Below are 44,889 nucleotides of genomic sequence, written 5' to 3'. Positions count from 1 at the left end.
TTGTTTATCTTTAACCAGCAGTTTCTGAAGACCCGGGTAAACAAGGTAGGCCAGTTTAGTTGACAGAATACCAACGCCAGCTCCTGCAACAACATCACTAAACCAATGGTCGTTATTATAGATTCTCAAAACAGATGTAGCGGAGGCAACGGTGTATGCGGCCACACCATACCATGGCGATTGGTCACGGTATTCCTGGTTTATTAATTCTGCACCGGCAAAAACTATGGTGGCATGTCCAGAAGGAAAAGACCGATGATCAAGCTGATTAGGACGTTCCTTATTGCTCCATGTCTTTAATAGTTTTGCACTACCTACAGCAAAGCCTGCGGAAATTAATACCAGGGCTGTTTTTTCTTTAATAGCATGTTTGCTTTTAAGTCCTAAAGCCTCCATGCCATACAGGGCAACAAATGGTGCATACCTTAAATAATCATCTGCCGAAGTACTAAAGTTTGGCCTTTGTTCATTTCTTCGTTCAGCAATATGATGATCAAGGTTTTTTAGGGCTCCATCGTTCAAAGCTATTGCACCGTAACTGAGCGCAATAACTCCTGGCAAAAAAGTTTTAATGCCATTGTGTTTTGGTTGAGTAATAAGGGTATCTGTATATTGAGCAAAACCATTGAAGGTTAAACCTAAAAATAAGGTTGCTATAAGTATTGCCTTCATTTATTGATGTATATAAGGTTATGTTAAGGGCAGACTAATATAAAACGTAGAACCTTTACCTATCTTACTCTCTACCCATATTTCTCCACCATGAGCCTTAACAATTTTTGATGCGATATACATGCCCATCCCTAAACCAGATTTTTTGCCCACCACCTCGGGTTCACGGTGAAACTTATCGAAAATTTTTGTTAAGCCACTTTCTGAGATCCCTATCCCTTCATCAGAGATAGATAAGATCATCAATTCTTGCTTAGCATTGGTATTGATATAAATTTTTGTTGCCTTATCTGAGTATTTTGCAGCATTGCTTAACAGATTACTTAAAACCTGTTCCATTCTTAGCCTATCAATCATTACCCCTTTCGTCAACCCCATGTTAAAAGTAACATGATGGTCTGGCACAAGATGTTTCAGGTCCTCTATAAGCTTACTGAGGTAAGAATTAAAATCTGTACTCACCATTGCATATTCCAAATGGCCATTTTCAATTTTAGCCGTATCTAATAATTGCAGCGCTAAGGTAGATAGCTTTCCACATTGCTCATTCATTTTTACAATGAGCTTTTGTGCATCTGCTAAGGTCTTAATTTTGTCTGATAAAGCCAATTGTCCATAGGCTTTAAGAATTGTGATGGGCGTTTTCAACTCATGACTAGCCATGGAGATGAACTCCGTTTTAAGGTCGTTTAAATATTTTGATGCCTCCAGTTCTTCTTTTTGAAGCTCAGTTTTTTGAATAAGTACCTGCTTGCTGTTTTTTAATTCTTCGTATGTAGATATGGGGCCCAAATTAGTAAGCATTGCATTTATCTTCTCAATCTTTAATGATGTTAGGTTCATTGACTTGGGCAAGCCTATGGAAAATTCAATAAAAAACAAATCATCCTTAACATAAGTATCAAAAAAAGGAACTAACTTTTTAGCGAAATGAAATAAAGATTTATCAATTACAGATTCAAATGCGGGATAGAAGATATTGCAAACTAACTTAAAGCGATGATCGCGTTCGGCAATGCCAATGGTCAGTACACCAGTATCTGTATGATCTGTTATTACCCTTACAACTTCAGAAACAGCACCAGCAAAGGTGCTTCTCGTAGAAAGACTTAAATGAAGCAGCTCGGCCAGCCTGATAAATTTCTGACTGGACAAAACTAAATCCATTTCGCTTTCCAGCGTAATTTCTATAAGTCTCTTCATCGTTATAAACGTTGTTTTTTATAGCTCATTCCGCTATCATGAGCAGTAATATGTTGTATTTGCACTGGTTTTCTCATCATGGATTTACAGTTGATTAACCTTTAGAATTACTACTGACATATCATCTGTTTGCCGCCCAAAGTCTTTGTAAATGGCCGCTGCAAGAATGATAGGGTCGTATCTTAAAATGGTAGGATGTTTAGTGAAATCCCATCTTGACTTTATGCCATCAGAACAAAGTATTAAGTAGCGAAAATCTTTAGCTTGAATAACATATTCCGTCATTGTGTTTGGGATATTATGCCCAATTATGCCGTTATAAGACATGATATTCCTGACTTCGTTGCCATCAATTGCTTTGGTAGAGATATTCCCTACTCCAACTATTTTAAATAACTTATTTCTTTTGTCATAAATTACTACAGTCCCTACCCCACCACGGGTCTTCTTAAGCACGGGATGCATTGCCCTGATGAGCTCGTCTGGACCTGCTAAACGATACGATTGGAAAAAATCATTAGCTTCAATGACCACTTTATTTGCTTCAGTGCCATGCCCCAGGCCATCAATGACCATGAGTTTAAAGTAAAGTTCTGTATTTGTGTACATACAGCCATCACCACTTACGGTTTCGAAAGGTTTGGCAAGAATTAAATGGCTGACGAGGACAGGCTCGATTGTTCTTTTAATGTCTGATTTATATATCCGGGAAACCAGTATAGTACCCCAGCCTACCTGGCTATAGATAGAAAAGAAATCAGAGAGGCGTTTGATGCTCCCTAAGCCATATCCTAGTGTAGTGGAACTGGAAATGCCATCTAATAATACCGAGGACAGGTCATTAATACCGGGACCATTGTCAATACTGATAATTTCCAGGTATTGAGCGGGGCCTTCACCTATAACAGCACAAAGAACTTCCCCCCCTGTAGCATACTTTTCCAGGTTCGAGGTAATTTCGGCAACTATTAAATCTATATGATTGATTTTTTGCTCAGAAAAATTAGCGGCTAAAGCCTGTCTGTGAATACCTTTTCTGAGTAAGGCAAAAAAACTTCTTTCGGATGCAGGATAACTTATATGATTGTTAACCATTACACCATTTAATAATTGATACAGTGGTTCCTACACCCGGCTCTGAAGTGATATCAAAAACATTAACCAGTCGTTTTGTTCCTGGTAAACCTAAACCCAGGCTCTTGCCTGTAGAATAGCCATCTTTCATCGCTAAAGAAATGTCAGCTATCCCGGGTCCTTTGTCCCTGAAGGTAAGCCTTACGCCTTTATTTCTTTCTTGCATAACAGATTCAATAATAACCTCACCACCATCTCCATATTTCAACATATTACGCACCAATTCACTCGCCGCAGTGATCAGTTTAGTCTGATTAAGCAAACCCATCTTTAAAACTACGGCACAATCCTTCACCTTATTCCTGAAGGGAACAACATCCTGATCTCTTTGGATCTGTATAGATTGTTTAAATAAGGTGTTAATCATTTGGCTTAATCTTCTTCAGTTTCTTCCTCGTACAAATCTATTTTGTTACGCAACAAGTCCATCCCTTTCTCTACATTTAAAGCTGTATGAACCCCTGTTAAAGGTAATCCTAATTCTATAAGTGTAATGGCCACCGCAGGTTGCATGCCTACTACGACCGTTTCTGCATCAAGAATTTTAGACATGCTGGCAATGTTTCCAATAATGCGTCCCATAAAAGAGTCAACAATAGAAACAACAGAAATATCAATCAATACGCCCTTTGGATTGGTAGCGCTGATAGTTTCGATGAGATCTGCCTCTAAATTTAAGGCCAGCCGATCATACAAATCTACTTGTATAGTAACAAGCAAAAATGGGCCCATTTTTAAAATTGGTATTTTATCCATTGTCTACTTGACTAACATCTGTTTTTTCACTTCCAACTTCAAGGTTTGGAAAGAGAACCTCAAGGCATGTGCCAAAGTTGCTTTTGTGATAATATTTGATAAGTCAATGCCCAAATGAACAATTGTTTGTGCAATTTCCGGACGAATACCACTGATTACACATTCTGCACCCATTAAGCGAGTTGCTGCAACAGTTTTCATTAAATGTTGGGCAACAAGCGAATCAACCGCCGGCACACCTGAAATATCAAGAATAGCAATACTGCTTCCTGTTTCAACAATAGCCTGCAACAGGTTCTCCATCACCACTTGAGTTCTGGCACTATCTAAGGTCCCAATAATTGGCATGGCCAAAATACCATCCCATACCCTGATCACTGGTGTAGATATTTCGGAGATTTCGTCTGTTTGTCTTAAAATTACTTCTTCACGTCCTTTAATAAAGGTTTCAAAAGTAAGCAGACATAAGTTATCAAAAAGGTTATTTATTTTTTTACTTTCATGATAAAGAACTGCATAATCTTCTATTTGCTCTTCCATAACAGCTAAAATTGCCGTTTTTAAACCACGAACAAATTGTTCTGTTTCTTTTGGGCTATACCCTTGCTTAGCTCTGTTTATGGCAATTTCCGACAAGCTATCAATTACAGGCTCAAGTTCCCTGGAATTAATTTCTTCAATGTTGTTAGCATTAAGATTTTTCACCAGTAAGTTTAATAACTCTCTGGATTGCTCTTTAATCTCATAAGCACTGGTTGCATCTTCATGCTGCCCCTGCTGGCTCATTTGATTTTGGATCCATCGATCTAAAATAACACTGTTAGATTGCTGAAGAATCTCAAATATATTTGTTCCCATTTTTATAAAATTGTTTCCAAAGATAAATGAAACTAGTTAATTTCAAAGGAGATGAATTTTTATTACAAAAATAATCTGAGATTTATAATGATGCCCATGAACAACTAATTTAAAAGCACATGTTTATTAGTTTCTATAAATTACTACATTAGGACTGCAAAGCCCAGAATAAACCTGCACAAAAAAAGCACGCAACAATCTGGCGGTCAAACACCTACAAATAATAAAATTAATGAAAAACTTATTACTCTTGTTGCCATTTTTTATTTCAATGGAGTTGATGGCTCAAAATGCCAAAACTATCCATGAAAAAGCTATTGTCATAGATACACATAACGATGTATTACTGAACCAAATGAAAAGTGGTGCAGATTTAGCAAAACGCCTTACAACCGGTAATTTTGACTTGGTGAGGGCAAAAGAAGGTGGTTTGGATGCACAAATATTTTCTATTTGGTGCGGAGATGACTATGGCAAGGGAACTGCTTTTGCCCTAGCAAACCGCCAGATAGATTCTTTGTATGCTTTGATTAAACGCAATCCAGATAAAATTGTCCTGGTGCGCAATAGCGAAGACCTTAAAAAAGTTGTAAGCCAAAAAAAACTTGCCGCTTTAATAGGTGTTGAAGGAGGACACATGATTGAGGACAGCCTTACCTATGTGGATAGCCTTGCAAAAAGAGGAATGTGTTACTTAACGTTAACGTGGAACAACAGCACCTCCTGGTCCACCTCTGCTTATGACGAGACTTTTAAACGTGATAGTTTAACTCACTTCGGATTAAATGAACTGGGGAGAAAAATTGTACACCGACTTAATGAACTTGGTGTAATGGTCGATGTTTCTCATGTAGGAGAAAGAACTTTTGCCGATGTGTTAGCCACCACCACAAAACCTGTAATAGCTTCTCATAGTAGTGTCTATAATCTTGCTCCCCATCAGCGTAACTTAAAAGATGAACAGCTGAAGGCCATTGCTAAAAACAACGGTGTTGTATTTGTAAATTTCTATAGTGGATTTTTAGATCCTACTTATAAAGAAGCTACACCTGTACGTCCACCCCTAAGTTTATTGATTAAACATATCGATTATATGGTAAAGTTAATTGGGGCAGACCATGTTGGTATTGGGGCTGATTTTGAAGGTGCGGAATCTTATCCTTTAGAGATGGATGGCGTTCATGATTACCCAAAAATTACTGCTGCTTTGTTGAAGTTAAATTATTCCACAAAAGATATCAATAAAATCATGGGCGGTAATCTTTTAAGAGTATTAAAAGCTAACACAGGAAAATAAGCTAACCTGAAAATTACAGATGAACGCTATTAGGTATAGACAAGGTAAGGACCAGGTAGGGACCTGCTAGCGGAAAACCGTTAGCAGGTCCCTACTTAGTCACCAACAGCGACAGGCTTGATCGACTATCACATTAACTGAATCTTTAGTAAGTATCAACGTCATATTTGAAGAAATATAAGGAAATTACAGTTTATGCTTTTCTTGCCACAAGAAGGGTTTCAATTTCTTTTAAAGCATTTAAAATCCCTTCTCTATGTCTTTGCAGTAATTGCATATGGTCTGCATGATCTTGATAGTCGGCAATGTACTTGTCGTATTTTTCTATCGCTGCCTTTTCACCAGTAACCACAGCTTCAAGTATAGCTACATCTTCTTTACTGCTTAAAGCTTGCTTCAAATCTATCCATGTGCGATGTAAAGCCCCTAATATACCACCGCTTTCATTGTCGCCAACACCACCATGTGTGGCAATATGAGATTTTAGTTCTTCAGCATAACCTGCACGCTGCGCAGCATATTTTAAAAATACACCCTGCAGTTCAATCTTATCTGTTACTTCACAAGCTGATTCATAGCCTTCTTTTCCATCATTAACAATCGCTAATAGTTCCTGTAAATCGCTGATAATTTCTTTATTGCTTTCCATTGTTTATTTTTATTTGATATCTCTATAAACCAAATTCAGTCGAAATGGTTTTTTTTAACATCTTAACGATACACAAGTACACAATTATCAGATTTCAAAAACCACCCTAATCAACTGCTGTTTTCAAGGAAATAAAGATAGGTAGTTTATGAAACACACCCTGATCTTGCTCCTGGCTTTTGGCTTAACAAGTAGTATAGCATTAGCACAACGCGGTTTGCCTCCAAGGGCTAAAACAAGTACCGTGATGGTAACTAATTACCCCCGGCATGTAGATTTCCTACCATTTATGCGCAAATACCTTAAGGTACCCAGAGGATGGGAATTAAGTATTGCCGCTAATGGACTAGGGAAACCCAGGATGCTCCAACAGGGGCCTAATGGTGTACTTTATGTAACCCGCCGGGATGCTGGAGATGTTTTGATGCTGATGGATAAAGATGGTGATCATCAGTTTGAAGACCTTATTACCGTACTGTATGGGTTTAAAGGCGTGCATGGCATCACTATTAAAGACGGCTGGATTTACTTATGTAACAACAATGAACTTCGTCGCTATCCTTTAAACAGCGATGGCACTTTTGGAGCGATGGAATTGCTGATCAATGATTTGCCAGCTGCGGGGCAGCACCCGAATAGAACTATTGCTTTTGGTCCCGATGGCATGCTTTACATCACTATTGGTACACTTTGTAACGACTGCAAGGAGAACGACAAAGAGGCTGCTACCGTGCTGCAAGTTGACCCAAAAACCTGGGAACGGCGCATATTTGCTAGTGGTTTAAGAAATACAATTGGTTTTGATTTCCACCCTGTATCCGGAGAGCTCTGGGGAATGGATAATGGAGCGGATGGCAAAGGTAATAAATGGCCTCCTGAAGAATTAAATGTCATTACGGATGGTGGAAACTATGGATATCCTTATGCCTATGGCCATAATAAAATCGATAAAAGTCGTGAGGATCCTCCAGGAGATAATAAGAAACAATGGACTAAGAATGCAAATCCATCCATGCTCAACTTTAAGGCGCACATGGCCCCTATTGATTTTAAGTTTTTCGGAAAGGCCACTATACCTGCAGACTGGACAGGCGATGCCCTGGTAGCATGGCATGGCTCATGGAACAGCAATAAAGCAGTAGGCTTTAAGGTGCAGCGTATAAAATTTAAAGATGGAGTTCCGGTGCGGGCAAAAAACTTCTTAAAAGGATTTCTCGTGCCGGGGGGCAAAGCACGTTTTGGGCGTCCTGCCGGCATCGCTATTACACCTGAGGGAGTGGTCTATGTGTCTGATGATGCTAATGGGGTTATTTATGTAATTAAAAAAACCAGGTAATTATGAAAACATTTAAAGCATTTACCGTTGCCTGTTTATTTTTGATGGGCTGTATGGTAGCAGGCCCCGGTGCAAGGATAAATTTTTCTGCTATAGACAGTTATCCAGAGGGATTGGCATATGACAGTTTACGTGCTGTTTATTATGTTTCCTCAGCACGTACAGGTACCATCGGAACGGTAACTCCTGATGGAGAATACACGGTTTTACATGCAGATAGTACTTTAAAATCTACCTACGGTTTAAAAATACATCCAGACGGCAACAGGCTTTTTGCTTGTGTTGGCGATGCCAATTATAGCAGGTATAGCACTGCGGATACATACCTTAAAATGTGCCGGTTAATTAGTGTTGACCTTGAAACAGGCAAAAAGCTGTCTGATGTGGATTTATCTGGCCTATTGCCAGGCAAGCATTTCCCAAATGACCTGGTTTTTGATGAGCAGCAGAACATTTACCTTACAGACAGCTATGCCCATGCAATTTATAAAATAACCCCTGCCGGACAAGCATCTGTATTTGTTAAAGATAGTCAATTTGAAACGGAAGGCATTGGGGTAAATGGCCTGGTCTACCATCCTGATGGATATTTACTGGTAGATAACAGTAATACAGGACAATTGTACAAAGTAAATATGAAACAGCCACAATATGTACAAAAAGTTGCAGCCAATCAGTTTTTTCTTGGTGCAGATGGACTATTATTAAATGCAGCTGACACCCTTACTATAGTTGTAAACGGTGGCAATGATAAGATATTTCAACTCACTACTGATGATAATTGGAAAAGTAGTCGATTGTGTAGCACCACCCTTTTACTCGACCGCTTTACCTACCCTTCTACTGCAACGCTTAACAGCAACGAAGTGTGGGTGATGAATGCAAAGTTTAACGAATTGGTTGATAGCAATGCAGTGCCCTCCAAAATATTTGCTATTCAGCGTGCTGATTTTCTTCCAGTTCCGAAACGCAAACTGAAATAATTTTTTCCCCTTGTTACCTTGCTGATTCAATAATGTCCATCAGTTTTTTATAGTTGTTATCTATATTAAACGCTGTGTTTACTAAATATAAACTATGCTGGCGATGTTCTTGTATGATTGCGGGTTGCAGCAAATACTTTTCTATTGCCTGATACAGGTCATGATAAGCAGCATTTATTAAAAATCCATTTTTATGATCTGCCACATAATGTGCGGTCCCGTTATCGCGAGAGCAAATGATAGCCAGGCCACTCGCCATAGCTTCTAGCTGAGATACGGAGGCTGGTTCCCGGATACTGGGCATTAAGAAAACATGGTGTTGCTGATAATGGCTATCCATTTCCTTGTTTGGCACATTTTTAATTAAGGAAATAATATTTTGTAACTGACGGCTTTCAATGTCTGCTTTCAATTGCTCATAATAGTCCTCTCTTTTTGCTGTGCCTGTGCTTCCAATGATGGTCAGTTTAAAATTCGGATAGTTTTTGCTCAAGTGTGCTGTAACATCCAGCAGAAGCCTGAGGTTCTTTCTGGGTTCATACTTGGCCACACATAGAAGTTTAATTGTTTGAAGCTTGCTTTCTAAGTCAGGTCTAATTGGTCGGGGCGAAATAAAAAAAGGCAGGTAATCCATATACGAAAGTGAAAGTGTTTGGTCTCCTTGATTTCCTGTATATAAAACCGGTGAAAACCATTTTATTCTATACCTGTTGGAGAGCACATAATCGTAAATTTTTCTCAATAAACTTACCCGCTGCACTTGTATAGGATTTTGTGTATAATAGATCAATTTAATTTTTGACCATAAATAAGGATATAAAAGCCATGAATATACTGGTTCTGGTCCACCCCTAATGATCAGCACGTCGGGTTTAAACGCATTGATCATTTTATAATAAGAAACAGGTTCTGGGAGCGCATATTTTTGAAATGCTGAAATATCAACGCTTTTTTTAAACAAGCGAATATAAGCCTTTGTTAAAACCGATATAGGAATGATTTTAGGTACAAGTGCCGAATAATCTTCACTGTTACCTTGTCCCATTACAAAAAAATCAATTTGATGACCTTCCTGCAGGAGTTTATTAACTAAAGAAATTTGATTGGTATGGAAACGCGCCGCTATAAATAATATCCTCATTAAACAACAAAATAAATTACCTTAAAGCTATGCTATTGATTGGTTAAAAGAAAACCATTGACACAAATAGGTTAAATATTATCTATAAGAGAATGTTTAACTATATCAATATATTCATAAATATTAGTTTAAGGAAACATACAATTCACATTTCGTTAACCATTGCCCTTTTACTTTGTGCCACATGGCTGAATAATTGCCATAAAAGGGTTCGTTATGGTAGGTCCATACCCCTTGCTCCCAGGCTTTATCACCGCTTGCATTAATTTGAATGTTTGATGGTAGACGTTCAAAAACAGGGCTACTATGGGTAAACATGTATTTCCATTCTGCAATAACTTTTGCTTTTCCCAATGTGTGGCTGCCATCACCAGCTACCTGTAAGAAATCGGACAACCAGAATTTGGAAACGCCACTAACATTTTTCTCTAAAATTGCCTTATTTGAGGCTAGTCTTGCTGCTTTGATGAGTGCAACGTCTTGTTCAAAAATCATTTTCAAAGTTGCAAATTTGTTAGAGGATACTCACTTAAATTTGCACTATTTTTAGGAGGAATTTGCGCTGCCTCCTTATACAAGACAATTTTAATAATACAATTAGGATTTTTTAATATTTAAAGCCTGTAAATGACCAAGGATAAGTTGCTTGAGTGATGGCCATATATTATTTGCAATAATTCTGTATCCCTCGGCGGATGGATGATAACCATCGCTTAAATTTAAATGTGACAGGCCTGCTACCCCTTCTAATAAAAAAGGAATAAGCTCCATGTTATTTTCAGCAGCTAGTGTGCGGAAAACATAGTGATAAGGGGCTATTTTATCGGCGGCAATCCAGGCAGGAATTTCCATCCCTAACAATAACATGGATATTTTAGGAAATGTTGCCTTGACTTTATGAATGATAGCCTGGAGGTTCTGGTGTGTAAGGTGGGGCGGAATATCCTTAAAAATATCATTGGCACCTAACTCTAGCACGAAGATATCAAAATGCTGGTCTAGGTATAAATCTATCCTTTTCAGGCCGTCAAATGATGTTTCGCCACTAACGCCTGCATTGATAACCTGCATAGACATATTTTCAGCATTAATTTTTTGCTGGATCAGGGAAGGTAAAGATTCTAAAGAAATGTTATCTAAACCATAACCTGCAGTAAGGCTGTCTCCAAAAAAGAGAATTGTACCGGAGAGGTTTTGGCCATATTGTTGAGAAGAAGCTGACATATATTTAATTTACAATAAGGAATCTAAGTGAATAGGAAATTGATTTATTCTTTTACCTGTAGCATGATATACAGCATTGGCAATAGCGGGAGGCATGCCAACAAGGCCAATTTCTCCCACTCCTTTTGTACCCAATTCATTTATGATGCTGTCATTTTCTTGGATAAACATGACATCCAACTCATGAATATCTGCATGAACAGGGATGTGATATTCTGCCAGGTTTTGATTCATGTATTTGCCCAGCCGATGATCGGTTATCGTTTCTTCGCGCAAGGCTTTACTGATGCTCCACACCATTCCTCCTAAGATCTGACTTCTAGCCGTTTTAGGATTGATAATGTTACCGGCAGCTACCGCCGTTAGAGCCCTGGTTACATTAATGACACCCAACTCCTCATCAACTTCCACTTCTACAAACACTGCACTATGGGCCGCTCTGGAATAATTTTTAAGCCTTAAGAGATTTGGGACAGAAAAATTTGTTGTTTTTATAGGCTTGCCATGGTTCGCAGACATGATGTTGAGCAAAGAAATTCTTTGTGTAGAATCTGACTTTAAAATTAGGCATGTATCTTTAAAGATGACATCATGGAGTTTTGCTTTCGATAGTGGCGATCCTTCAAGACTTTGCGCTTTTTTAAATATCTTTTTCCGTAAGGCCTTCCCAGCAGCTTTTACTGCAGATCCAACACTAGAAGTAGTAAAGGATCCTCCTTGTATCGGTGCAAAGGGCAACTTACTATCCGCGTATGCAAAAGTGACGTCGGCAACAGGCAGGCCCAATTCATCAGCAGCAATCTGTGTCATCACTGTCAGTGTACCCGTGCCGATGTCTGTGACAGCACTTTTTACGAGTAATTTACCTTCAACTGTGAGTATGGCCTCTGCACGTGCAGGCAATTGATTAGACTCCCAAATGCCAGTGGCCATGCCATAACCGATAAGTTTGTTACCACGACGCATGCTGCGCGGTTGAGGATTTCGTGCAGACCAGCCGAATTTCTCTGCCCCTTGCAGGTAACAGGCCTTCAGCTCTTTGCTGGAATATGGCCGATCAACACTCACATCCCTTTCTGTATAATTAATGAGCCTAAGCTCCAGTGGGTCGATATTTAATTCATAAGATAGAGCATCCATGGTACTTTCTATGGCATGCATAGCTGTACTCCCTCCTGGCGCACGCATATCTAAAGGACTAAAAACATCAAGAGGCAAAATTTTATATTCCATCAATGTATTCATTGCTGGGTATAACATATTTGAGTAGTTAACCACCACCTCTGTATAGTCTTCAAACTGTGAAGTCTCCCCAATAGCTGTATGGTTTAAAGCTTTAACTTTACCATCGGCAGAAGCGCCGAAACGTGTTTTCTGATACGTTGGTGGCCTGTGTCCAAAAGTAAACATTTGATGTCTATCTAAAGTAACTCTTACCGGCCTTTTTAACTCCAGGGCAGCCATAACTGAGAAAAACAGTTGGTATTGAGGTCTTAGTCCTGAGCCAAAAGCACCACCAACATACGGGGATATAACACGTACATTTTTGAACTTTAAACCGAAAACATTGCCTACATACAGTTGGCAATTCACTGTGCCCTGAGTTTTGTCGTATATAGTGACTTTTCCCTTACCTTCATAAATAGTGGTTGTTGCAAATAGCTCTAAAGGATTGTGATGTTCTGTGCCATGGTAAAATTCTGCAGCTACTGTTTTTTCACTCTCCAGGTAGGCTTTTTCAAAGTCTCCTGCTGGCTTTGGTGGCATGGGCTTTAAAAATGTGGCCAATCCTGCTTTGGGTGTACGTGCATCGTCAAGGTGATCCAGTAAATTTGTTTTAAACGGCTCTTCCTTATAGTTGAATTTAACCAGCGATGCTGCATAGCGGGCAAGTTCAAAATTTTCTGCAACAACTAAAGCAATAGGCTGGCCGTTATACTGGATTTCCTCGTTTTGTAACGGGCGAAATGGAGATCCTGGTGGAGCATCCATATCAGCATAGGAAAGATCAAACCAGGCTAATGATGGACGGTTTTCATGCGTAAAGATTTCTATTACTCCAGGCAATGCTTTTGCTGCGGCAATATCAATATGCGTTATTCTTCCTTTGGTGATGCTGCTGTTGACAACATAACCATATAAAAGACCCTTTACATTGTATTCTCCCGCATACTTGGCGGCGCCTGTTACTTTTTCGTATCCTTCGATGCGACTGATTGACTGTCCTATTAATGGCGGTGTTGGCATCATTTTAACTTTATTTTTTGTAAAACCAGTATGCTTTGGCTAAATAAATCTTTACGCTGATGGCTGAGCACCTGGTAGTTGACTTTCCGGATCAAGGGCCATGAGACAATTTCGGATGATTGCTCTTTTTGCCAGCTCAATTTTAAAACTATTGTATTTATAAGGCTTTGCCCCTTCCAAAATGATATCGGCTGCTATACTAAAGTTCTCCCGTGAAGCCGTTTTACCTATTAAAAATAGCTCTGCTGCGGGTACTCTCCATGGCCTATGGGCAATGCCTCCTACCGCAATCCTTGCCTTTGTGATGAAACCATCATCTAACTCCAGGCCCGTAGCTACTGACACCAAAGCAAAAGCATAGGAATTACGATCACGCAGCTTTAAATACGAATAGTACTTAGAAAAGCCTTCCTGGGGAAGATCAATTCCTGTTATCAGTTCGCCAGGCTGCAGATTATTGTCTATATGAGGGGTATCGCCTGGTAAGCGGTGGAAATCAGCAAAAGGTAGCGCCCTATCCCCCAGTGGACTAGAAAAATGTACCACGGCTTCTAATGCAGCTAAGGCTACACACATGTCCGAAGGAAAAACAGCTATACAAGCATCACTGGTTCCTACAATAGCCATGATACGGTTGTAACCATCAATGGCTGAACAGCCTGTGCCCGGCTCACGCTTATTACAAGGACTATTGCTATCATAAAAATAATAGCACCGGGTACGCTGTAAGAGATTTCCGCCATTTGTGGCCATATTTCTAATTTGTGGGGATGCCCCCGCAAGAATGGCCTTTGCTAATAAAGGGTATCTTTTCTCTATAATGGGATGGTAGGCTGTATCCGCATTGGTCATTAACGCACCTAGATGTAAACTGCCATCACTTTTCTCAATTAAATGATGTTCGGTTTGAATTTCATTAATGTCTATTAGAGTATGGGCTTGTGTTAGCTGATACTTGAGCAAATCTATCAAATTAGTTCCCCCAGCTATGTAGTGTGTTCCTCGATTGACGTTAACTTTTTGTAAGGCCTGTGCTATGGTAGTTACACGGGTATAGTTGAAGTTATTCATGGTTATCCCCTCCTTTTACTTCCATGATGGCGTTGATGATATTTGTATTTGCACCACAACGACAAAGGTTGCCGCTCATCAATTCTTTAACTTCCGCTCTACTATGGGCCTTTCCTTCCTGGAGCATGCCAATTGCACTACAAATTTGACCTGGTGTACAGTAACCACATTGAAAGGCATCATGTTCTATAAATGCTTGCTGAAGTGGATGTAAGTTGCCCTCTGTAGAAATGCCTTCTATAGTAGTAATTTCTGCACCATCTTTCATGACTGCAAGCGTTAAACAGCTCAATATTCTTTTACCATTACAAAGCACCGTGCAGGCACCACATTGTCCATGATCACAACCTTTTTTGGTGCCCGTGAGATCAAGATAGTCCCGTAAAGCATCTAGTAAGGATACCCATGGTAACACATTTAAGCTGTATTTTTTCTGATTGATTGTGAGTGTGACAGAAGTTGCTGACGTTTCAAGCATAAGTTTGGGGTCTAATGTTGTAAAACAATATTTATGCCATCAACTGTGTCTGAGAAGATTAGATTTTTTTTGTGATCTTTTCTATAGCTTTGGGAGCCCTGAATTAGTGAAGCAATACCTAATATTTGCACTTTTAGCTATCGCACTAGGCAACTCTTTTTTAGAATATTCTTTAAAATCAACTTCAGGAATTTAGGGTTACCAGAAATATTCATTTTTCTTCTTCATCTTTCTTTTTCATCTTTATGGCAGACTGGTAAAGATCTGTGAACTAAGCTACAGCTGTCATGCATAGATGAGGAAGTCTGTTTTTTCCCTTTTAGTTTCATTACCCGAAATTATAATAAAACAAAATATGGAAGCACCTGTTTCATTATTCAACAGTTATTTTATAATTAACCATTATAGAATAAATAATCTATTATTAATATATATAGACTAATAATTGTATATATTTGAATTATAGAATATAAACATTATAAATAAGAATTAATAGATGAAATTATATGCTGTAATCACAGGTGATATTATTAACTTCACACAGCTTTCACCACAGAATAGGTATGCACTGATTGAGGAATATGAAAGTTTACTTAAAAGCTGGATTAAAAAAAGCAGTGATGCTGAAATATACCGGGGTGATAGCTACCAAATTATATTTGAAGATATCCAGGAAGCGCTAACAAAAAGCATTCAACTTTTATGCTGGTTTAAACTTCATTCTGATCATACCCAACAAATTAATCTTGGCACAAGAATATCAATTGGGATTGGAGAAGTTTCTTATCGTGGTAAAAATGTGCTGAGCTCTGATGGAGAGGCATTTCATCTTTCCGGCCGCAATTTTGATCAGCTCCGGAATGGGGAATATTTAGCTATTAAAACCAATAATGAAGAAAAAAACAAAGCTATTGATGTGATTTTGAACTTTATCAACAGAATTATAAAGGAATGGACACTAGCACAAGCGGAAGTAATTTTTTTGCTATTAGAAAATAAAACCCAACAGCAAATAGCCGATATATTATCACTCTCTCAACCATCTATAAACAGCAGGCTCAAATTGGCCAACTGGAAAGATATAGAACTAGCTATAAAATATATTTCAGATTTAGTACAGAAAAAATAATGGAAATAGGTTTATTGTTGCGGCTGTTAATAGCACATTTACTAACGGATTTTATATTGCAACCAAAAGAATGGGTAGATGACAAGGCTATTAAAAAGATTAAATCTATCAAATTGCTTTTGCATATCACTGTTACAACAATTGTGGCTTATTTATTTTCAGGATACTATACAAATTGGCTCATTCCTCTAACAATTTTCATTACTCATTATAGTATCGACATCATAAAAACCTATTTAAAAGATAGCTTTAGAACTTTTATTGCAGATCAATTATTGCACATCGCAGTCATCCTAATACTTTGGTTAACAGTTGAAAGAAGCTGGGATGAGTTAGCAGCACAATTATCAGGGATCAATTTACAGCCCGATTTTTGGTTAATTTTCACAGCATACTTATTTGTGACCTGGCCGCTTGGAATAATCATAGGAAAAGGGACACAAAGATGGAGAAATCAAATTGCTAAAGAGCAAGAGAAAGCTCAGTTAAAGAACTTATATAAAACTAGTTTAACAGGCGGATTATCTGAGGCAGAAAAGCCTCCAGTGCTACAGCAGGAAGAACAGGGCTTAGGGTTAGACAGCGCTGGTAAATGGATAGGAATTTGCGAAAGGCTTTTAATATTTACATTCGTCTTAATGCATCAATACACAGCAATTGGGTTTTTGATGACAGCCAAATCAATTTTAAGGTTTAGTGAGAAAGAAACAAATACTCAATTAAAAACTGAATATGTTTTAGTGGGTACTCTGGTGAGTTTCACCTCAGCAGCAATCCTTGGAGTGCTCATCACTTATCTTATACGATAAACAAGATCAAAGAGACTAATATGGTATTAAATTCTGAATTCAATTATAATTGAGTCAATTTATGACCTAAGATTAAAGTTGTTCAAGACAATTACATCACAAAATTCAAAAAAGACAAACATTTAATGATATAGGCTGTTTTAATTAAAAAACTAATACTTAAGGATATGGGATTATTAAAAACAGTATTAATAGGTGCTGCAGTATATGGCGCCTTTAAATATGCAACAAAAAAAGACGCCAATGGAAGGTCAATAGTTGATGACCTTAAAGATAAGGCACCTGAATACATGGACAAAGCGAAAAAGTTCAAAGAGGACTTAGAAACTAAATATACTGGTAAGGAGGGTTCAGTTACAGACCCCGCACCTTAATCACTAGAAGTCATGGCAGAATATCAGAATAAACCACATTCAAAGAATAATTGGCTATTATGGTTAATTGCAATTATTGTGGTCATAGCTCTAGTTATATTTTTTACCAGAAATAGCAATGATAAATTAGAGGACATGGCAGCTGCAAGTGACTCTGCAACCATTGAAAGTGAGATCAATGCAAATTGGTCTGGGGTAGACCCAAATATACCCGTATCAAATTACGAGGAGTTAAAAGACACTTCAGTAGAAGTCCGGGCAGGAAATGCTTATACAGTTTATAGTTTAAAAGAAGCTGTTCTTTTTGAACCTGGAAAGTATGAAGTCGGCAAGAATGGTGCGGAAAAATTAACTCAAATTGCTAGGTCAGCCAAGAAAAGATACGCTGATGGTAAAATTACCGTATATGGTTATACAGATTCTACTGGAACAGATGCTAATAATAAACAACTTGCATTTAAAAGGGCAGATGCTGTTAAATCGTGGTTAGTAAAGTATGGTGAATTTGATGCAACACAAATAAACATCCAAACACAAGGAGAATCAAATCCTATTTCTACGAATAAAACAGCACAAGGACGTGCTGAAAATCGCCGGGTAGATATTGTGGTTAGGAAAAATGAGCAATAGGAGGAAGATCTAAATATATATTACGCTCCATACAGATTTCCATCATTTATAGGAGGAGGTGTATAAAAGCCTAAATCAATACTTTCACTTGCTTCATAAACAAGTGAAAATATTGATTTAATATGCTATAAATGGCAGGGAATCACATTCTAAATTATTAACCAGTTTAGTACTATATTTGAAAATAGATGTCTTCTTTAAATATGTACTAGCCACTTACTTGATTTGACAATAGGGTTGGTCACTTACACACAATTCCTCACAGGCTCGTTCGTAACAGACACAGTTCATTTTACAGTCTCTAGGAAAATCATTAATCATTTTGTTTTCTATTTAACGGTTCATATCGAGTTTGAAAGGAAGTGCTTTGTAATAACTTTTTGTAGTCCTCTAATAAAGAAATGTATTTTTCCATCCAATAATAAACTGACTCCTGACCTCCATATTCTTTAATGAATTTAGGACTTAAAAGCCTTTCTTTGGTTTTAAGTTTATTCTTGTTGATTTCCAATTCTTCATTAAAATCTTTTGAGAAATCATAATTAATTACCTCCCCAATTCCACAAATGACATCAGCATTTAGACTTTTTTGCTGAAACCAATTATATAATGTTCTTCTATTAACTTTCATCCTCCTGGACAATTCACTAATATTTACATTTTGACGTCGAACAGCATGCTCAACTATCTCTCCAGCATTTAATTTCATAATGTTATCGTTCAATTTCATAGTATTTTAATACTTCAAGGAATTTTAACTTAATAATTGCGCGCGCTTCATTTAAATAAAACGAACGTATATTTTCATTTAGATAGGCGTTGAGTATATTATAAATCAAAAATATATATTTTTATAAAATAACTGAACCTATTGCTGCTCATTTTTTACCTGTTTATGTTCATAGCGGCCAATTGCTTAATATGATAGCTTTTATTTGTTTTAATATAAACGCTCTAGGAAGCATGTATTTTTAGCCAACGATTATAGCAATTAGTAAAGTTACCTTGATTAGAAAACCCTAGGATTAATGATATTTCCTTTTTAGTACACTTAGTTTCTCGCATGTATTGAGAAGCATATTGCATTTGTAAGCATCTAAAATAATTAAAAGGACTAGTTTTATAAGTACGTTTAAAGTCTCTCATTAATTTAGATACTGAAAGCAGGTGTAATTTAGCTAAATGAGCAATTGATGGAAAACCAATAAATATTTGTGTCTGTAAGAATTGGGCAACTTGAGGCATTTTATTATGTATAGTTGGATTATAATCAAGATTCCTTGAACCATGTTTATATATCATAAAATTGTTAATTGAAGCATTAATAGATTCTTTCTTTCTCAGTATTAAAATTAAAAAAAAACCAGCACACCTACCCTGCTCTAAATCAGGATAATATATAGCATCGGCATGATACCTTCCACCGGAAAGAATATCTATTTCAAATTCGAAATGTTGTGTTTTACCTTGAAAAACATTTTTAAGATATGGCAGATGCATATGATAGATTTCACCATACACTTCATCTAGCGTCATTTTGCCAATAAAATCATTGTTCTTTTTTTTAAAGTAAAATTTGAATAGTTGTGAAGCAAACCTACAAGTAAGGTTAGTGTCCCAATAGGAACATAGCGTGTTGTAAGAATCAGAAAGAGAAAGCGCTGGATATTCTTTGGATCTAAGAGTCATTTTTACTGGACATTTCAAGATTAGCAGGTAATAAAATCATTGAAATTAAATCTATAAATAATCTGATAACAAAAACACTATATTTATTAGAAGTTTCTACTGGGCTATGCACGGTTTTTTATCAATAAATTAGTATAATTTTCAAGTAAATTGATGTATTTATTTTTCCAGTACTGAGCTAAATTCGGGTCATACTCCTCCCTTACATGATTTTCACGTTTAAGTTTTTTTAATTCGGAAGTGAGTTCATCAAATTTTTCTGGTAAATCTTTAATAAAATCATGATCAAGAACATCACCAATTTTATTTATAACGTCTAAACTAAGGTTTTCTTTTTTAAACCAATTGTAGATAGATTTACGACTTACCTTTAGTTTTCTGGAAAGTTCGCTTATACTAATTTTATGACGTCGTATAGCAAGCTCAATGATTTCTCCATTATGCATATAGAATTTTAAAAAGGTTACAGAACTTAATAGGTATTTGATTTACATAGCCTCTCCCTGCTAACCGCATTTTGGCTTCGGTAAAGTGGAAAATGGTCAATAGTTGATTCTGCATCAATATTTAACTCTTTTAAGATCTTGAAATAAGCTTGCTTATTCACAATGTAACGCCAGGTTTTGAAGTCAAATGTCAACTTTGAAAAGGTAGTTTTCCATTTATATAAAGAATCCTCCTTATAACCTAATCCACCGCCAAGATTATAATATTTCATTCCTTTTTCCCTTGCTATAATACTGATTTCGTCAACCATAAACTTCGCCGGGGATAAATCCCTGTATTCTTCTCTAGTTGCAATTAAATGTCCTTGTACAATTTGATTGTTAAAACCAATGATAGTCCCACAAATTGGATCGTCATTTTCATTGCATATGAAGTATAATTTGGCTTCATACTCTTTTGAATTTAATAAAGTCACACAATAATCCTCAGTAAAAACGTAAGCGGAAGAAGCACTTAAGCGAGACATATTTTCTTTATAAATGCAAACGAATAATTTAATATCAGCCAATGTAGTAGCCTCTCTAAAATAAAAACCTAAACGCTTTAACTGCTTAATTTTACTATAAACTTTTTTATAATTTTGACGTTGCACATTTAATGGAATTGCCAGATCTATAGCGACTATCTGGCCATTATTCCAAACTCCTCCAAATTTTCGTAATAATAAATCCTGATTATAAAATGGATGCAATCGCATAAAAATGGAAACAATTTTTTCTTTTGCAAGATACTCTTGTAACGACTGCATCAACCTATTTGCAAAATCAGGTTTGATTTCATTAAAATCCATGTTCGATATAGGACCATTATAACCAAAAACCGAACTTAAATCAAAATATTCGGTATCATTTATTGCTCGTTTTAAGAATGGAAACGCAATAAAATCACTCCCCTCCTCATATACATACAAAAGTGGGGTGCCACTTTCATCTAGCTTATGGTAAGTCCAGGAATGATAAAAATCAACATTAATAGCTCTTTCTACATAAGATATCCATGCTTCTTTTTCTTCCAGTGTAAGAATCTTCCCGTTGCCTTGTTGTTTTAATAATTGAAAATATTTAATAATTGTCAATTTCATCTGGTTAAAAGGATACGAATATGATTCGTCTTTAAAGCCAAGCTTATTGTAAATGTTAATGGCAGGAAGATTATCTTTATGAACTTCCAGGCTAATATATTGTAACCGTTGTTCAATAAAAGCATACTGTAGTATTAAAACAGTGGCTAACCGACCTAAACCTCTACCCCACCATTTTGGTTCTCCTATAAATAAATGAAACTCCGCATCATTTTCTGTAATTTTGATCAACTGGATGTTACCAATATATTCATGAGTTGATTCAATACATATGGCAAACCTCATCTGATCCTTAGCCTGTAAGGCATCCGCTAACCATTTCTCTTCCATTTCTTCGGAAATGCAATAAATTGGTTTAAATCTCGAATGCTTCCATATTTCAAGATTATTTCTCCATTTGTAAGAAATTTTGGCATCCTCCAGTGCCAATGGGCGTAAGTAAACAGTCTCATTCATAATAATTTTTTTAATACGTTAATCATCCTTTTCATATCTGTATGTGTATACCTATGGTCAATTGGCAGACACATGAGATGAGCCGATAAATAGTTTTCATACATTTTTTTTGTAGTCCAGTCAAATACATTTGGCCAGTAAATGGGGATATAAATCCTTTTTTCTAAAAGTTTAGCTCTTATTAAAGAAGAAGAATGCACAAAGGGATACCCTAACGCTCCGTTTATTGATGACACATCAAAAGTGAAATCATTATATTTCACAAGGAAATCATGGAGGTACATGAAGTTTGAATCCCTTCTGTATTTACACTCCTTATAATCTATACCCTGTAAGATTTTCTGTGTTAGATTAGACATTTTTAATATTGGTTGATTTGACAATGCCTTGTTATTATCCAAAAAATCTTGGTAACCACTCTCGATCCCCAGATCAATGCTTTTCGTAAGATGAGAAATCCGATTAAAAGAATGATCTTTTTCATACTTCAGTTTCGTTGGACTTGGAGTATGAAGATATGCACCATCAGGTACTCCAAAAAATTTTCTACAGGAATAAAAAGTATCAATCTTATCCAGAGGGTTAGAAAAAAATGCTTGTGAATTATCAATTATTAAATTCTGGTATTGCCTGCTTAATGATAAAACAGTATCCTGTTTTAATCCAAAATAGTTTGTGTACAAAAAGCATTCTGTTGGCCCTACTATAAAATCTAAAATCGGATCAAGTTTATCATCAATCGTATAAAATTCGTATGGGATACGTAATTTTTTTAGTGGTTCAAGAATAACCCCACATATGAAATATGGTATATACGCCATTGTATATTTTTTCACTTTTAAAATATACTCCAATGCATTTCTTCCATTATTCAACCTAGTTAAATGAGGATAATATTCTTGTCCACTCAAAAATTGCAGTTCTAGATATCCACCAATAGGCTTCATTTTATTTGAAAATGGTTTTTCCATGATCTTATATGAGTGACTAGAGAAAAGATAAGTGATTTTTACCCTTGGTTAGGTTGGTACATTCTTTTCTCAACCGGTTGATAGTATTCATTAAGGTTTTCAGGAAGCCTGGATTTATAACCTAAGATTTGTTTTAAATCTTCCGAGAGAGCCGTTTCGAAATCATAACCTAAAAGTCTTGGATAATCCAGCTGTTGCTTATAAAAAGGACGAGTAAAAGCCAAAGTTAAAGCTCTTCTGTGGTTATTAGTTTGATTTTTACCTGCAGCATGCCATAGGTTAGAATCAAAAAGTATTACACTACCTCTTTTAGCAATTGCACGTGCTGCCGAGTCAAAAAAATATTCTTGATCAGGCTTATTATCACATTTGTGTGAACCTGACAGAAAATGAGTAGCTCCATTATCGAAAGTGAAATCGTCCAACACAAATATCATCTGTATCATTAATTTATAGTCACCTGTAAAGCTTCTAATATCTCGATGAATGTTTTGCACATAAGGCTTTTCATCTTTTATATTAATAACTGCACCGAAAGAATTCAAAATGTAATTACCTGATAAATAATGTTTTATTTGTAAATCGCAAATTTTTTTTGATAAAAGTTCTATTGAAAAATTATGTCTATCGACTAAATGATGCAGTGTGCCATTCATATCAGCACTAATGCCATTTTTAACTTGTATTTCCCGCCTTAATTGGTATTCCTGCGCTAACGAACTTGTTATTTTTTCTATGAAGAATTCATCTATAGCGTCTTTATAAATAATCCATCCATAATTAGACATCATTTCATCAAAAACAGCGAGATCAGGTTTCAAGTAAGAAAATGCGTTTTTCATAATTTTAATATTAAGATTTTGAAAACTCACTATTTATATTTCAATATTTTGAGGTGGTGCTTGTTTAATGCCCTTTCTATATAAGGGGAAAAAGTTAGATTTAGAATCTAATATATTTACACGTTGTGCAACAAGTTCATTATAAATGTTTGGTTCAGTAACATAACACCATATTCGATCTTCAACTTCCAGGTTAGAAAAGTAACTTTTATATTTATAAAGGGAATCCTCGCGCCCTCCCACTCCTCCGCCAAGATGAAATATCTTTTTCCCAAGCTGTCTTCCCAGTAAACTAATTTCATCAGTTAGTAATTTACTAGGTGAATCTTTTAAATATCCAGGAGATGTAGCAGACAGATGGTTTCTAATTATATTCCTAGATATAAGGACAAGTGCACCGCATATTAAGTCAGATCCATCAAAAATCAAAAGAAGTTTATTTTTCATCTTCGACCCATAAAGAAGATTTGCGAAGTATTGCTCGTCAAAATAATATCCAGGGCTAGCATTTAACCGGTCCATATTTTGCAAATACATTTGTGTGAACCTGGTAATATCATCTTTAGTAGTCGCTTCTTTAATAAGAAATCCTCTTTTACGTAAACTCCGAATTTGACGATTTAGTCGTTTCTCATAATTTTCTTTTTGATACGCTAAAGGAACTGTAAGATCTATATAAATGGTTTTCCCATTTTCTTTTAAACCTCCAATGTTTTGTAAAAGGAATTGTTGGTTCATAAAAGGATGAAGTCTTGAAAATACAGAAATACATTGTTCAGCTTTCAGAAATTCAATGAAAGCATGCTTAAAATTCTGACTTGTTGAAAGTGAAACCTCAGATAAATCCATATTTGATACTGGACCACAATATCCATATACTGATGTCATATCGTAAAACGAACTAGCTTCAATTGCTCGTTTAATTAGGGGAAGAGCAATAAAACGTTTATTTTCTTCATAAACAAAAAGAACCGGTTCCCCCTCTTTATTTAAAGAATGGTAATACCATGTCTGGTAGATTTCGAATCCCAACGAACGCTCAATATAGCTGTTCCATGCAGTTTCTTCGCGGATAGTAAAACTTCGATAATACATAGCGTTTTAAAATTAAATAGATGATAAATTTTAATTTTGGACTTGTACACATGTATTTGATAGTATATTAGTTTAATTAGAAGAAATTATTATTTGTAACATTTGCTTATTGACTTTGTTCACATCAAATTTTTCTTTGGCATATTTTCTTCCGTTTAATCCAAATTTGATAATATCTTCGGGATGCAAAATGTAATATTCCATTTTTGCAGCTAGTTCGTCAACATTTTTAATCGGGATTAAAAATCCATTAACGCCATCTTGATGAGGATTAATCGTTTCTTTACAACCAACTGAATCACTTGTTATAATGGCTCGGCCCATGGCCATAGCTTCTAGAATAGATCTTGGTACTCCTTCTCCATAATAAGATGGTAAAACTACTACAGAAGATCTAGTGATATGCTGCCTAACGTCAGGTATTAAACCTAAATAATTTAAAGTACCATCTGAACTTATTTTAACAAAAAGTTCTTTGCTAATCGCATCAATATTATCATCATATGGGCCTATTAAATCAAATTTCACATGCGGATAAGTTGATTTAATGAATTTTGCCGCTTTATAATACTCATTTATCCCTTTTGCATTAATAAGTCTGGCAATCATCAAAAAAGTTATATTTTTATAATCTGGAGGTGAATAATTATAGTGAGACAAATCAACTCCTGAACCGTTTACGATATACGTTTTATTTTTCTTGGTTATCGTATTTGCTCGGATCAGTGTAGTGTAATCATCTTTATTTTGGAGAATAATCCGCATTCTATCATTTGCTCTTAAACTTATTTTCAAAAGAAGCCTAGTTAAATTTTGAACCAAAGTCCTATTTGATTCACTTTCTAAATAATTATAGCCTAAGCCAGTTAACATGGGAGTAATACATCCTACCTTAAGTAAATTCGCGATCATGGATCCATAGATAACTGGCTTAAATGCATACGGAAAAAATACATCAGGCTGTGTCTTTCTGATTATCTGGTAAAGATGGTATACGTACTTTAAATCTGCAAAAATAGAAACATTACTTGTATTTAAGTTACTCTCATAAATTCTAACATTCATGCTAACTAACCTTTCCCGAATAACCTGCTGTTCTATTTTAGGTGTAAATACACTTACTTCATGAGTAAGGAGCAGCTCTTCCATTAGTTTGCCTCTAAAATCTAACAATGAGCGAGGGGAGTCACACGCTATCAAGATCTTCTTCAATTCCTTTTTCATTCCATTTATTTAATTAGCACTTGATTAAAAAGACAAATAAAAATATGTTATATATATAAAGGCCGATCTAACATATCGTTAGACCGACCTTTATATTATCAAGAAGGGCAATATATACTCTTCTAATTAATTTGAATATAATTATAGACTTAAAGTTGCTCCAGCTTGTGCCGTAACGATAGCAGGTACATTTGCCGCTGGAATAAGAATAGATTCGTACTCATATGTAGGCACCCAAGTAGATGCTGCTGTGCTAACAGTATTAGCACCGCTATTTTTATAAACATTAGTACTAGCACCACTTATATAACCAGGCTTAGCATTATATGCAGACGTAATTGGTACATTTTGATTTTCAAAATAATTGTTGTCAGTACGTACAGTAGCACCCATTGTTACTCCAACCGCATATCCACTACCATCTTTCATGTAGTTATTAAAGACGTGCATATATCCAAATCTTGTACTAGGCTGTCTTTCTGATACATTGTAGAAATAGTTGTAATAAACAGTAACACGTAAGTGACCTATATCAGCTGTACTTTCATCACCAAATCCAATTAACATCGGGATATGGTTGTCATGTAATTTATTCCAAGATAAAGTTACATAATCTGCTCTTTTACCTACATCTAACAAGCCATCATAGTATTCCCAACCATGTGTTCTATCAGATGATAATTCACAGTGGTCTACCCATACATGATGAGCACCTTCTTTAATGATAATATTAGAATAAGTTACAACATTTCTAATTGTCATGTTGCGAATGATTACATTGTTTGTACCATAAATCATTAAACCAACACCTTCAAGGCTAGAACCTTTCATTCCTAAGATAGTTTTATTTGAACTTACATTAAGAAATCCAGTACCGGTAATTTTACCAGAAACCTTAATAATAGAAGGTGAACTTGATGCTACGGCCGATTTTAAGGCTGATAAAGTTGATACTGTAACAGTTTGACCACCTTCACCACCTGTTGTTTTACCGTCTACCATTGCATATCCAATGATTGAATTCGAAGAAGCAATTGGCGTAGTAGCTACAGGTGAAGTTTCAGGTGTTGTTACGCCACCAACTGGTGTTGTAGTGGTGGTTCCACCTATGGTATAAGTGTATTTTTTACCATTAGTTTTAGGGTTTGAGTTATCAGAAGCTGACAAATAAATTGTTGACGTTAACCAGTGGCTATAATTTCCTTTACCAATTTTTCTGATATCAGCATGAGTAGAGTGTGCGGCACTTAATTCAACTCCATTTTCATAGATTTTAACAGTTGATGAACTTGGTTTTTCAGGAGAATCACCGGTAGTTCCCAAATTAACATTGACTTTGTAAGCATAACCACCATCGGATTTTGCATTAGTCATACTTAAAGCTTTAGGGGCACTTTCAGTAGTAGTGGTAGTAGTAGCAGCTTGTGTTTCAGCTGACATTTCAACTTCATCTTGAGGTACAACCTCATTTAAATCTTTTTTACACTTGCTAAAGGTTAATACGATTAGCAACAAAAACATGCTCATCGGCAATCGGTTTGATAATTTGTTCATTCTTTCCATTTGATTTTTTAAAAGTATACAATGGAAACGCCTCATTTAGTGGCTATTATATACTTAAAAAATTATGGAAATCTAAAATTTTTATTTAGGAGTACGTGAAAATCACTGTAGATGAATTATGCTAAAAAATTAAACTATATTTAAGCTTAATCAATTTACCTAAATTGGCATAGGTATTAATTAATTAAACATATGTTTTTATAATTTTAATATTCACGTTCTGATTATGTAATATTATTTACTTGTATATTTTTAAATTGGATCTCAAAAAAAATGAAGATTTTTTAAAAAAAATTCTTTTTCGTCGTTAGCAGCCATAAAAAAACACCGGATAAATCGGTTTTTATGTAATTTTTTTGTCATATAATACCTATATTTTTTATAGTAACTAAATAGTTACCCTTTTTTTTGAGTAAAACCTGAATATTTTTGCATTTAAAACGGTAATTTTTTAAAGGTTTACACTAATTGACCTCACTGTTAACTTCTTGGGGTGTTACAACATTCCCATAGTAATCTAAATACCAACAAACAAAGTTTTTTACGCCTTCAGGCACTGAAATTTTAGGAGAATAACCCAATATGTTTTTCATATCATTAATATCAGCCCAAGTATCAATGACATCTCCACTTTGTAAAGGCATTAATTTTTTCCTGGCTAGCATTCCGGTGTTTTTTTCAATTTCCAGAATAAATTCCAATAGATCTACTGATTGACCTCTACCAATGTTAAAAACCCTGAATGGAGCTTGTGAATTAGATGGGTCCGGGTTGAAGCCATTCCAATTTGGATCGCCTTTAGCTGGATTATCTATTACCTTGATTATACCATCGATTATATCGTCTATATATGTGAAGTCTCTTTTCATGTTTCCATTGTTATAGACTTCAATTTCTTTATTTTCTAATATACCTTTAGTAAATTGGTAAAGAGCCATATCTGGCCTACCCCAAGGCCCATAAACTGTGAAAAATCTTAAACCAGTGGTTGGAATATTAAACAGATGACTATATGCATGTGCCATTAATTCATTACTTTTCTTGGAGGCGGCATAAATTGAAACAGGATGATTTGTGTTATGATGAACGGAGAAAGGCATTTCCTCATTTAATCCATAAACACTTGAAGAACTTGCGTAAACTAGGTTGTTTACTTTAAACTTCCTGCAACCCTCTAATACATTTAAAAACCCAAGAACATTTGAATCTATATATGCTTTTGGGTTAGTCAAGCTGTACCTCACTCCTGCTTGTGCGGCAAGGTTACATACTACATCAAATTCTGATGTAGCAAAAATATTTTTCAAGTTTTCCTCATCCGTCAGATCAAGTTTGATAAATTTATAGTTAGGATGCTTTGAACTGCTTATGGGTAGATTATAAATCATTTTATGATTAAGAATGCCAACTTCTTTAAGTCTGTCATATTTTAGATTAACATCATAATAATCATTTATGTTATCTAATCCTATGACTTCGTCTCCTCGTTCTACCAAATATTTGGTTAAATGAAACCCTATAAACCCAGCAGCTCCTGTAACTAGTACTTTCATAATGTTATATATTAAAATTTATTTGACTATAGGTTTTTATACCAAACTTCAAGACTAAAGACGCAAAAGAGAATTTTGGCGCGTCTCTCATCTGATATTTTAATCTTTTTAGCAATAAGATTCTCAATAAAATCTCTTTTAATAATTTTTGAATACAGACTATTAGTACTCAAAAGATATTCATCCATTATATCTTTAAGTTCATTGTCGACCCAATTTTTCAATGGCACCTCAAACCCCCTTTTAGGTTGGCTAATTAGATCATTCGGTAAATATTTTTTACTTAGATCTCTTAAAATAGATTTTGTTTGGATGTTTTTTATTTTATAATTATCATTTAATCCTGGAGCGTACTCTAAAATTTCCTTGGCTAAAAAAGGACTTCTTCCTTCAAGAGAATGTGCCATTGTAGCAATATCCATTTTAGGAAGTAAACGGCTAAATAACATTGATTCGAAATCCAACAATAATATCTTTTTTAAGGAGGAAATTGGATACTCGTTTATTCTATGTAGATCTTCTGTTAAAGCTTTCATTTCTGGCTTTACTATAAATTGGTCTTCAAAACCCACAAAAAGGTCTGAAGAAGCAGAGCAATATATTTTAACCAAATCTGAATAGCTTGCAAATTTTAATAACCTATAGATATAGGTGTAATTACTTTGTTTATTATTAGCAACTGGCAAAATGTTAGAAAGGATTTGTGAGCTTATTTTAGTGATGGTATTAGGATTGAAAAAATCCATGTGTTTAAAAGGGACATACCTACGATATCCCCCGAATAGTTCATCCGCTCCATCGCCATTCAATACTACCGTAATATGTTTTTTTGCAGCTTTTGCTACATAAAAACTTGGTATTGCAGAATTATCAGAGTTAGGTTCACCATGATTTATCAATATTTTTTCAATATCGTTTTGTAAATCTGAGAAGTCTATTTCTACTATAGTATGGTTGGTATCATATTTATCAGCAACTTTCTGAGCCAAAGCAGATTCATCGAAACTTCCTGGCATTTTAACCGTAAATGTTTTAAGCTTGGACGTATGTTGGGCTGCAATGGCAGTGACTAACCCACTATCAATTCCACCGCTTAAAAAAGATCCTACATCTAAGTCAGAGCTATCAATCCTTCTAATAACGGCTTTTTGCAATATTGTATCGAGGTGACTGATAGAATCCTCATATGAGGATTGATTATTTACGTTATAACTTGTTTCAATTTTAAACCACGTTATATCTTCTGTGAATCCTGTTAAAGTATCAATTCTTAAATAATGACCATTTTCTAGTTCATTAATCAGCTTGTATGGTGTTGATTTTCGATAGTGATGACCTAAATAAAGATAATCTGATAGCGATGCATAGTCAATCTCAGGCAAAGTGACTTTATAAAGAATATTAAGCTCTGATGAAAAAACAATCGTATCACCTTTACTATAAATATATAAGGGTTTTTTACCTGATCTATCTCTGGCAAGATATAATCGGCGATTTATAGTATCATAAAGTGCGAAAGCAAACATCCCATCAAGTTCATCTAACATTTTTATCCCTAAAAGTCCAAATAATAGAAGGATTGTTAAAGTGTCAGAATTTGACTTTTCTTTAAGACCATATTTAAGCCTTAATTCCATATGATTATAAATTTCGCCATTGAAAACAATAACTAAGCCCTTATATTCCATTGGTTGCTGGCCTGCAACACTTAAATCCTGAATGGCGAGACGTGTGTGAAAAAGTGTTAAATTGTTGATTTTTTTAAAGTTCTGTTCATCAGGACCCCTATGCCATAATCCTTCGAAAATTTGACTTTCAGTAGGGATTTTATAATTAATTGAGCCAAATATTCCACACATAAAATTATTATTAATTTGTTATTTGATTTACTAGATTCATCCAATTATTCATCACTTTTTCATCTTTAAAATTGGATTCTATATACGCTCTTCCATTTTCTCCATACTTCTTCCTGGCTGCCGAAGTTAGATCCATAACTTTTATCATTTTCTCAGCCAAATCGTATTCATTTTGTTTTTCACATAAAAAACCACATTTTGCTTCAGTGATTAACTCATTATTACCATCAATATCAGTTACTACAACGGGTTTTGCATGAGCCATTGCTTCAAGAATTGAATTTGGCATACCCTCCGAAAAAGAAGATAGTACAAAGGCGTCCGCATTCTTTACGTATGCTGCTGTGTCTTTTTTAAATCCCATGATATTAACATGATTTTCAATGTTAAGTTCTTTTATGATTTGAAATGGCCAAACTTCATTGTTAAGCTCTCCGATTATTTCAATTCTAAAATTTCTATCCTTTATTAGATTGATGGCTTTAAATAATGTCAAATAATCTTTATTCCATCTAAAATGTGCTACGCAAATCCATATAAAATTATTTGTAGTATTTTCAATGTTTCTGAAATTTTGAAGAATTGGAAGTGTAATACCATTATTGATGACCAGGCCTGTCTTTTTCACAATTCTATGTCCTTCAAAATTTTTTCTTGACGCAAGTGAATTATAAACTAACACGTCATCCAATGCAGATGTGACAATAAAAGGTATATACCATTTTTTTTGTATAACTGATATTCTTATAGTGGATATTAGTTTATACTTAAATATTAGTTTATATAGCCTAGCGAAAATTATTGCGATAAACATGAAAGCAATTACAACATCAGGCTTAAACTCTTTAATACTTTTATAAAGCAGGTACAAATTAGATAGACTATTAGTAGACCATTTTTTTAGAAACAGCACTTCCAACCCATTCTTTTCAAGTTCGCCTTTGAATTCATTAATAGGTTTTAAAGACACAATTAGAACTTTATTAGTATTAGCTTTAAGATGTACCGCAACTTTAACTAACTGTGTTTCCGCACCACCTTTACTTAATGATGGTGTCATTAAAATCACACGGCGAAAAGTTTTCAATGTCATTTATTGATTTAATTAATAACCAAGCAGATATGTTAGAAGCTGTTTTGAGAACAGGCAATCTAGAATTTAGATTTATACAAAAGTTCAAAAGCACTATCTCTACCTTCAAACAGATTGAGTGATTTATTATAGGTATTTAAGTGCTTTACTGCTGCTACTTCTATATGATATTTATTCTTAAAAATATTCATTATATTTTGTTTAACAGCTTCTTTATTTTGATGGTACACTACCTTTTTTAAGGTTTCTAGATAAGAATCAAGTTGAAGATCCTTGCTTAGAAATCCGGTTTCGCCATCTTTGATCATCTCTTTCATTCCTCCCACAGGTGTACAGATGGGTATGCATCCTACAGACATGGCTTCAATTAATGAAATTGGCATCCCCTCAGCTGTACTAGAAAGGCAAAAAGCATCAGAAAAACTTAAATAATCAGCCACATTATTTATTCCTCCTACAAACTCAATATTCAAATCCTCAGCAGCTATTTTCTTAAGTTTTACATTAAGTTGCGCATCCTGAACATCTCCAATAATCAGCAGTTTACATTTGCGTTCTTCTTCTACATTAAACCTTTTGACTGTTTTAATTAACAATTCTTGATTCTTCTCAATAGAGATTCTGCCTATATGCAATAATAAAAAGTTATTATTCCCGCGTTTGTATTTCTCAAAAAGAAGTTCACGTTTTTCAGTTAGGTTTAAATGTGGTCTGGCATTTTCAATTCTTATTTCATTACTGAGCTTATAATATTCTCGATAGGTTTTACTTCCATTTACAGATATTGTAATAGGAATTACATCATTATGTTTGTAAAGTATTTTGCGAAAATATTTCACAAGATGGTTTGGACATTCCATTTCAGCAGTATTATGAATGGTATGAAAAAATGCCGTCCTAGATTTGTAAAACCTGTACACAGAGAGATATTCAAAACTATTCAAATGACTATGAACAATATGTGGATTTTTATCCTTTAGCCACCTTGTCAATTGGAAAAGCACACTTAAATTAAACCCTTTTTTTTTGTTGAATGATAGATAGTTCACATTAGGGTTTATTTCATTAACAAAGGTTTGCTGTGAATCATTACCACATAAGGAAAGAATGTACACTTCGTATTTCTCCTTTTTTGCTATTTCATTACAGAGATCAATTACAAAGCGTTCTGCTCCTCCTCTACTGAGACTTCCAATAATATGAACAATTTTAATTTTATGCATATGCTAATGTGTTGAAGATTCAATCGTTACCGGATCCAACATTTTAAATTTATACGGATGAAGAATACAGAAAAACAAAAATATGGTTGGCCCATTGGCCTCAATTAACCATGCATTATGGAATAGCGCATTTAAGGAGATTGATAAGAATGAAAAACATAAACAAACTAATAAAGCATTTCGTGGTTCTTTAATCATTCGGACCATTTCCAAAAAAATAGCAGTTATCTTACGATAAATAGAAAGGAGTAAACCTAAACCTAAAAAGGGGCCTAAATAAGTAATAAACATCAAATAGGCGTTATGTGAAGTCATTCCCTCTGCAAATACATAATTTCTATAAATTACATCACCCCAGTCTTTGCCATAAAAAATTAATCCAAATGGATGATTCAGAAATATATTTAAATTTTCCGCTGAAAGACTTGTTCTATTATGTGAAGGATTATTATGTTGATTTTTCACTATGATGTTACTTACGCCATCTAAATTTTCAACTACATAAAAATAATATACCCCGCACAATAACGCAACAATGCTAATAAATATTAAACCCTTAAACCTATAATAAATAAGCAGGAATATTGATATTGAAAACAAAAACACAACAAAAGCTGACCGCTGCATACCCAATAACAGCAAGGACAAACAAATAGCGAGTACCCCAACCTTAACAAGAAATGGCTTGTTAAAGGCGCAAGTATAAATGAATAAAAATGTAGTCAGTGCTGCTATTTGGTAACCAAAATTGAACTGATAAATAGCAATTCCAGAAGGACTTTGCATCACTGGTTCATTCATAAACATACTTCTGATATCAGGTACTCCATAAAAGCTATCAAAAACAAGCATTATTGCAGAACCACATAATAAAATATAAAAAATTAATACAGAAGTATTCCACCTGGATTTGTTAGTACCTACAAAATAATTAAAGTAAAACGCACAGATCATTACACAGAAGACATTTTTAGTGAAAGTTTTAAATTCTGAAAGACCAATTCCGTAGTATAAAAAAATAGCTACAGTAATTAAGATTAATTCTCTGGTGTAAGCAAAGGGCGTTTCGTTTTTGTTTTTAAAAACAAAAGCAAGTGGAAAGCAAAATATAATTGGCGCTGGAATCCTAAAAATTGTAGTCATAAAAATCCCAAATGACAATGCATATAAATACATAATCATAAAAACAATAACAATAAGTCTCATGGTTTTAATTTAATTATAACACTGCTTTAACTGCAGCATAGACAAGAATAAGTTTAATAATTATTTTTATAATAAAACAAATCAAACTCTAATTAATATTCTTTTTATGGTAAAAGATATAATTTTCAAATCAATCCAAAGATTATGGTGATCGATATAATGAAGGTTATGATTTACCTTTTCAGGAATAATTGTATTTATATAATAACTTTCGGGATCCTCTAAATTCTCAAGAAGTTGGTTTTCATTTATAAAGTAAATCGAGGCCCAATCCGTAATACCTGGTTTAACAGTTAAAACTCTTCTTTGATATGAATCATATAGTTGTACATATTTCAAAACTTCAGGTCTCGGTCCAACAAAACTCATCTCCCCTTTTAAAATATTAAATAATTGAGGCAATTCATCTATTTTGTATTTTCTTAACCAATATCCAAGCCTTGTGATCCTGATATCACGATTACCTACTGTTAGCAATCCCTTTTTATCTGAATCTATAAACATTGTTCTGAATTTATATAGCTCAAAATTATTTAAATTTAGTCCAACCCTTATTTGTTTATATATTACTGGTCCATTGGAATCGAATTTCAGCAATAAAGTAATAATCAGGAAAAGCGGCAATAAAAAAATGATACCTAGTAAGGAAAATAATACATCAAAAGTCCTTTTCTCATTCATAAAGCTATAATTAAATCAAAACTTTGATTGTTTCCTCCACTGTATAAATAATTTGAACTGTTTCAATAACTGTTTCTATGATATATTCTACCTGCTCATCTGACAATTGAGGATATATGGGCAGAGATATTTCACATGCATATTGCTTATAGCTATTTGGAAATTGTTCAATGTTATAACCTAGATTTTTGAAATAAGTTAACATAGGCATAGGGATAAAATGAACATTTACGATTATGCCTTTATATACTAATTCATCAATGATTTTATCTCTTTGTATTTCTGAAATACCCTTAATTCTTAATGGGAATAAATGGTAGGATGTTTCCCTTACATTATCTTTAGAAACAGGTTCAAAGAACCAATTATACTCCTTGAATGAATTAGCATATTTTAAGAAAACATTCTTGCGAAGTGGGAGCAAAGTCTGATTATATTGTCTGATTTGTGCAAGTCCAATGGCAGCACATATATCAGGCATGTTCATTTTATAACCTTTAAAGAGAATATCATACTTCCAATTTGCTCCATTCGATTTCGCAAATGCATCTTTATTTTGACCATTCAGGGAGAATATTTTCAAAAAGTTATACTCTTCCAGACTGTCAAATTCATTTGGGAGATTTAGGCAAATTCCGCCACCTTCTGCAGTAGTAATATTTTTCACAGCGTGAAAAGAGAAAATGGTGACATCACATTTTAAGGACGCAGGCAATCCTTCATAAAAAGCACCTATTGAATGAGCTGCATCTGCAATTAACAGTATTCGTCCAAGTTTTGATTGTCGATCGGTTGAAGGAACAAATAGATTTCTGTTTTCAGCATCATTAACTATATTTAAAAGCTCATTATAATGACATGGCAAGCCTGCAATATCAACGGCAATTATAGCCTTTGTTTTTGAAGTAATTTTACTTTTAACTTGTTCAGGATCTATTGTCAGGTCATCTAAAATATCAACCATTATTGGAATAGCACCACAATGTATCACACAAAGAGCAGTTGCACAGTATGAATATGCTGGTATGATGACTTCATCACCCTCTCCTACACCAAACCATTTTAGCATCATAATGGCTCCGGAGGTCCATGAATTTACACATATAGCTGCTTGTGAGCCTGTAAGCTTTATAATTTCAGCCTCTAGTGCTTTAACCTTGGGACCAGAAGTAATCCAATTTGTATGAAGAGAATCGAGAACCTCATTGATAACTGCCTGATCAATGAATGGTGGGGAAAATGGAATATTCATAATCTAATTTTTTAAAGACATTCACTAATTAAACATTTAATAAAAAGGATTTAACGATAAGAAACATGAAACCGGTTATTGAAGAATCAGTTCCTGCCATTCCTTAGTTATTGTATCCAGGGAGTTGGTATCTGCTATCTTTATAGCATTATTGGAAATTTTTTCTTTTAAAGCCGGATCAATTAATACGCGGAACATTGCTTTTGACAAGGAATGTATATTATTGCCTTCAATTAGTAATCCATTTATGTTGTCCTGAATAATTTCAGATGGACCAAACTCACAGTTCATTGCAATGCAAGGACAGCCATTGCTCATTGCTTCAATTAAGGCATTAGGATATCCTTCATTTCTTGATGGAAGTACAAATAATTCAGCTTGTTGATAATAATCCAATAGTTCAGTTTTTGCACCAACCAGGTGTATTCTATTTTCAAGGTTTAATCTTGAAATTAAGTTAATAAGATTTTGTTTTTCAGCACCATCACCAACAATTAGAAGATCTACATCAAACATATCGAGCATACTGAAAGCCTTTATTAATTGATCAAATCCCTTTTCGTATCCCAGTCTCCCAACACCAAGAATAAATTTCTGATGATGGACATTTTTAGCGGCTGAAAAACTGAATACATTTATAGGATTACGAATGACCTTGTAATTTTGAAGATTGCTAAAGACCTTATTTTGTCTCAAACAATCTTCAATTCCTTTCGATGGAACTACAATGGCTTTTGACTTTTTGTAAATAATATAGGATAACCATTTAAGAATAAAGCCAAATTCATTAATTGTATGGTCAGGCGTAGTTCTCTCAGAAACTATATAAGGTATTCTGAGCACACTACTAGTTAAACCAGTAAATAAATTTGCGCTTGTCATGAAGGAAATGACACATTTTGGTCTTTCTTTTAAAAGTAATCCAAACAACCTTTTATATGTTAATAAGCCATATCTAACTCTATTAATGATGGTTTCTTTATCTTTCCGTTTTAAAAGATGAATTAACTTGACTCCATCTGACAATCGATAAGCCTGTTCCGCCTCATTCATGCAAATAATGATCACATCGAAAGATTTCTTGTTAAAGCTATTTCCTAAAACAGAAACGACTCTTTCAGCCCCCCCTCTTTGCAATGTATTTATGACAAATACTATTTTAGGTTTATCCGACATAGGACTTATAATAGTTTAAGTATTGTGTTTACTGCATTATTAATTCTAAACTGCTTAATCTCAAACAGGAAAAAGTTTTTCATATAGATTTTGAGAAGGCCTTTTTTAAAAGTATTTGGGTAATTAAATTTTCTAATTAAAATATTGAAGTCATTGTTCATATGATTTTTACGAATTTTTGAGTCAATCATGCTCCAAATACCTCCAGAATGTATACGGTAACAGCCCATCACTTCTGGGAGTACATACATTTTCTTATTTGTGGTACCTAAAGCAAATAATTTAAAAATTTTATCCGCACTATATATTTTTAAATACCAATCTTGGGAGCTAAGGCTTCGAATTTCAGCCTGATATCTTACAACGACAGAACAAAATCTCGTCTCTTCCTTTTTCCCTAACAACATATCTTCATAATTAAGTTCAAAACCTACAGGATTTGGATTTAGATAAACCAATTGCCTAGTTTCATTTATCACTTTTGTGTAATGGCAACACATGATGTATTCAGGATTTGATTCTAGAAAATCGACTTGTTTTTGTAATTTCAATGGATCAGTCCAAAAGTCATCACCGTCACACATTGCCAAGTATTTACCCTTGGCTTGATTTAAAACATTATTATGGTTTTTTATGGCTCCAATATTTTTTTCATAGGAAATAAGTCTGATTTTTCCAGGAAATTTTTCACAGTAAAGCTCAATGATTGATTTTGTAGCATCTGTAGAGCAATCTTCACCTATAAGGATTTCTATAGGGAAGTTTGTTTTTTGCATTAAAAAACCATCTAGTGCCTGGGCAATATATTGCTCATGGTTATAAGTAATACAACATACACTTAATGTAATAGGTAAATCAGAATTCTGCATAGATCTTATTTAATTAATAATCGGTTCTTTAACAGGCCCTACCTGTGCGAATGCCAAATTTTGACTTGTGTAATTGGATCGTGATACTTGTTCTGAATCCTCGATAAATGTAGAATTATCATAATTTTGAACCCTTAAGATGACTCTAGTGATCAAATCTAAGTCGCTACTTGTTAAAGTATGATAAAGAGGTAGGCATAAGATCCTTTTAGATATCGATTCACAAACCGGCATATGTGATGGGGAAACAAAAGGTAATGTAGAAAGTGAAGGGTAAAAATACCTTCGACAGTATATTTTTTCGCTTTCAAGTGCTTTTAAGCACTTGTGCATTAAGATTTCATTATTAAACAAAACCGGGAAGTAAGCGTAGTTATAATCAAGATCGCTGTTAAGTTTTGGATATTTAGCTTCCAAACTACTTAAACTCTTCCAATAGTAGTATGATAGCAATCTTCTTTTATCAAGGATTTCATCAACCTGTTTCAAATTACAAAGCCCCATGGCCGCATGGAATTCACAATTTTTACCATTTATTCCGATTTCAGAAAACTCATCTGGACCATTATGCCCAAAATTTCTCATTGATGCCATCTTTTTTAATAAATCCGGGCATTTTGTAAACACGGCACCACCTTCGATTGTATGAAAAAGCTTAGTTGCATGGAAACTTGTCGTACTGACATCTCCGTATTCAAAGACAGATCTGTTTTTATATTTAGTTCCAAAGCAATGAGCACCATCATAGATAACCTTTAAATTATGTCTTTCTGCAATTACCTGAATCGCATCAATTTCACAAGGATTACCATAAACATGAGTCGCAAGAATAGCTGAAGTAAGAGGTGTAATAGCTTCCTCAATTTTTTTTGGATCAATATTAAAGGTTTCCTCATCGATATCTACAAATATGGGTTTGCAGCCTTCCCATACAATACTACTTGTGGTGGCCACAAAGGAAAAGGGAGTTGTAATAATTTCGCCAGTTAATCCTAAGGCTTTTATAGCAATTTGTAAAGCTATAGTACCATTTGCCACATATAGAAGGTGTTTTACATCTAAATAATCCTTAAGTTTTAATTCAAGTTCATTAACTAGTGGTCCATTATTAGTAAGCCATTTACGTTCCCAAATGCTGTTAACGTATTCTTCGAATTCTCCGAGTCTAGGAAGAAAAGGTTTTGTTACGGGTATCATTTCTTTAAGATTAATTGTTTAAAATCAAGTATTGGCGCTAGTCTAAATAGGGAACTACTCCCTATATATAAGAGGAAAAACATTAAACCATTGACAATTATTCTTGTAATATTTAACATGGATAATGTTTTAAAAAACAAATGATCAAAGAGATAGCATATCATCCCAATTAACAAGGAAGTTAGAATCGTGGGCATGATGTCTATCATTTGTTCAGAGAATGAATAGTCAATTAAATTGCCACTGTAAATTGAATTGATATAATAGCTAAGAAAGCTAAAGATGAGTTGAAAATATAACAGCCCATAGATTCCAAAAGGAATTACAGCTAAAACACCAATAACACAAATGGCCTTTTTGATGCTTTCCAATTTTAAAATCAAATCGCTTCTACCCTTAACTTTCATAATATTAAGGTTATATGAATTCAACGGATACATAATTCCAGATAAACACAAGATCTGGAAATAAGGGACTGCTTGTATCCATTTATCCGTGAATAAAAACAAAAACAATGGCTCACCAATAATAGAAAGGAAAATTAAAATAGGCGCATTCCAAAAGAGAACTTGCTGCATTAGGGTTTTATATATGCGTTTTAATTTCAGGTCATCATCTACAATGGAAGCGAACATGGGGTAGGTAACCTTATTAATGGCAGATGATATGTTGCTAACAGGAAGTTGACTTACTGATTCAGCCCTGGAATAAAAACCTAGCTGCATGGCAGAATAAAATTTCCCTATTATAAGAATATGAATATTTTTATATAAAATTTCCAACAGACTTGTTAAGGTCATTTTGTAGCCAAATTGAAAATGCCGTTTAAAACTTGCTTTATCAAACACTAAGGTTGGCCTCCATCCCGAATATATCCAATGCATTACGGTGGATAAAAAGGATTGGAATAAACTCATATACACTAAGCTCCATACTCCATAACCAGTTAATGCTAATACAACTCCCAATATTCCACCTATAAAAACTGATGGAATCTGAATAGTCATTTGCATTTTAAAATTCATTTCTCTAGTGAGCCTGGCATTTTGGACACTATAAAAGGCATTGATAATGAAGCCAATTCCGTATATCCGTAATATGGACTTTAATATATCGTGGTTATAGAAGTTTGCAACTATTGGTGCTAAGAAGTATAAAATACCATATGCAATTACACTGCCTGCGAGATTAAAGAAAAATACAGTGGAATAATCATTCTGCGAAAGATCTGGAGTTCGGATTAATGAAGATGCAAGTCCACTATCCAATAGCGTATTTCCAATAGAAATAAATACACTCAGCATTGCAATTAAACCAAATTCCTGTGGCATTAAAATCCTTGCTAGTATAATTGTAACTATAAAACCAATTATTTGTACGCTGAATTGCTGGATAAATGTCCAAAATAAACCAGACAAAGTTTTATTTATCAAACTCATGATAGTCTTATAAACACATGGTTACCAATTCCTTCGGGAGCATTGATTTAATATCATATATAATCGTACTATCATGACACATATTAAGAATATCAAGTTCTTTAAATAGTTGGTGAGCAACAGCAAGAACAATCGCATTATATTTCCCCAGGCTTGATGCAGAATTATAACACTTTACATTGTATTCACTTTTTACTTGGACCGGATCAGCCCAAGGATCATAAATTACAGTTTCGATGTTAAATTCTTCTAGCCTTCTAACCACATCAATGACCTTGGTATTTCTCACATCAGGACAGTTTTCTTTAAAGGTAAAGCCTAATATTAAAACAGTGTTCTTACCTGAACTCCCTTTAGAAACCATTCTCCTTACTAATTCATCTGCAATGTAATTTCCCATGCCATCATTAACTCTTCTACCAGCAAGGATAATTTCAGGATGATATCCTGCTTCTTGAGCTTTTTGTGCTAAATAATAAGGATCTACTCCTATACAGTGTCCACCTACAAGGCCTGGCTGGAAATTCATGAAATTCCATTTTGTACTCGCAGCGTTCAATACCTCCTGAGTATTTATCCCGAGCTTATTAAAAATCATTGCTAATTCATTAACAAATGCAATATTGATATCCCGTTGGGCATTTTCTATTACCTTTGCTGCTTCAGCTACCTTTATGGACGAGGCTTTATAAGTGCCAACGCCGATGATAGAATTATAGAGATCATCAATTATATTAGCGGAATAAGGTGTAGAACCGGAAGTTATTTTTATGATTTTATCTATTGTATGCTCTTTGTCTCCAGGGTTAATTCTTTCTGGTGAATACCCCACAAAGAAGTCTTCATTAAATCTAAGTCCTGAGTTTAATTCCAATATTGGAACACATTCCTCTTCTGTGACACCAGGGTAAACTGTGGATTCATAAATAACTATATCTCCCTTTTTTAGGATCTCGGCTATCATTTTACTCGCCTTTAATAGGGGACGAAGATTTGGTCTATTATTTTTATCTACAGGTGTAGGTACAGTAACAATGAATATGTTGCACTGTTGGATACTATCAATTTCATCTGTACAATATAATCCTTTCGGTGAATTGCAGTCATTTGTAAGAATCCCATGAAGTTTAAGTTCTTCAATCTCATTGGTTTGGTCAAAGCCATCTTTTAAACTGTTAATTCTGTGCTTATTGGTATCAAAGCCAAATACTTTGTAGACCTTCGCAAATTCTACCGCCAGTGGTAAGCCAACATAACCAAGGCCAACAACTGCAATTTTATGTTGATTAATAACGGGATGTATCATCGGGCCGGGCTAATTAAATCCAGGTTAGAAGACAATACTTTAGTAATCAAGGCGCAGTTTAAGCTATCAATCACAACTAATACATCCTTACCTTGCAGTTTAATGATATGGCCCTCTTTCTGTTGCATAATCCCCTCTTTAATTTTAACCTTATCCCCCACTTCCATACCTTGTATGCTAACCACTTCTGCTTCAGGAAAAATCTGGAGAAAATCTTTAATGGAATCTATAACACTAGGTCTGATTTGAGCAGGTTTCCCCATGTAATACACAAAATTCAACACCCCTAACGTTAACCTTACTTTTAGCTCTTCTTTAGGTGAAATATGAACAAATACATAAGAATTGAATAAAGGAAGTTCTATAGTTTTAATTCTGTCTGCCCATTTGCTTTTAACTGTTCTTACAGGACAATAAGAATTAATCCCCTGCATTTGAAGAAGTTGATTTACTTTTTTTTCCCATCTAGGTCGGGTATAAATAACAAACCAATTTCTTTGTGTCATGTTACTGCTAGTTGAATTTTCCATATGTTTATTTGTTTACGACTTGAACAATTTATGTATAGCTTCGCCACCTCACTTACATAAGTATTTTCTTAAATTAAACTGTTAGTTGTGGACTTTACTGGGGGAAAAATCTATAAGACGATTAATCGTCTTTTTGGGTATGTTTATAACGAATGTTGCTAACTCAATACAACGTACAACTATGTATAAAGGAAGAATCTAAATTATATATAGGTAGAAACTAAGAGGTATAAGTATATCTTCCATACCGATATACATTCTTATTCTCTTTTTTTGCATCATTGAAGACAAGCATTGGATTTTTCAATCTCTTATTCTCTCTTATTTCTTCAAAGATTCCTAGTTCACTTTTCCCTGTAAAGTTGTATCTCACCAGGTAAATGCTAGCATCAGCAAATGATGCAAGGCTGAACGCATCAGCAACAATACCAACAGGTGGTGTATCGATAATGATATAATCAAATTTCTTCCTGAGTTCATGAAACAATACATGAATTTTATCATTCATTAAAATTTCCGAAGGATTTTCTGGAATTACACCACATCCAATCACATAAAGATTATCTGAATGTTGTGAGGGAGTTAATATCTCATCTACAGTCATTTTTTCAGAATTTAAATATTCCGTTAAACCCACTGCCGACGTAATGTTTAAACTCTTCATTAAATCAGGTTTTCTAAGGTCAAATTCAAGAAGCACTACCTTTTTCTTTCCTAGCGACAATGTAACGCCAAGGTTTGCACTAAAAAATGTTTTTCCTTCTCCTTTAATACTTGATGTTATTAATAAGACCTGGCTACCACTACTTACCTGTAAGAAATTTAAGTTTGAACGTATATATTTAAAAAGTTCGGAAATTGTTGTGCTTTTATCTCTATGAACCACAATAGATTCCCCAATTTGTTTATGAGTCAACTCTCCTAAGATTTTAGCATCGCCAGTGATATATTCTACATCAACTAAATCTCTAACCTTATTATTTAATTTATCCTTACCATAAATATAAGATGCTGGCATTAAGAAGCCAAAAATGACACCTAACAAATAGACTAATTGGACCATCGGCTTATCAGGAGTAGATTTAGAGGCGGGTCTATCAATTACCTGTGAAGTTGGAATTGTTGATGACAAAGACAACTCTGTTTCTTCTCTTTTTTGTAGTAAATAATGATAAAGTGCTGTTTTTACTCCTTGCTCTCTAGTTTTTTCTAATAGACCTCTTTCTATAACAGGAACATTTTTCAGTCTTGATTCAAATAGTGAAGATCTATCCGCGTAATTATTATTTTCTAAAACTAATCCACTCCTAATCATCTTTAAATTCTCCAAAAGATTGGCTCTTAAGCCAACCAGTTGCCCCGTTATATTAGCAACCAAAGGATTGTCTTTGCTGGTATTGCGTAATAAACGTTGTCTTTCAATTTGAAGATTATTGTATTTTTCTGTTAAAGAATTTAAAATAGGATCTTTTAGACCAAGTGTAGTAGGAACAAGATCGAATTGTTCCTGTGAGCTATTCAAATAAGTAAGGAGAGATTGAACCAGGCGCAATTGCACATTTGATGATTCTAACTGCTGATTATATGCTCCTGAAGATTCCAGATTCATTTGAGCATCTGCACCTAAGACAGTTACCCGATTATTCATTTTATAGCTTTCAACATCGCGCTCAACCACAGTTAAATCTTTAGAAAGGAATTTCAACTTTCCATCGATGAATTTAATTGTGTTGAGAGCCATTATATTCTTATTACTTACATTCTCCTCATTATACGTTTTAATCAATTGATTTAGCAAGTCCACTCCACGTTGTGGAATAGCATCAAACATGGAAATAACAATTGTATTGGCATCTTTTATCGTTGGAAGTACTGTCAGTTTACTTGCACTATATTGTTCAGCAAGCAGATTCAGGTTATTGAATTGGAAAAGCACCTCTTTGTTGTTAACTGCGAATGCAGGCCCTTTGAGTACTTTAATTTTATAGGACGGTCTTGTAATGGTCTGCTCAAACCTATAGGTAAACTCCTTCTCATTTTCCGTCAAAATGTATTCTTCATTACTGATTACTTTTAATGAAAGTTT

Annotated in this window: 43 protein-coding genes; 7 read left to right on the top strand and 36 right to left on the bottom strand. The window is 34.6% G+C overall.

What is annotated here, in order from left to right:
* From ACR2F7_RS17290 to ACR2F7_RS17265, 6 genes are all read right to left on the bottom strand, one after another.
* Positions 1-672, bottom strand: a 672-nt coding sequence (locus ACR2F7_RS17290) for a phosphatase PAP2 family protein (protein WP_432714781.1), incomplete at its 3' end; no start/stop codon positions are given.
* Between the two features lie 18 nt (positions 673-690).
* Positions 691-1,875, bottom strand: coding sequence for a sensor histidine kinase (locus ACR2F7_RS17285; protein WP_432714780.1), 1,185 nt, complete (start codon positions 1,873-1,875; stop codon positions 691-693).
* A gap of 84 nt (positions 1,876-1,959) precedes the next feature.
* Entirely contained in the window at positions 1,960-2,970 is a 1,011-nt protein-coding gene (locus ACR2F7_RS17280) for an ATP-binding SpoIIE family protein phosphatase (protein ID WP_432714779.1), read from the bottom strand.
* The gene (locus ACR2F7_RS17275) at positions 2,963-3,376 is read right to left on the bottom strand and encodes an anti-sigma regulatory factor (protein WP_432714778.1); all 414 of its coding nucleotides are present in this window, start codon (positions 3,374-3,376) and stop codon (positions 2,963-2,965) included. Before ACR2F7_RS17275 ends, ACR2F7_RS17280 begins: the two co-directional genes overlap by 8 nt.
* Positions 3,377-3,381: 5 nt before the next feature.
* A complete protein-coding gene (locus ACR2F7_RS17270; RefSeq protein WP_432714777.1) occupies positions 3,382-3,765 on the bottom strand; it encodes an STAS domain-containing protein in 384 nt (127 codons plus the stop codon).
* A 3-nt stretch (positions 3,766-3,768) separates the two neighbouring features.
* Positions 3,769-4,623 carry an STAS domain-containing protein gene (locus tag ACR2F7_RS17265; RefSeq protein WP_432714776.1) on the bottom strand — a complete coding sequence of 285 codons (855 nt, stop codon included), beginning with the start codon at positions 4,621-4,623 and terminating at the stop codon, positions 3,769-3,771.
* 232 nt (positions 4,624-4,855) lie between these two features.
* Here ACR2F7_RS17265 and ACR2F7_RS17260 point away from each other — a divergent pair, with 232 nt between their 5' ends.
* Positions 4,856-5,920, top strand: coding sequence for a dipeptidase (locus ACR2F7_RS17260; protein ID WP_432714775.1), 1,065 nt, complete (start codon positions 4,856-4,858; stop codon positions 5,918-5,920).
* 193 nt (positions 5,921-6,113) lie between these two features.
* Here the strand turns inward: ACR2F7_RS17260 and ACR2F7_RS17255 are convergent, their stop codons facing one another.
* Positions 6,114-6,569, bottom strand: a complete 456-nt coding sequence (locus tag ACR2F7_RS17255) for a ferritin-like domain-containing protein (protein WP_432714774.1) — start codon at positions 6,567-6,569, stop codon at positions 6,114-6,116.
* Positions 6,570-6,717: 148 nt separating this feature from the next.
* Here ACR2F7_RS17255 and ACR2F7_RS17250 point away from each other — a divergent pair, with 148 nt between their 5' ends.
* Positions 6,718-7,905, top strand: coding sequence for a PQQ-dependent sugar dehydrogenase (locus ACR2F7_RS17250; protein WP_432714773.1), 1,188 nt, complete (start codon positions 6,718-6,720; stop codon positions 7,903-7,905).
* A gap of 2 nt (positions 7,906-7,907) precedes the next feature.
* Positions 7,908-8,888 carry a gluconolaconase gene (locus ACR2F7_RS17245; RefSeq protein ID WP_432714772.1) on the top strand — a complete coding sequence of 327 codons (981 nt, stop codon included), beginning with the start codon at positions 7,908-7,910 and terminating at the stop codon, positions 8,886-8,888.
* A 13-nt stretch (positions 8,889-8,901) separates the two neighbouring features.
* Here the strand turns inward: ACR2F7_RS17245 and ACR2F7_RS17240 are convergent, their stop codons facing one another.
* The 6 genes from ACR2F7_RS17240 to ACR2F7_RS17215 all read right to left on the bottom strand — a co-directional run bounded on the left by ACR2F7_RS17240 (position 8,902) and on the right by ACR2F7_RS17215 (position 15,049).
* A complete protein-coding gene (locus ACR2F7_RS17240; RefSeq protein ID WP_432714771.1) occupies positions 8,902-10,029 on the bottom strand; it encodes a glycosyltransferase family 4 protein in 1,128 nt (375 codons plus the stop codon).
* A 123-nt stretch (positions 10,030-10,152) separates the two neighbouring features.
* Positions 10,153-10,524 carry a YybH family protein gene (locus tag ACR2F7_RS17235; protein WP_432714782.1) on the bottom strand — a complete coding sequence of 124 codons (372 nt, stop codon included), beginning with the start codon at positions 10,522-10,524 and terminating at the stop codon, positions 10,153-10,155.
* A 102-nt stretch (positions 10,525-10,626) separates the two neighbouring features.
* Positions 10,627-11,253, bottom strand: coding sequence for an arylesterase (locus tag ACR2F7_RS17230; RefSeq protein ID WP_432714770.1), 627 nt, complete (start codon positions 11,251-11,253; stop codon positions 10,627-10,629).
* A gap of 9 nt (positions 11,254-11,262) precedes the next feature.
* Positions 11,263-13,503 carry a xanthine dehydrogenase family protein molybdopterin-binding subunit gene (locus ACR2F7_RS17225; RefSeq protein WP_432714769.1) on the bottom strand — a complete coding sequence of 747 codons (2,241 nt, stop codon included), beginning with the start codon at positions 13,501-13,503 and terminating at the stop codon, positions 11,263-11,265.
* A gap of 48 nt (positions 13,504-13,551) precedes the next feature.
* The gene (locus ACR2F7_RS17220) at positions 13,552-14,571 is read right to left on the bottom strand and encodes an FAD binding domain-containing protein (RefSeq protein ID WP_432714768.1); all 1,020 of its coding nucleotides are present in this window, start codon (positions 14,569-14,571) and stop codon (positions 13,552-13,554) included.
* Positions 14,564-15,049, bottom strand: a complete 486-nt coding sequence (locus ACR2F7_RS17215) for a (2Fe-2S)-binding protein (protein WP_432714767.1) — start codon at positions 15,047-15,049, stop codon at positions 14,564-14,566. The genes ACR2F7_RS17220 and ACR2F7_RS17215 overlap by 8 nt, the downstream gene beginning before the upstream one ends.
* Before the next feature lie 496 nt (positions 15,050-15,545).
* On the opposite strand from ACR2F7_RS17215, the gene ACR2F7_RS17210 reads away from it, so the two are divergent.
* From ACR2F7_RS17210 to ACR2F7_RS17195, 4 genes are all read left to right on the top strand, one after another.
* Complete coding sequence (locus ACR2F7_RS17210; RefSeq protein WP_432714766.1) at positions 15,546-16,178, top strand: hypothetical protein; 633 nt, start codon at positions 15,546-15,548, stop codon at positions 16,176-16,178.
* Positions 16,178-16,987 carry a DUF3307 domain-containing protein gene (locus ACR2F7_RS17205; RefSeq protein WP_432714765.1) on the top strand — a complete coding sequence of 270 codons (810 nt, stop codon included), beginning with the start codon at positions 16,178-16,180 and terminating at the stop codon, positions 16,985-16,987. Before ACR2F7_RS17210 ends, ACR2F7_RS17205 begins: the two co-directional genes overlap by 1 nt.
* Before the next feature lie 167 nt (positions 16,988-17,154).
* Positions 17,155-17,361, top strand: coding sequence for a YtxH domain-containing protein (locus ACR2F7_RS17200; RefSeq protein ID WP_432714764.1), 207 nt, complete (start codon positions 17,155-17,157; stop codon positions 17,359-17,361).
* Between the two features lie 12 nt (positions 17,362-17,373).
* Positions 17,374-17,991: an OmpA family protein gene (locus tag ACR2F7_RS17195; RefSeq protein WP_432714763.1), complete on the top strand. Its 618-nt coding sequence runs from the start codon at positions 17,374-17,376 to the stop codon at positions 17,989-17,991.
* Positions 17,992-18,304: 313 nt separating this feature from the next.
* Here ACR2F7_RS17195 and ACR2F7_RS17190 read toward each other — a convergent pair whose 3' ends face one another.
* The 23 genes from ACR2F7_RS17190 to ACR2F7_RS17080 all read right to left on the bottom strand — a co-directional run.
* Positions 18,305-18,721: a hypothetical protein gene (locus ACR2F7_RS17190; RefSeq protein WP_432714762.1), complete on the bottom strand. Its 417-nt coding sequence runs from the start codon at positions 18,719-18,721 to the stop codon at positions 18,305-18,307.
* Positions 18,722-18,945: 224 nt separating this feature from the next.
* Entirely contained in the window at positions 18,946-19,527 is a 582-nt protein-coding gene (locus ACR2F7_RS17185; RefSeq protein WP_432714761.1) for a helix-turn-helix domain-containing protein, read from the bottom strand.
* Positions 19,528-19,784: 257 nt separating this feature from the next.
* Complete coding sequence (locus tag ACR2F7_RS17180) at positions 19,785-20,126, bottom strand: helix-turn-helix domain-containing protein (RefSeq protein WP_432714760.1); 342 nt, start codon at positions 20,124-20,126, stop codon at positions 19,785-19,787.
* A 26-nt stretch (positions 20,127-20,152) separates the two neighbouring features.
* The gene (locus ACR2F7_RS17175; RefSeq protein WP_432714759.1) at positions 20,153-21,724 is read right to left on the bottom strand and encodes a GNAT family N-acetyltransferase; all 1,572 of its coding nucleotides are present in this window, start codon (positions 21,722-21,724) and stop codon (positions 20,153-20,155) included.
* A complete protein-coding gene (locus ACR2F7_RS17170; protein WP_432714758.1) occupies positions 21,721-22,695 on the bottom strand; it encodes a hypothetical protein in 975 nt (324 codons plus the stop codon). Before ACR2F7_RS17170 ends, ACR2F7_RS17175 begins: the two co-directional genes overlap by 4 nt.
* Positions 22,696-22,733: 38 nt before the next feature.
* A complete protein-coding gene (locus ACR2F7_RS17165; RefSeq protein WP_432714757.1) occupies positions 22,734-23,537 on the bottom strand; it encodes a phytanoyl-CoA dioxygenase family protein in 804 nt (267 codons plus the stop codon).
* A 33-nt stretch (positions 23,538-23,570) separates the two neighbouring features.
* Positions 23,571-24,632, bottom strand: a complete 1,062-nt coding sequence (locus ACR2F7_RS17160; RefSeq protein ID WP_432714756.1) for a GNAT family N-acetyltransferase — start codon at positions 24,630-24,632, stop codon at positions 23,571-23,573.
* A gap of 72 nt (positions 24,633-24,704) precedes the next feature.
* Complete coding sequence (locus tag ACR2F7_RS17155) at positions 24,705-25,856, bottom strand: glycosyltransferase family 4 protein (protein WP_432714755.1); 1,152 nt, start codon at positions 25,854-25,856, stop codon at positions 24,705-24,707.
* Between the two features lie 141 nt (positions 25,857-25,997).
* Complete coding sequence (locus tag ACR2F7_RS17150; protein ID WP_432714754.1) at positions 25,998-27,419, bottom strand: pectate lyase family protein; 1,422 nt, start codon at positions 27,417-27,419, stop codon at positions 25,998-26,000.
* Between the two features lie 464 nt (positions 27,420-27,883).
* Positions 27,884-28,972, bottom strand: coding sequence for an NAD-dependent epimerase (locus ACR2F7_RS17145; protein ID WP_432714753.1), 1,089 nt, complete (start codon positions 28,970-28,972; stop codon positions 27,884-27,886).
* A 26-nt stretch (positions 28,973-28,998) separates the two neighbouring features.
* A complete protein-coding gene (asnB, locus tag ACR2F7_RS17140) occupies positions 28,999-30,831 on the bottom strand; it encodes an asparagine synthase (glutamine-hydrolyzing) (protein WP_432714752.1) in 1,833 nt (610 codons plus the stop codon).
* Between the two features lie 10 nt (positions 30,832-30,841).
* Positions 30,842-31,918 (bottom strand): glycosyltransferase, encoded by a 1,077-nt coding sequence (locus ACR2F7_RS17135; protein WP_432714751.1) that lies wholly within the window; start codon positions 31,916-31,918, stop codon positions 30,842-30,844.
* A 65-nt stretch (positions 31,919-31,983) separates the two neighbouring features.
* Positions 31,984-33,147 carry a glycosyltransferase gene (locus ACR2F7_RS17130; RefSeq protein ID WP_432714750.1) on the bottom strand — a complete coding sequence of 388 codons (1,164 nt, stop codon included), beginning with the start codon at positions 33,145-33,147 and terminating at the stop codon, positions 31,984-31,986.
* A gap of 3 nt (positions 33,148-33,150) precedes the next feature.
* Positions 33,151-34,353, bottom strand: coding sequence for an O-antigen ligase family protein (locus ACR2F7_RS17125; RefSeq protein ID WP_432714749.1), 1,203 nt, complete (start codon positions 34,351-34,353; stop codon positions 33,151-33,153).
* An 81-nt stretch (positions 34,354-34,434) separates the two neighbouring features.
* Positions 34,435-35,034, bottom strand: coding sequence for a sugar transferase (locus tag ACR2F7_RS17120; protein ID WP_432714748.1), 600 nt, complete (start codon positions 35,032-35,034; stop codon positions 34,435-34,437).
* Positions 35,035-35,044: 10 nt separating this feature from the next.
* Entirely contained in the window at positions 35,045-36,286 is a 1,242-nt protein-coding gene (locus tag ACR2F7_RS17115; RefSeq protein ID WP_432714747.1) for a DegT/DnrJ/EryC1/StrS family aminotransferase, read from the bottom strand.
* A gap of 75 nt (positions 36,287-36,361) precedes the next feature.
* Positions 36,362-37,462, bottom strand: coding sequence for a glycosyltransferase (locus tag ACR2F7_RS17110; RefSeq protein ID WP_432714746.1), 1,101 nt, complete (start codon positions 37,460-37,462; stop codon positions 36,362-36,364).
* Positions 37,463-37,467: 5 nt separating this feature from the next.
* Positions 37,468-38,331 (bottom strand): glycosyltransferase family 2 protein, encoded by an 864-nt coding sequence (locus tag ACR2F7_RS17105; protein ID WP_432714745.1) that lies wholly within the window; start codon positions 38,329-38,331, stop codon positions 37,468-37,470.
* Between the two features lie 9 nt (positions 38,332-38,340).
* Positions 38,341-39,528 carry a DegT/DnrJ/EryC1/StrS family aminotransferase gene (locus ACR2F7_RS17100; RefSeq protein WP_432714744.1) on the bottom strand — a complete coding sequence of 396 codons (1,188 nt, stop codon included), beginning with the start codon at positions 39,526-39,528 and terminating at the stop codon, positions 38,341-38,343.
* A complete protein-coding gene (locus tag ACR2F7_RS17095) occupies positions 39,525-40,967 on the bottom strand; it encodes a lipopolysaccharide biosynthesis protein (protein ID WP_432714743.1) in 1,443 nt (480 codons plus the stop codon). Before ACR2F7_RS17095 ends, ACR2F7_RS17100 begins: the two co-directional genes overlap by 4 nt.
* Before the next feature lie 7 nt (positions 40,968-40,974).
* Positions 40,975-42,273 (bottom strand): nucleotide sugar dehydrogenase, encoded by a 1,299-nt coding sequence (locus ACR2F7_RS17090; RefSeq protein ID WP_432714742.1) that lies wholly within the window; start codon positions 42,271-42,273, stop codon positions 40,975-40,977.
* The gene (locus ACR2F7_RS17085) at positions 42,270-42,803 is read right to left on the bottom strand and encodes a UpxY family transcription antiterminator (protein WP_432714741.1); all 534 of its coding nucleotides are present in this window, start codon (positions 42,801-42,803) and stop codon (positions 42,270-42,272) included. The genes ACR2F7_RS17090 and ACR2F7_RS17085 overlap by 4 nt, the downstream gene beginning before the upstream one ends.
* Positions 42,804-43,023: 220 nt before the next feature.
* Positions 43,024-44,889, bottom strand: a 1,866-nt coding sequence (locus ACR2F7_RS17080; RefSeq protein ID WP_432714740.1) for a GumC family protein, incomplete at its 5' end; no start/stop codon positions are given.

Origin of the sequence: Pedobacter sp. (assembly GCF_045628745.1) — a bacterium.
Lineage (GTDB): Bacteria > Bacteroidota > Bacteroidia > Sphingobacteriales > Sphingobacteriaceae > Pedobacter.
Note: the sequence above shows the minus strand (reverse complement) of the source record. Positions and strands in the feature narration are given on the sequence as shown.

What these genes read in the sequence shown, in the direction of transcription:
- ACR2F7_RS17285 (WP_432714780.1), bottom strand. Translation starts at nt 1,875, where the DNA reads ATGAAGAGACTTATAGAAATTACGCTGGAAAGCGAAATGGATTTAGTT.
- ACR2F7_RS17280 (WP_432714779.1), bottom strand. Translation starts at nt 2,970, where the DNA reads ATGGTTAACAATCATATAAGTTATCCTGCATCCGAAAGAAGTTTTTTT.
- ACR2F7_RS17275 (WP_432714778.1), bottom strand. Translation starts at nt 3,376, where the DNA reads ATGATTAACACCTTATTTAAACAATCTATACAGATCCAAAGAGATCAG.
- ACR2F7_RS17270 (WP_432714777.1), bottom strand. Translation starts at nt 3,765, where the DNA reads ATGGATAAAATACCAATTTTAAAAATGGGCCCATTTTTGCTTGTTACT.
- ACR2F7_RS17265 (WP_432714776.1), bottom strand. Translation starts at nt 4,623, where the DNA reads ATGGGAACAAATATATTTGAGATTCTTCAGCAATCTAACAGTGTTATT.
- ACR2F7_RS17260 (WP_432714775.1), top strand. Translation starts at nt 4,856, where the DNA reads ATGAAAAACTTATTACTCTTGTTGCCATTTTTTATTTCAATGGAGTTG.
- ACR2F7_RS17255 (WP_432714774.1), bottom strand. Translation starts at nt 6,569, where the DNA reads ATGGAAAGCAATAAAGAAATTATCAGCGATTTACAGGAACTATTAGCG.
- ACR2F7_RS17250 (WP_432714773.1), top strand. Translation starts at nt 6,718, where the DNA reads ATGAAACACACCCTGATCTTGCTCCTGGCTTTTGGCTTAACAAGTAGT.
- ACR2F7_RS17245 (WP_432714772.1), top strand. Translation starts at nt 7,908, where the DNA reads ATGAAAACATTTAAAGCATTTACCGTTGCCTGTTTATTTTTGATGGGC.
- ACR2F7_RS17240 (WP_432714771.1), bottom strand. Translation starts at nt 10,029, where the DNA reads ATGAGGATATTATTTATAGCGGCGCGTTTCCATACCAATCAAATTTCT.
- ACR2F7_RS17235 (WP_432714782.1), bottom strand. Translation starts at nt 10,524, where the DNA reads ATGATTTTTGAACAAGACGTTGCACTCATCAAAGCAGCAAGACTAGCC.
- ACR2F7_RS17230 (WP_432714770.1), bottom strand. Translation starts at nt 11,253, where the DNA reads ATGTCAGCTTCTTCTCAACAATATGGCCAAAACCTCTCCGGTACAATT.
- ACR2F7_RS17225 (WP_432714769.1), bottom strand. Translation starts at nt 13,503, where the DNA reads ATGATGCCAACACCGCCATTAATAGGACAGTCAATCAGTCGCATCGAA.
- ACR2F7_RS17220 (WP_432714768.1), bottom strand. Translation starts at nt 14,571, where the DNA reads ATGAATAACTTCAACTATACCCGTGTAACTACCATAGCACAGGCCTTA.
- ACR2F7_RS17215 (WP_432714767.1), bottom strand. Translation starts at nt 15,049, where the DNA reads ATGCTTGAAACGTCAGCAACTTCTGTCACACTCACAATCAATCAGAAA.
- ACR2F7_RS17210 (WP_432714766.1), top strand. Translation starts at nt 15,546, where the DNA reads ATGAAATTATATGCTGTAATCACAGGTGATATTATTAACTTCACACAG.
- ACR2F7_RS17205 (WP_432714765.1), top strand. Translation starts at nt 16,178, where the DNA reads ATGGAAATAGGTTTATTGTTGCGGCTGTTAATAGCACATTTACTAACG.
- ACR2F7_RS17200 (WP_432714764.1), top strand. Translation starts at nt 17,155, where the DNA reads ATGGGATTATTAAAAACAGTATTAATAGGTGCTGCAGTATATGGCGCC.
- ACR2F7_RS17195 (WP_432714763.1), top strand. Translation starts at nt 17,374, where the DNA reads ATGGCAGAATATCAGAATAAACCACATTCAAAGAATAATTGGCTATTA.
- ACR2F7_RS17190 (WP_432714762.1), bottom strand. Translation starts at nt 18,721, where the DNA reads ATGAAATTGAACGATAACATTATGAAATTAAATGCTGGAGAGATAGTT.
- ACR2F7_RS17185 (WP_432714761.1), bottom strand. Translation starts at nt 19,527, where the DNA reads ATGACGCTAGATGAAGTGTATGGTGAAATCTATCATATGCATCTGCCA.
- ACR2F7_RS17180 (WP_432714760.1), bottom strand. Translation starts at nt 20,126, where the DNA reads ATGCATAATGGAGAAATCATTGAGCTTGCTATACGACGTCATAAAATT.
- ACR2F7_RS17175 (WP_432714759.1), bottom strand. Translation starts at nt 21,724, where the DNA reads ATGAATGAGACTGTTTACTTACGCCCATTGGCACTGGAGGATGCCAAA.
- ACR2F7_RS17170 (WP_432714758.1), bottom strand. Translation starts at nt 22,695, where the DNA reads ATGGAAAAACCATTTTCAAATAAAATGAAGCCTATTGGTGGATATCTA.
- ACR2F7_RS17165 (WP_432714757.1), bottom strand. Translation starts at nt 23,537, where the DNA reads ATGAAAAACGCATTTTCTTACTTGAAACCTGATCTCGCTGTTTTTGAT.
- ACR2F7_RS17160 (WP_432714756.1), bottom strand. Translation starts at nt 24,632, where the DNA reads ATGTATTATCGAAGTTTTACTATCCGCGAAGAAACTGCATGGAACAGC.
- ACR2F7_RS17155 (WP_432714755.1), bottom strand. Translation starts at nt 25,856, where the DNA reads ATGAAAAAGGAATTGAAGAAGATCTTGATAGCGTGTGACTCCCCTCGC.
- ACR2F7_RS17150 (WP_432714754.1), bottom strand. Translation starts at nt 27,419, where the DNA reads ATGGAAAGAATGAACAAATTATCAAACCGATTGCCGATGAGCATGTTT.
- ACR2F7_RS17145 (WP_432714753.1), bottom strand. Translation starts at nt 28,972, where the DNA reads ATGAAAGTACTAGTTACAGGAGCTGCTGGGTTTATAGGGTTTCATTTA.
- asnB (WP_432714752.1), bottom strand. Translation starts at nt 30,831, where the DNA reads ATGTGTGGAATATTTGGCTCAATTAATTATAAAATCCCTACTGAAAGT.
- ACR2F7_RS17130 (WP_432714750.1), bottom strand. Translation starts at nt 33,147, where the DNA reads ATGCATAAAATTAAAATTGTTCATATTATTGGAAGTCTCAGTAGAGGA.
- ACR2F7_RS17125 (WP_432714749.1), bottom strand. Translation starts at nt 34,353, where the DNA reads ATGAGACTTATTGTTATTGTTTTTATGATTATGTATTTATATGCATTG.
- ACR2F7_RS17120 (WP_432714748.1), bottom strand. Translation starts at nt 35,034, where the DNA reads ATGAATGAGAAAAGGACTTTTGATGTATTATTTTCCTTACTAGGTATC.
- ACR2F7_RS17115 (WP_432714747.1), bottom strand. Translation starts at nt 36,286, where the DNA reads ATGAATATTCCATTTTCCCCACCATTCATTGATCAGGCAGTTATCAAT.
- ACR2F7_RS17110 (WP_432714746.1), bottom strand. Translation starts at nt 37,462, where the DNA reads ATGTCGGATAAACCTAAAATAGTATTTGTCATAAATACATTGCAAAGA.
- ACR2F7_RS17105 (WP_432714745.1), bottom strand. Translation starts at nt 38,331, where the DNA reads ATGCAGAATTCTGATTTACCTATTACATTAAGTGTATGTTGTATTACT.
- ACR2F7_RS17100 (WP_432714744.1), bottom strand. Translation starts at nt 39,528, where the DNA reads ATGATACCCGTAACAAAACCTTTTCTTCCTAGACTCGGAGAATTCGAA.
- ACR2F7_RS17095 (WP_432714743.1), bottom strand. Translation starts at nt 40,967, where the DNA reads ATGAGTTTGATAAATAAAACTTTGTCTGGTTTATTTTGGACATTTATC.
- ACR2F7_RS17090 (WP_432714742.1), bottom strand. Translation starts at nt 42,273, where the DNA reads ATGATACATCCCGTTATTAATCAACATAAAATTGCAGTTGTTGGCCTT.
- ACR2F7_RS17085 (WP_432714741.1), bottom strand. Translation starts at nt 42,803, where the DNA reads ATGGAAAATTCAACTAGCAGTAACATGACACAAAGAAATTGGTTTGTT.